57 protein-coding genes and 1 tRNA gene (2 of these 58 running past the window's edge) are annotated in these 56,016 nt (G+C 72.2%); 38 read left to right on the plus strand and 20 right to left on the minus strand.

What is annotated here, in order from left to right:
- Positions 1-734, minus strand: the 5' portion of a protein-coding gene (gene nhaA, locus DEU32_RS00525; protein ID WP_181819149.1) for a Na+/H+ antiporter NhaA. Its footprint begins 445 nt before the window's first position; only the first 734 of its 1,179 coding nucleotides appear in the window; its start codon is at positions 732-734; the stop codon falls past the left edge of the window.
- 99 nt (positions 735-833) lie between these two features.
- Here nhaA and DEU32_RS00530 point away from each other — a divergent pair, with 99 nt between their 5' ends.
- The 8 genes from DEU32_RS00530 (at position 834) to DEU32_RS00565 (ending at position 9,294) form a co-directional block, all read left to right on the plus strand.
- Positions 834-1,481 carry a MazG family protein gene (locus DEU32_RS00530; RefSeq protein WP_181819150.1) on the plus strand — a complete coding sequence of 216 codons (648 nt, stop codon included), beginning with the start codon at positions 834-836 and terminating at the stop codon, positions 1,479-1,481.
- A 412-nt stretch (positions 1,482-1,893) separates the two neighbouring features.
- Positions 1,894-3,138, plus strand: a complete 1,245-nt coding sequence (gene hisS / locus DEU32_RS00535) for a histidine--tRNA ligase (RefSeq protein WP_114848903.1) — start codon at positions 1,894-1,896, stop codon at positions 3,136-3,138.
- 79 nt (positions 3,139-3,217) lie between these two features.
- Positions 3,218-4,501, plus strand: coding sequence for a phosphopyruvate hydratase (gene eno, locus DEU32_RS00540; protein ID WP_058728084.1), 1,284 nt, complete (start codon positions 3,218-3,220; stop codon positions 4,499-4,501).
- A 396-nt stretch (positions 4,502-4,897) separates the two neighbouring features.
- Positions 4,898-5,455 (plus strand): septum formation initiator family protein, encoded by a 558-nt coding sequence (locus DEU32_RS00545; RefSeq protein ID WP_114848904.1) that lies wholly within the window; start codon positions 4,898-4,900, stop codon positions 5,453-5,455.
- Between the two features lie 35 nt (positions 5,456-5,490).
- Complete coding sequence (locus DEU32_RS00550) at positions 5,491-6,039, plus strand: DUF501 domain-containing protein (RefSeq protein WP_114849163.1); 549 nt, start codon at positions 5,491-5,493, stop codon at positions 6,037-6,039.
- A gap of 43 nt (positions 6,040-6,082) precedes the next feature.
- Positions 6,083-7,558 carry an NAD(P)/FAD-dependent oxidoreductase gene (locus tag DEU32_RS00555; RefSeq protein ID WP_114848905.1) on the plus strand — a complete coding sequence of 492 codons (1,476 nt, stop codon included), beginning with the start codon at positions 6,083-6,085 and terminating at the stop codon, positions 7,556-7,558.
- An 87-nt stretch (positions 7,559-7,645) separates the two neighbouring features.
- Positions 7,646-7,719, plus strand: a tRNA-Leu gene (locus tag DEU32_RS00560).
- Between the two features lie 225 nt (positions 7,720-7,944).
- Entirely contained in the window at positions 7,945-9,294 is a 1,350-nt protein-coding gene (locus DEU32_RS00565; RefSeq protein WP_114849164.1) for a threonine/serine exporter family protein, read from the plus strand.
- A gap of 106 nt (positions 9,295-9,400) precedes the next feature.
- Here DEU32_RS00565 and DEU32_RS00570 read toward each other — a convergent pair whose 3' ends face one another.
- Positions 9,401-11,890, minus strand: a complete 2,490-nt coding sequence (locus DEU32_RS00570) for an Ig-like domain-containing protein (RefSeq protein WP_114848906.1) — start codon at positions 11,888-11,890, stop codon at positions 9,401-9,403.
- Between the two features lie 233 nt (positions 11,891-12,123).
- On the opposite strand from DEU32_RS00570, the gene DEU32_RS00575 reads away from it, so the two are divergent.
- Positions 12,124-12,705: a LemA family protein gene (locus DEU32_RS00575; RefSeq protein ID WP_114848907.1), complete on the plus strand. Its 582-nt coding sequence runs from the start codon at positions 12,124-12,126 to the stop codon at positions 12,703-12,705.
- 41 nt (positions 12,706-12,746) lie between these two features.
- On the opposite strand, the gene DEU32_RS00580 is transcribed toward DEU32_RS00575, so the two are convergent.
- Positions 12,747-14,012: a winged helix-turn-helix domain-containing protein gene (locus DEU32_RS00580; RefSeq protein ID WP_114849165.1), complete on the minus strand. Its 1,266-nt coding sequence runs from the start codon at positions 14,010-14,012 to the stop codon at positions 12,747-12,749.
- Positions 14,013-14,105: 93 nt separating this feature from the next.
- Between DEU32_RS00580 and DEU32_RS00585 the strand changes: the two genes are divergently transcribed.
- The 3 genes from DEU32_RS00585 (at position 14,106) to DEU32_RS00595 (ending at position 17,254) form a co-directional block, all read left to right on the plus strand.
- Positions 14,106-15,344 (plus strand): AI-2E family transporter, encoded by a 1,239-nt coding sequence (locus DEU32_RS00585; RefSeq protein ID WP_114848908.1) that lies wholly within the window; start codon positions 14,106-14,108, stop codon positions 15,342-15,344.
- Positions 15,345-15,407: 63 nt separating this feature from the next.
- Positions 15,408-16,667 carry a threonine ammonia-lyase gene (gene ilvA / locus DEU32_RS00590; protein WP_114848909.1) on the plus strand — a complete coding sequence of 420 codons (1,260 nt, stop codon included), beginning with the start codon at positions 15,408-15,410 and terminating at the stop codon, positions 16,665-16,667.
- Between the two features lie 95 nt (positions 16,668-16,762).
- On the plus strand, positions 16,763-17,254 hold the full coding sequence (locus tag DEU32_RS00595; protein ID WP_114848910.1) for a hypothetical protein: 492 nt from the start codon (positions 16,763-16,765) through the stop codon (positions 17,252-17,254).
- A 152-nt stretch (positions 17,255-17,406) separates the two neighbouring features.
- On the opposite strand, the gene greA is transcribed toward DEU32_RS00595, so the two are convergent.
- Positions 17,407-17,895 (minus strand): transcription elongation factor GreA, encoded by a 489-nt coding sequence (greA, locus tag DEU32_RS00600; RefSeq protein WP_058742779.1) that lies wholly within the window; start codon positions 17,893-17,895, stop codon positions 17,407-17,409.
- Positions 17,896-17,962: 67 nt separating this feature from the next.
- Positions 17,963-18,286 carry a DUF4307 domain-containing protein gene (locus tag DEU32_RS17005; protein WP_167510018.1) on the minus strand — a complete coding sequence of 108 codons (324 nt, stop codon included), beginning with the start codon at positions 18,284-18,286 and terminating at the stop codon, positions 17,963-17,965.
- Between the two features lie 224 nt (positions 18,287-18,510).
- On the opposite strand from DEU32_RS17005, the gene mca reads away from it, so the two are divergent.
- Both mca and DEU32_RS00615 read left to right on the plus strand, forming a co-directional pair.
- The gene (gene mca, locus DEU32_RS00610; RefSeq protein WP_181819151.1) at positions 18,511-19,401 is read left to right on the plus strand and encodes a mycothiol conjugate amidase Mca; all 891 of its coding nucleotides are present in this window, start codon (positions 18,511-18,513) and stop codon (positions 19,399-19,401) included.
- Entirely contained in the window at positions 19,398-19,694 is a 297-nt protein-coding gene (locus DEU32_RS00615; protein WP_114848912.1) for a hypothetical protein, read from the plus strand. Before mca ends, DEU32_RS00615 begins: the two co-directional genes overlap by 4 nt.
- Positions 19,695-19,830: 136 nt before the next feature.
- Here DEU32_RS00615 and DEU32_RS00620 read toward each other — a convergent pair whose 3' ends face one another.
- Complete coding sequence (locus tag DEU32_RS00620) at positions 19,831-20,526, minus strand: hemolysin III family protein (RefSeq protein WP_114848913.1); 696 nt, start codon at positions 20,524-20,526, stop codon at positions 19,831-19,833.
- A gap of 69 nt (positions 20,527-20,595) precedes the next feature.
- On the opposite strand from DEU32_RS00620, the gene DEU32_RS00625 reads away from it, so the two are divergent.
- From DEU32_RS00625 to DEU32_RS00635, 3 genes are all read left to right on the plus strand, one after another.
- On the plus strand, positions 20,596-21,381 hold the full coding sequence (locus DEU32_RS00625) for an isoprenyl transferase (protein ID WP_114848914.1): 786 nt from the start codon (positions 20,596-20,598) through the stop codon (positions 21,379-21,381).
- A 130-nt stretch (positions 21,382-21,511) separates the two neighbouring features.
- Positions 21,512-22,621, plus strand: coding sequence for an aminotransferase class V-fold PLP-dependent enzyme (locus DEU32_RS00630; RefSeq protein ID WP_114848915.1), 1,110 nt, complete (start codon positions 21,512-21,514; stop codon positions 22,619-22,621).
- Positions 22,622-22,876: 255 nt separating this feature from the next.
- Entirely contained in the window at positions 22,877-24,238 is a 1,362-nt protein-coding gene (locus DEU32_RS00635) for a PhoH family protein (RefSeq protein WP_181819152.1), read from the plus strand.
- A gap of 198 nt (positions 24,239-24,436) precedes the next feature.
- Here the strand turns inward: DEU32_RS00635 and DEU32_RS00640 are convergent, their stop codons facing one another.
- The 5 genes from DEU32_RS00640 to xseA form a co-directional block, all read right to left on the minus strand.
- Positions 24,437-25,867 (minus strand): class II fumarate hydratase, encoded by a 1,431-nt coding sequence (locus DEU32_RS00640; RefSeq protein ID WP_395858318.1) that lies wholly within the window; start codon positions 25,865-25,867, stop codon positions 24,437-24,439.
- A gap of 95 nt (positions 25,868-25,962) precedes the next feature.
- The gene (locus tag DEU32_RS00645; protein WP_141860512.1) at positions 25,963-26,577 is read right to left on the minus strand and encodes a carbonic anhydrase; all 615 of its coding nucleotides are present in this window, start codon (positions 26,575-26,577) and stop codon (positions 25,963-25,965) included.
- 38 nt (positions 26,578-26,615) lie between these two features.
- A complete protein-coding gene (locus DEU32_RS00650) occupies positions 26,616-27,254 on the minus strand; it encodes a DUF4245 domain-containing protein (protein ID WP_114848917.1) in 639 nt (212 codons plus the stop codon).
- Entirely contained in the window at positions 27,251-27,520 is a 270-nt protein-coding gene (locus DEU32_RS00655; protein ID WP_114849169.1) for an exodeoxyribonuclease VII small subunit, read from the minus strand. Before DEU32_RS00655 ends, DEU32_RS00650 begins: the two co-directional genes overlap by 4 nt.
- Positions 27,521-27,664: 144 nt before the next feature.
- Positions 27,665-28,906 carry an exodeoxyribonuclease VII large subunit gene (gene xseA / locus DEU32_RS00660; RefSeq protein ID WP_114848918.1) on the minus strand — a complete coding sequence of 414 codons (1,242 nt, stop codon included), beginning with the start codon at positions 28,904-28,906 and terminating at the stop codon, positions 27,665-27,667.
- 148 nt (positions 28,907-29,054) lie between these two features.
- Between xseA and DEU32_RS00665 the strand changes: the two genes are divergently transcribed.
- Positions 29,055-30,119, plus strand: a complete 1,065-nt coding sequence (locus DEU32_RS00665) for a 4-hydroxy-3-methylbut-2-enyl diphosphate reductase (RefSeq protein ID WP_058741756.1) — start codon at positions 29,055-29,057, stop codon at positions 30,117-30,119.
- Positions 30,116-30,784, plus strand: coding sequence for a DUF6264 family protein (locus DEU32_RS00670; RefSeq protein WP_114848919.1), 669 nt, complete (start codon positions 30,116-30,118; stop codon positions 30,782-30,784). The genes DEU32_RS00665 and DEU32_RS00670 overlap by 4 nt, the downstream gene beginning before the upstream one ends.
- A gap of 29 nt (positions 30,785-30,813) precedes the next feature.
- Here DEU32_RS00670 and DEU32_RS00675 read toward each other — a convergent pair whose 3' ends face one another.
- Together DEU32_RS00675 and fbaA are read right to left on the minus strand one after the other, a co-directional pair.
- The gene (locus tag DEU32_RS00675; protein ID WP_114848920.1) at positions 30,814-32,070 is read right to left on the minus strand and encodes a M18 family aminopeptidase; all 1,257 of its coding nucleotides are present in this window, start codon (positions 32,068-32,070) and stop codon (positions 30,814-30,816) included.
- Positions 32,071-32,174: 104 nt separating this feature from the next.
- On the minus strand, positions 32,175-33,203 hold the full coding sequence (gene fbaA, locus DEU32_RS00680; protein ID WP_114849170.1) for a class II fructose-bisphosphate aldolase: 1,029 nt from the start codon (positions 33,201-33,203) through the stop codon (positions 32,175-32,177).
- Between the two features lie 121 nt (positions 33,204-33,324).
- Here fbaA and glpX point away from each other — a divergent pair, with 121 nt between their 5' ends.
- Complete coding sequence (gene glpX, locus DEU32_RS00685) at positions 33,325-34,314, plus strand: class II fructose-bisphosphatase (protein ID WP_114848921.1); 990 nt, start codon at positions 33,325-33,327, stop codon at positions 34,312-34,314.
- Between the two features lie 101 nt (positions 34,315-34,415).
- Here glpX and DEU32_RS00690 read toward each other — a convergent pair whose 3' ends face one another.
- Entirely contained in the window at positions 34,416-35,678 is a 1,263-nt protein-coding gene (locus DEU32_RS00690; RefSeq protein WP_114848922.1) for a DNA recombination protein RmuC, read from the minus strand.
- A 154-nt stretch (positions 35,679-35,832) separates the two neighbouring features.
- On the opposite strand from DEU32_RS00690, the gene iolC reads away from it, so the two are divergent.
- From iolC to DEU32_RS00745, 11 genes are all read left to right on the plus strand, one after another.
- Positions 35,833-36,834, plus strand: coding sequence for a 5-dehydro-2-deoxygluconokinase (gene iolC / locus DEU32_RS00695; RefSeq protein WP_114848923.1), 1,002 nt, complete (start codon positions 35,833-35,835; stop codon positions 36,832-36,834).
- Entirely contained in the window at positions 36,827-37,822 is a 996-nt protein-coding gene (locus DEU32_RS00700) for a class I fructose-bisphosphate aldolase (RefSeq protein ID WP_258554736.1), read from the plus strand. Before iolC ends, DEU32_RS00700 begins: the two co-directional genes overlap by 8 nt.
- Complete coding sequence (locus tag DEU32_RS00705; RefSeq protein WP_114848924.1) at positions 37,819-39,363, plus strand: CoA-acylating methylmalonate-semialdehyde dehydrogenase; 1,545 nt, start codon at positions 37,819-37,821, stop codon at positions 39,361-39,363. The genes DEU32_RS00700 and DEU32_RS00705 overlap by 4 nt, the downstream gene beginning before the upstream one ends.
- A gap of 8 nt (positions 39,364-39,371) precedes the next feature.
- Positions 39,372-40,274 (plus strand): 5-deoxy-glucuronate isomerase, encoded by a 903-nt coding sequence (gene iolB / locus DEU32_RS00710; protein WP_058741748.1) that lies wholly within the window; start codon positions 39,372-39,374, stop codon positions 40,272-40,274.
- The gene (iolD, locus tag DEU32_RS00715) at positions 40,271-42,166 is read left to right on the plus strand and encodes a 3D-(3,5/4)-trihydroxycyclohexane-1,2-dione acylhydrolase (decyclizing) (RefSeq protein ID WP_114848925.1); all 1,896 of its coding nucleotides are present in this window, start codon (positions 40,271-40,273) and stop codon (positions 42,164-42,166) included. Before iolB ends, iolD begins: the two co-directional genes overlap by 4 nt.
- Before the next feature lie 37 nt (positions 42,167-42,203).
- Positions 42,204-43,124, plus strand: a complete 921-nt coding sequence (locus DEU32_RS00720; protein WP_114848926.1) for a sugar phosphate isomerase/epimerase — start codon at positions 42,204-42,206, stop codon at positions 43,122-43,124.
- 41 nt (positions 43,125-43,165) lie between these two features.
- Positions 43,166-44,227: a Gfo/Idh/MocA family protein gene (locus DEU32_RS00725; RefSeq protein WP_114848927.1), complete on the plus strand. Its 1,062-nt coding sequence runs from the start codon at positions 43,166-43,168 to the stop codon at positions 44,225-44,227.
- Entirely contained in the window at positions 44,227-45,096 is an 870-nt protein-coding gene (locus DEU32_RS00730; protein WP_114848928.1) for a sugar phosphate isomerase/epimerase family protein, read from the plus strand. The genes DEU32_RS00725 and DEU32_RS00730 overlap by 1 nt, the downstream gene beginning before the upstream one ends.
- Positions 45,093-46,208: a transaldolase family protein gene (locus DEU32_RS00735; RefSeq protein ID WP_114848929.1), complete on the plus strand. Its 1,116-nt coding sequence runs from the start codon at positions 45,093-45,095 to the stop codon at positions 46,206-46,208. The genes DEU32_RS00730 and DEU32_RS00735 overlap by 4 nt, the downstream gene beginning before the upstream one ends.
- A complete protein-coding gene (locus DEU32_RS00740) occupies positions 46,205-47,425 on the plus strand; it encodes a Gfo/Idh/MocA family protein (RefSeq protein WP_114848930.1) in 1,221 nt (406 codons plus the stop codon). Before DEU32_RS00735 ends, DEU32_RS00740 begins: the two co-directional genes overlap by 4 nt.
- Positions 47,426-47,528: 103 nt before the next feature.
- Positions 47,529-47,936, plus strand: coding sequence for a tautomerase family protein (locus DEU32_RS00745; RefSeq protein WP_114848931.1), 408 nt, complete (start codon positions 47,529-47,531; stop codon positions 47,934-47,936).
- A 33-nt stretch (positions 47,937-47,969) separates the two neighbouring features.
- Here DEU32_RS00745 and DEU32_RS00750 read toward each other — a convergent pair whose 3' ends face one another.
- Positions 47,970-48,728, minus strand: a complete 759-nt coding sequence (locus tag DEU32_RS00750) for a GntR family transcriptional regulator (RefSeq protein ID WP_114848932.1) — start codon at positions 48,726-48,728, stop codon at positions 47,970-47,972.
- A 95-nt stretch (positions 48,729-48,823) separates the two neighbouring features.
- Complete coding sequence (locus tag DEU32_RS00755; RefSeq protein ID WP_254631644.1) at positions 48,824-49,498, minus strand: exonuclease domain-containing protein; 675 nt, start codon at positions 49,496-49,498, stop codon at positions 48,824-48,826.
- Between the two features lie 51 nt (positions 49,499-49,549).
- Between DEU32_RS00755 and DEU32_RS00760 the strand changes: the two genes are divergently transcribed.
- From DEU32_RS00760 to ychF, 3 genes are all read left to right on the plus strand, one after another.
- Positions 49,550-50,104: a hypothetical protein gene (locus tag DEU32_RS00760; protein ID WP_114848933.1), complete on the plus strand. Its 555-nt coding sequence runs from the start codon at positions 49,550-49,552 to the stop codon at positions 50,102-50,104.
- 9 nt (positions 50,105-50,113) lie between these two features.
- Positions 50,114-50,314 carry a hypothetical protein gene (locus DEU32_RS00765; protein ID WP_058741738.1) on the plus strand — a complete coding sequence of 67 codons (201 nt, stop codon included), beginning with the start codon at positions 50,114-50,116 and terminating at the stop codon, positions 50,312-50,314.
- 61 nt (positions 50,315-50,375) lie between these two features.
- On the plus strand, positions 50,376-51,449 hold the full coding sequence (ychF, locus tag DEU32_RS00770) for a redox-regulated ATPase YchF (RefSeq protein WP_114848934.1): 1,074 nt from the start codon (positions 50,376-50,378) through the stop codon (positions 51,447-51,449).
- A 33-nt stretch (positions 51,450-51,482) separates the two neighbouring features.
- On the opposite strand, the gene DEU32_RS00775 is transcribed toward ychF, so the two are convergent.
- Positions 51,483-52,118 carry a TetR family transcriptional regulator C-terminal domain-containing protein gene (locus tag DEU32_RS00775; protein ID WP_114848935.1) on the minus strand — a complete coding sequence of 212 codons (636 nt, stop codon included), beginning with the start codon at positions 52,116-52,118 and terminating at the stop codon, positions 51,483-51,485.
- 108 nt (positions 52,119-52,226) lie between these two features.
- Between DEU32_RS00775 and DEU32_RS00780 the strand changes: the two genes are divergently transcribed.
- On the plus strand, positions 52,227-52,580 hold the full coding sequence (locus DEU32_RS00780) for a hypothetical protein (RefSeq protein WP_058742759.1): 354 nt from the start codon (positions 52,227-52,229) through the stop codon (positions 52,578-52,580).
- A gap of 37 nt (positions 52,581-52,617) precedes the next feature.
- Complete coding sequence (locus DEU32_RS00785; protein ID WP_114848936.1) at positions 52,618-53,079, plus strand: phage tail protein; 462 nt, start codon at positions 52,618-52,620, stop codon at positions 53,077-53,079.
- Between the two features lie 7 nt (positions 53,080-53,086).
- Here DEU32_RS00785 and DEU32_RS00790 read toward each other — a convergent pair whose 3' ends face one another.
- Both DEU32_RS00790 and DEU32_RS00795 read right to left on the minus strand, forming a co-directional pair.
- Complete coding sequence (locus tag DEU32_RS00790; protein ID WP_114848937.1) at positions 53,087-53,461, minus strand: hypothetical protein; 375 nt, start codon at positions 53,459-53,461, stop codon at positions 53,087-53,089.
- Positions 53,458-53,922 carry a helix-turn-helix domain-containing protein gene (locus DEU32_RS00795; protein ID WP_114848938.1) on the minus strand — a complete coding sequence of 155 codons (465 nt, stop codon included), beginning with the start codon at positions 53,920-53,922 and terminating at the stop codon, positions 53,458-53,460. The genes DEU32_RS00790 and DEU32_RS00795 overlap by 4 nt, the downstream gene beginning before the upstream one ends.
- Before the next feature lie 115 nt (positions 53,923-54,037).
- Here DEU32_RS00795 and DEU32_RS00800 point away from each other — a divergent pair, with 115 nt between their 5' ends.
- Positions 54,038-54,367 (plus strand): hypothetical protein, encoded by a 330-nt coding sequence (locus DEU32_RS00800; protein ID WP_114848939.1) that lies wholly within the window; start codon positions 54,038-54,040, stop codon positions 54,365-54,367.
- 195 nt (positions 54,368-54,562) lie between these two features.
- On the opposite strand, the gene DEU32_RS00805 is transcribed toward DEU32_RS00800, so the two are convergent.
- A complete protein-coding gene (locus tag DEU32_RS00805; protein WP_114848940.1) occupies positions 54,563-54,853 on the minus strand; it encodes a hypothetical protein in 291 nt (96 codons plus the stop codon).
- Positions 54,854-55,250: 397 nt separating this feature from the next.
- Between DEU32_RS00805 and DEU32_RS00810 the strand changes: the two genes are divergently transcribed.
- On the plus strand, positions 55,251-56,016 hold the 5' portion of the coding sequence (locus DEU32_RS00810) for a cohesin domain-containing protein (RefSeq protein ID WP_114848941.1). The gene runs 17 nt beyond the window's last position; 766 of the gene's 783 nt are visible here — the first part of the coding sequence; the start codon lies at positions 55,251-55,253; its stop codon lies off the right edge, out of view.

A 56,016-nucleotide genomic window follows, 5' to 3' on the forward strand; every position in this document is an offset into this window, starting at 1 on the left:
AGCACGTGGCCGGGCCGACGCGGGAGCACCAGGCCGAGGGCGACGCCGGCGATCGTCGCGTGCACGCCGGAGTGGTACACGAGCCACCACGTGACGAGGCCGACCGCGACCATCGCGAGGATGATCCACGCCTGACCGGTGCGTCCCGGGCGGAGCAGCCGCCCGAGCAGGGCGAACACGAGGAGTGCGACGACCGCGCCCCCGAGGGCGGCGAAGTCAGTGCCGTGTGCGAACACCACGGCGATGATGACGATCGCGATGAGGTCGTCGAGCACCGCCAGCGCGAGCAGGAACACCCGGACGGTCGAGGGGAGCCCGCGGCCGAACATCGCGAGGACACCGAGGGCGAACGCGATGTCCGTCGCGGTGGGGATCGGCCAGCCGTGCTGGTACGACGTGCCCGTGGTCACGGCGAGGTACACCAGGGCCGGGACGACCACGCCGCCGACCGCTGCGATCGCCGGGATCACCGCCGTCCTCGGGTTCGAGAGCTCACCCTCGAGCAGTTCGTGCTTCAGCTCGATCGCGACGAGCAGGAAGAACACGGCGAGCAGGCCATCGCTGATCCAGTGCGACACCGACAGGTCGAGACCGACCACACCCCACGGCGAGTGGGCGTCGAGCAGTCGTTCGAGGCCTGGACCGAGCGCGGTGTTCGCGACGACGAGGCCGAGGACGGCGGCGGTCAGGAGCGCGATCGCGCTGAAGCGGGGGGAGCGGACGAGTGCCAGCATGGATCTCCGGGTTCGGGGTACGGGTCGACGACCGTCGACCAGACTTCCCGACACACCATGGCCAGGCTACCGGACCGGCCTGCGTGCGAGCATGGCGCCATGACCGCCGTGGAGGACCTCGTCACCGTCGTCGACCGACTGCTCGCGCCAGAGGGTGGGTGCGTCTGGAACCGGGCGCAGACCCACGCCTCGCTCGCGCGGTACGTCGTCGAGGAGTCGTACGAGCTGGTCGACGCGATCGACGCCGACGACCGCGATGAACTCCGGGAGGAGCTCGGCGACGTGCTGTACCAGGTGGTGTTGCACGCGGGGCTGTCGGCGGCCGCCGGGGGCTTCGACCTCGAGGACGTGGCCGCCGGGGTCCGGGACAAGATGGTCCGCCGGCACCCGCACGTGTTCGGGGACGAGCACGCCGACACCGAGGACGAGGTCGTGCGCGTCTGGCGTGCGGCGAAGGCGGCGGAGAAGGCCGGGCGACGGAGCGCGTTCGACGGGGTGCCGCGTGCGATGCCGCCGCTCGAGCGGGCTGTGAAGCTGCTCGAGCGGTTGGACGAGCGGGGGGACGCGGGGGCGGTGGTCGAGCGGGTCGGAGCCGGCGGTTCTGCTGCTCACCCCGGCGCGGACGAGCGGTGGGGGATCGAGATGCTCGCGCAGGTCGCGGCGGCACGGGCTGCGGGGGTGGACCCGGTGGCGGGACTCCGTGCTGCGGTGGCGCGGCTCGAGGAGGTCGGGCGCGAGGGGGAGTGACGGGCGTGTGCAGGCCAGGGCGATGCTCGCGACCGGGCGTCGCGCCGGCGACTGACGCGTCCGGGAACGACGGGCCCGGGAACGACGTGCTCGGGAACGACGCGTCCGGGAACGACGGGCTCGGGAACGACGTGCTCGGGAACGACGCGTCCGGGAACGACGCGTCCGGGAACGGAGAAGCGGGCGTCCTCCCAACCCGAAAAAGGAGGACGCCCGCGAGCGGGCCACGGCGCGCCAGGGAACGCGCCGACAGGGACACCCGCTCGAACCGCGGGGCCTGTTGCAGCACATCGGCCCCGCGAACGGCCCGGTGATCGGATCAGGAGACCACCGGACCGAGGTTCTGCATGCAGAGTATCAGTAGGTCGGCACTCGTGCAAGCGCGGCGTCGGACTCTGGCAGGATTGCGGGCATGGCGACGACCGTGACGGCTCCCCGTGGCATGCGTGACTTCCTCCCCGCGGAGAAGGCCCGTCGGGAGCACGTCCTCGGCGTGATCCGGGGCGTGTACGCGCGACACGGGTTCGACGAGATCGAGACGCCCGTGGTCGACGACGCCGCACGCCTGCACTCCGGTCTCGGCGGCGACAACGAGAAGCTCGCGTTCGCGGTCATGAAGCGCGGACTGTCCACCGAGGACCTGCAGCAGGCTGAGGCGCCGCTCGACCTCGCCGACCTCGGGCTGCGGTTCGACCTCACGGTCCCGCTCGCCCGCTTCTACGCCTCCCACCGTTCGGAGCTGCCCACGGTCTTCCGCTCGGTGCAGATCGCGCCCGTCTGGCGTGCCGAGCGCCCCCAGAAAGGCCGCTACCGCCAGTTCGTGCAGTGCGACATCGACGTGCTCGGCGAGCCCGGGCAGCTCGCCGAGATCGAACTGATCCGTGCGACCACGGCGGCGCTCGACGCCCTCGGGATCGCGGGCACGACGATCCGGATCAACGACCGTCGGATCCTGCTCGGGCTCCTCGCCTCGTGGGGCATCACCGAGCCGGCGACGGCGGACCGGGCCCTCATCACGATCGACAAGCTCGACAAGATCGGAGCCGACGGCGTCGCAGCCGAACTGCGCGAGGTCGTCGGGGCCGAGCTGCCCGGGCTCGAGGACACGATCCGTGCGCTCGAGTCCGCCGACTGGGACGCGGTCCGGGGTGCTGCCTGGCTGGAGCCGGACGCGTTCGCCGACCTCCTCCGCCTGCGGGAGGCCCTGCCGGGGGTCGACCTGCGCTTCGACCCGACGCTCGTGCGCGGCATGGGGTACTACACGGGGACGATCTTCGAGGTCGCGCACCCGGACTTCGGCTACAGCCTCGGCGGCGGCGGCCGGTACGACGGCATGATCGGCCGGTTCCTCGGCCAGGACGTCCCGGCGGTGGGCTTCTCGCTCGGCTTCGAGCGGCTCGTCGACCTCGTGACGCTCCCGGAGTCCGCCGAGTCCGACGCCGTCGTGCTCGTGCACGACAAGGACGTCGACCCGGTCCGGCTCGCCGCGCTCAAGGCCGAGGCGCTCGGGTCGCACCGTCGGGTCCGCCTGGAGCGCCGGACGAAGAACACCAAGAACCTGCTGGCCGGACTCGCCGCCCAGGGCTTCGACGCCTTCGCCACGGTGCGCGCCGACACCGAGACGCTCGACGGCGTCGAGTTCCGTCCACTGGCCTGACGCACGACACCTCCGCTCCGCCGCGCGTCGGTAGGATCGGACCCGCAAACACCACCACCGAACTCGTAGGGAGTACCCCGTGGCCCAGATCGATGCCGTAGGAGCACGCGAAGTCCTCGATTCCCGAGGCAACCCGACGGTCGAGGTCGAGGTCCTCCTCGACGACGGCGTGGTCTCGCGCGCGCTCGTCCCGTCCGGTGCATCCACCGGCGCGTTCGAGGCGTACGAGCTCCGTGACGGCGACGCGAACCGCTACGGCGGCAAGGGCGTCCTGAAGGCCGTCGACGCCGTCCTCGACGAGATCGGCCCGGCGCTCGAGGGCTTCGACGCCACCGACCAGCGCCTCGTCGACGCCGCGCTCATCGAGCTCGACGGGACCGAGAACAAGTCGCGCCTCGGTGCGAACGCGATCCTCGGTGCCTCGCTCGCCGTCGCCCGCGCCGCCGCCGACTCGGCCGACCTGCCGCTGTTCCGCTACCTCGGCGGCCCGAACGCGCACACGCTGCCGGTCCCGCTGATGAACGTCGTCAACGGTGGTGCCCACGCGGACACCAACGTCGACATCCAGGAGTTCTTCCTCGTGCCCTACGGCGCCGAGAGCTTCTCCGAGGCGCTCCGCTGGGGCGTCGAGACGTACCACGCCCTCAAGGGCGAGCTGAAGAAGCAGGGCCTCGCGACCGGCCTGGGCGACGAGGGCGGCTTCGCCCCCGAGCTCGCCTCGAACCGCGCCGCGCTCGACTTCCTGCTCGCCGCGATCGAGAAGGCGGGCTTCACCCCGGGCAAGGACATCGCGCTCGGCCTCGACGTCGCCGCGACCGAGTTCTTCCACGACGGCAAGTACGCGTTCGAGGGCAAGCAGCTCTCGAGCGAGGAGTTCACCGGGTACTTCTCGGACCTCGTCGCGAACTACCCGCTCGTCACCATCGAGGACGCCCTGGCCGAGGACGACTGGGAGGGCTGGAAGCACCTCACGGCCGAGCTCGGCTCGAAGCTCCAGCTCGTCGGCGACGACCTGTACGTCACGAACCCGAAGCGCCTCCAGCGCGGCATCGACGAGCAGGCCGGCAACTCGATCCTGGTCAAGGTGAACCAGATCGGCACGCTGACCGAGACCCTCGACGCCGTCTCCCTGGCGCACCGCCACGGCATGACCGCGATCCTGTCGCACCGCTCGGGCGAGACCGAGGACACCACGATCGCGGACATCGCGGTCGCCGTCGACGGTGGGCAGATCAAGACCGGTGCCCCGGCCCGTTCGGACCGTGTCGCGAAGTACAACCAGCTCCTCCGCATAGAAGAGGAGCTCGGCGACGCCGCGGTCTACGCCGGCCGCACGGCGTTCCCGCGTGCAGCCGCGCTGTAACCCACGACACCACCGAGACGCCGTCCTCCTCCGGGAGGGCGGCGTCTCGTCTTTCCCGGGCTCTGCCCCCGCCCGTCGCGCGGGCCACATCTGGCACGCTCGGCCCCGAGCGGCGACAGGTTTCGCCCGCTCGACGGACCACCGGCGGCGTGTTGTGCCCGCTCGGGCCGACGGGGGTGACGGGGGCGACGGCGCGGCGGGGAGCACGGGCGGGAGCACGGGCCACGGAGCGACAGGGTGACAGGACGATGGCGAACGCGGTCGGCGGAAGCGACCACACGCCGGGACGGGACCGGCGGGGCGGGCCGGCACCGCGCCTCCAGGCCGGCTGGGAGGCGACCCCACGCCCGCGTGCCGGTCCCGGTCCGACCCGCCCAATCGGGTTATCGTCGTGACGTGCCCAGCCAGAAGCCCCGCGTCCGCCGCGTCCCCGTGGCCATGCCGGCGACCGGCGGCCACGAGCAGCCCTGGTACCGGACCATCCGGTTCTCCGGGTTCAGCCTGCTCATGCTCGCGATCATCGTGCTGTTCGTCGTGGTGCTCGCCCCCTCGCTCCGGACGCTCGTGCAGCAGCAGGAGCAGATCGCCCAGCAGCAGCGCGAGGTCGCCGCGCAGAAGGCCGACGTCGCGCAGAAGAAGCAGGACGTGGCCCGCTGGGACGACCCGGCGTACATCGAGGCGCAGGCCCGCGACCGGCTGCTCTACGTCTACCCGGGCGAGGAGAGCTACCTCGTGATGGGGTCCGGCGAGGGCCCCGGGGACACGAAGGCCCGCACCGACTCGGGCAGCCCGGTGAGCTCGACCGTGCAGACGCCGAAGGTCGACTGGGTGCAGGCGATGCTGTCCTCGGTGCTCGAGTCCGGGCTGACGAAGAAGACCACCGACCAGCTCGTCGCACCGGACGTCTCGGGCACCGGCGACCCCACGGGCGCGGCCACCAGCGACACGAAGTAGGCCGAGCGCCGGGACTCGGGTAGGCTCACGTGCCCGTGACGACCCCTCCCTTCGACCCGCCCTCCGAGCACGACGTCCAGGTCGTGTCGGCGCAGCTCGGCCGACCGGCGCGCGACGTCATCGGGATCGCGGCACGCTGCGTCTGCGGCAACCCCACCGTCGTGTCCACGAAGCCGCGGCTGGGCAACGGCACCCCGTTCCCGACGCTCTACTACCTGTGCCACCCGGCGGCCACCGCCGCCGTGAGCACCCTCGAGGCGAACCAGGTCATGCCGGAACTGGCGGCCCTGCTCGAGGACGATACCGTGGCGGCGCAGTACCGTGCCGCGCACGAGTCCTACCTGGCCGACCGTGAGTCGATCGAGCACGTCGACGAGATCGACGGCATCAGCGCCGGTGGCATGCCCACCCGCGTGAAGTGCCTGCACGCGCTCGTCGGCCACGCCCTCGCTGCCGGACCCGGCGTCAACCCCATCGGCGACCTCGCGCTCGAGCGCATCGAGTGGTCGCCCTCCCGGTGCGAGTGCCGGGCGTATGATGGCATGGCAGACGCCGGAGTCGGGGCGGGTGGCGGCGAACTCTGACCAGCCTCCCGGCAACCACCCCACTCCAAGGAGATCATCCCCCGTGCCCAAGATCCTCGTCGTCGGCGGCGGTTACGCCGGTTTCTACACCGCCTGGAAGCTCGAGAAGCACCTTCGTCAGGGCGAAGCCGAGGTCACCATGGTGGACCCGCTGCCCTACATGACGTACCAGCCGTTCCTGCCCGAGGTGGCCGCCGGCTCGATCGAGCCGCGTCACGCGGTCGTCTCGCACCGTCGTCACCTCAAGAAGACCCGCGTCGTCACGGCGAAGGTCACGAAGGTCGACCACGCCACCAAGACCGCGACGATCACCCCGGCCGAGGGCGAGGCGTGGGAGGAGTCCTACGACCAGATCGTCATGACCGCCGGTGCCGTCTCCCGCACGTTCCCGATCCCGGGCGTCGCGGACGAGGCCATCGGGCTGAAGACCATCGAGGAAGCCGCGGCGATCCGCGACAAGATCCTCGTGAACTTCCACAAGGCAGCGACCCTGCCGGCCGGTCCCGAGCGTGACCGCCTGCTCACGGTCGTCGTCGTCGGTGGCGGTTTCGCCGGCATCGAGGTGTTCGCCGAGCTCCGCTCCTTCGCGTCCGACCTGCTCAAGAGCTACCCCGAGCTGTCCTTCGACGACACGCACTTCCACCTCGTCGAGGCGATGGGCCGCATCATGCCCGAGGTGTCGCTCGAGACCTCGCACTGGGTGCTCGAGAACCTCGCGTCCCGCGGTGCCACCGTGCACCTCGAGACGCAGCTCGCCTCGGCCGAGGGCGGCGTCTGCCAGCTCAAGGCGAAGGACGACTCGATCGAGACCATCGAGTCCGACCTCATCATCTGGACCGCCGGCGTCATGGCGAACCCGATGGTCAAGGGCACCGACTTCCCGCTCGAGCAGCGCGGCCGCATCCGCGTCCAGCCCGACCTGCGGGTCGTGGACGACGAGGGTGTCGTCGCCGACGCGTGGGCCTGCGGCGATGTCGCGGCCGTGCCGGACCTCACCGGCGGCGGCGTGGGCGGCTTCTGCGTCCCGAACGCCCAGCACGCGGTCCGTCAGGCCAAGCAGCTCGCGAAGAACCTCGTCGCCGTGCTCCGTGGCGAGGCGACGAACGACTACAAGCACGAGAACCTCGGCGCCGTCGCGGGCCTCGGTCTCGGCATCGGTGTCTTCCAGTCCGGCAAGTTCGCGATGAAGGGCTTCCTCGCCTGGGGCGCCCACCGCGGCTACCACGGCCTGGCGATGCCGTCGTGGGAGCGCAAGTGGCGCGTCATCGGCGACTGGGTGGGTGGCTTCTTCCTCGGCCGCGACATCGCGTCGCTCGACGACCGCGAGACCCCTCGTGCTTCGTTCGAGGCCTGGGCCTCGCGGCCGAAGCCCGCGGTCGAGGCGTCGGCTCCGGCCGCCGCGGCGCCGGCCCCGGAGGAGGGCAAGCCCGCCGACGCGGCCGGCCCCGCGTACGCGACGCCCGCCGAGGACGTCTCGAAGGACGCGCAGCCGGTCGAGGCCGCTGCCGACGCCAAGTAGGCGTCGCACCGCACGCACGCACGACACGACGGCCGTCGCCCCGGTGGGGCGGCGGCCGTCGTCGCGTCGGTAGGCTGTTGCGGCTGCGCCCCCGTGGCCCAACCGGTAGAGGCATGCGACTTAAAATCGCCGAGTTGTGGGTTCGAGTCCCACCGGGGGTACGGAACGGGTCCCGTCATGCGCCTTACAATCGCCGAGTTGTGGGTTCGAGTCCCACCGGGGGTACGGAACGGGTCCCGTCATGCGCCTTACAATCGCCGAGTTGTGGGTTCGAGTCCCACCGGGGGTACGGAACGGGTCCCGTCGTCCGGGTCGCAACGGCCTGGAGGCACGGGGCGGCCCCGCCCCGTCCGTCGCCACTGCGAGGACCACCTAGCATCGTGTCCGTGGTCGGACTCGGAAGCGCCCTCGCGAACCTGCGCAACGCCCTCGGACGCCCCGAGGCCCACGTCGAGGTCGTCGACGGCGAGACCGTCCCCACCGGCATGCTCCTCGGCACGTTCGGCGCCCTGCTCCTCGACGCCGGCAGCTCCGTCACCGACGTCCGCTCGGCGCTCGAGAAGGCCCGCGACGCCGCCGGGGTGGGGCCGACCCTCGCCGTGGGGGTCCTGCCCGCGCTCGTGATGGTGAGCGAGGTCGCGACGGGCGCCGCCACGATCGTGAACGCCGAGGGCATCGAGCTCTCCTCGCGCCAGGCAGCCCGCGCGAACCGGCTCGTGCTCGGCCTGGAGAGCGGGTCGATCGGCCTCGCCGAGATCCCCGCCCGCGTCCGGGCCATCCGCGCGGGCACCGTGCCGCCCCCGGCCCTGCCGTGGATCGTCGGCAACGCCCTGACCTCGGCTGGTCTCGCGGTGGTGTTCCGCTGCCCGTGGTGGGCGGTCCTGCTCGCGCTCGGCGTCGGCGCCCTCGTCGGGGTGATCAGCTTCGTGCTGCGCCGCTTCCGCGAGGCCGTCGCGATCATCCCGTTCCTCGGGGCGTTCGTCTCGACGAGCATCGTCGGCCTCGTCGCCGCCGGCACCGGCTTCGACCACGTGCCCCTGTTCGCCGTGTGCGCGCCCGTCGCGGTGTTCGTCCCGGGTGCGCTCATCACGAACGCGCTGCTCGAGCTCACCGCGGCGGACATCGTCACCGGGTCGTCGCGGCTCGTCCAGGGGCTCATCACGCTCGGGTTCATGGCCGCGGGCATCGCCGCCGGCAGCGCGTTCACCGGACTGCGGGTCGACCCGGCCTCCGCGGCGCTCGTGGGGGAGGTCGCCGGCGTCGGCACGGACCGCGGCGGGTGGGAGGCCGTGCCGTCCTACTGGGTGTCGTGGGTGGCGGTCGTCGGGCTCGCGGTCGGCCTCGGCCTGGTCTTCCGGTCCGGGTGGCGGCTGACGCTCGTGTCCGTCGCGGTCATGATCACCGCCTACGCGGTGGTGAGTGGCACGACGCCGGTGTGGGGAAGCGTCGTCGCGACGGGAGCGGCGGCGGCCCTGCTGTTCGTCGCGACCCGACTGCTCGAGCGGCTCGTGCCCGTGATCCCGGCGACCGTGTCGTTCTTCCCCGCGTTCCTGCTCCTCGTCCCCGGGACGGTCGGGCTGGTGGCGGTCGCGACGTTCGACCCGCAGGCGCTCGGCGTCCCCCTCGCGACGTTCGTGTCGCTGTGCATCGGGACGAAGATCGGCGGCCTCCTGCCCGGGCTCTTCGCACGTAACGCACCACACCCGCGCGCGGACGCGACCGACGCGGCCCGCTGAGTGCGGCGGTCGCCGGGACGGGACGGACGACGGACGGGAGGCGCGTGACGGGCCCGCCCCGTGCCTCCCGTCCGGTGTCCACGCACCACGTGACGGACGTCGCGGTTCAGCGTGCCGTGTCGCCGCCGACGGCGGCGCCGGGTCGGCGCTGCCACCACCAGCCGACGACCAGGAGGGCCACCGCGGCCGTCGCGACGGCGGTGACGACCCCGGGGCCCGTCGGCCGGACCGCCGAGCCGGCGTAGACCGCGGCCGCCAGGGCGAGGGACGCGACCGCGAGACCGACGTACCGGCCCCGTGCCGCGTCCAGCAGCGTGGCACCCGCGGAGCCGGCGACCGGGACGAGCGACACGACCAGCGCACCGATGCCGCCGACGCAGAGCGTGGTGGCGAACTCGGAGCCGAGCGCGGCCCAGAAGCCGGTGTCCGGCGTCACGGAGTGCAGCGTCCAGCCGACCACGGTGACGACCAGGAGTGCGCCGGTGCGGGCGGTGGCGCTGCGGACACCCGCGGCCAGAACGGACCCGAGACGGAGCGCGCCGGTGTCGGCTACCGGGCGGCCGACCGGGACGAGGACGGCGCCCACGACCAGGGCGGGGGAGACGTCGGTCGTCCGGGTGAGCGCGCAGGCGACGAGCGCGGCGAGGACGAGCCAGGGCGAGACGTGGAAGCCGACCGTGCCGCGGTCGCGCCCCGCGGCCCAACGGGTCGCGACCACCACGGCCGCGGTGAGGACGGCCGAGCCGGCGAGCACGGCGACGGCGAGGCGGACGTAGCGGGCCTCGAGACCGACCCCGACGCCGAGCAGCGTCGCGACCGTGACGATCCCGACACCGAGCGCGACGGCGGCCCAGGTGGGCAGCACGTCGTCGCCGAGGCGACGCTCGGCGCGCGTGCGGTTCCGGCCGAGGACACCGGCGAACGGGTTGCGCAGCCACGACGTCCGGAGGCGTCCCCGCGCCGCCGCGCCGACGAGGGCGAGCGGCGTCGTGACGAGGACCAGGAACCCGGCGGCGACCGCGGTCGCCACGAGGACGGTGCCCCACGAGAACGACGCTGCCAGCGACGGCACCCCGCGGTCGTAGGTCGTCGCGGCCGCCCAGTCGCCAGCGGGACCGGACCAGTCCGGGACGCCGCGGCTCCCGGGGTCGCCCGCGGTGCCGCTGCCACCCGTCGTGCCGCCGGGGTCGCTGCTCGCGCTGCCAGGCACGACGCCGCCCGCGGTCGGCGTCGTGCCGGGCGTGGCGCCCGCGGTCCGGCCCGGGGGACCGGTCGGAGATGCGTTCGACGCCGTGCTCGACGGGGTGCCAGGTGCCGTGCTCGGGGACGTGGTGGAGCCGCTCGCCCGGACACGGATCGCGGGGGAGGACGGGGAGACGTTGCCCGCGGCGTCCTGCTGCAGGGCGGTGACCGCGTGCGTGCCCCCGCTCAGGACCGAACCCTCGGTCGAGCAGCGCCAGCGGCCGTCGTCGCCGACCCGGGTGCGGCAGACCGGAGCGCGGTCGACGTACGCCGTGACGGTGGCGCCCGGCTCGCCCGAGCCCGCGATCGTGGTCCCCGCGGCGTCGATCGTCGACCCGGACCGCGGCGTCTCGATGCGCGGGGCGGACGGCGGCGTGCGGTCGAGCGTGACGGTGCGCGGCGTGGACGCGGCACTGCGGAGGTCCGACCGGTAGCCGCCCGCGGTGCTCGCCGTCTGCGAGGCCGTCACGGTGAGGCGGCCGTCCTGCGCGGCTACCGACCCGAGCGCCACGGTCCAGGTGCCGTCGGCGCGCACGGTGGCGACCGCCTCGCCGCGGGCGCCGACGACGCCGACGGTGACCGTCGCGCCGGGCAGGCCCGTGCCCGAGAGCGGACCCGCGGTCGGACCGGCGGTGGTGACGGACGGCGGGACGACGACGTCCGAGGCGGGGGCGCTCGACGAGCCCAGTACGGTGTCGTCGCGGTCCGTGACGCTGAACACCTGCTGCGGACCCGAGCGGACCGTCGCCATGCAGGCCCAGGAACCGTCGGCGCCCACCGTCGCGGTGCAGCCCGTCCCGACCGGACCGGTGATCCGGACGGTGTGTCCGGGGGTGCCGGTCCCGTGCAGGCGGACGGTCGCGGTCGTGACGTCGCCGGGGTCGGCGATGGTCGGGCGGACGGCGGGGCGGTCGGTGGGGGTCGGTGTCGGGGAGCCGGAGCCCGAGCCGCCGGCGTCGGGCGGGAGCGAGCCGAGCAGGGGTGCCGGGGTGCCCGTGGGGGCGGGGGTGGCCTTGGTGGCGGTGCGTTCGGCGGGTGCGGCTGTTGCGGCTGTCGTGTCGGCTGTGCCGTCGGTCTCGGTGGTGGTGGTGGCTGCGGGCGCGGCGGCGTCCGGCGTGGCCACGCCTGGCTTCGCGGTGCTGGTCGCGGTCGTGGACGTGGACATGGACGAGGTGGCGGCCGTCGCCTCGGCCGGGGTGCCCAGCACGAGCGCGCCGGACAGGGCGAGCGCCGCCGCCGCGGACAGGGCGGCGACCGTGCCGACGAGTCGCCGGGCGCGGGGTCGACGGACGCGGCCGTCGCCCCCGACGGCCGTCTCGTCCACATTGTCCCCGAGCGTGTTCACCGCCTCCATCAGACGTGATCCGCGCGCCGCGGTCAATCCGCCGCACGGATGATGTGTCCGACGGTGCACGAGCCCGCACGGCGCCCGGACGCCCGGTGGACGCCACTCGGGAATCACCCGTGAACCGTGGCCGCGGTCGGTCCTCCCGGGAGCGCCTCGGTAGGATCGTGGGCGGCCCTCGCACGGCCACGCACCGCCCGCGGCACGCCGCGCGGTACCCGACGCGCAAAGGAGTACGCCCGATGGACACCGGACTCGTCACGACGCTCATCGTCGTCGCCGTGGTGGTGGTCCTGCTCGTCGTGGTCGGGATCGCCCTCTGGTCGAGCTACCGGTCGCTGATGTCCCTCACGGGACGGGTCGACGCCTCGTGGAACGACGTCGCCACCCACCTGCAGCGTCGCGCGGACCTCATCCCCACGATCGTCGAGACCGTCCAGGGTTACGCCACGCACGAGAAGGCCGTCTTCGCGGACGTCAGCAAGGCCCGGGCGGAGACGCTCAGCGCCGGGGACGCCCCGAGCGCCTCGGTGGCCGAGGGCCACATGCAGAAGGCCCTGAAGAGCGTGTTCTCCGTCGCCGAGGGCTACCCGCAGCTCCAGTCGAGCCAGGCGTTCCTGCAGCTGCAGTCCGAGCTCGTCGAGACCGAGGACCGCATCCAGGCCGCGCGACGCTCGTACAACGGCGGCGTCCGCGAGCTCAACACCAAGATCAAGCACTTCCCCACGTCGACGTTCGCGAGGAGCAAGGGCGTGCAGGAGGCGTCGTTCTTCGAGACCGCCGAGCCCTCGGCCATCGCCGAACCCCCGCGCGTCCAGTTCTGACCGCGTCGGTCCCGGTCGCCCCGCAGCGCGACCGGTGACCGTCAGGCCGCGTCGTCCGTCGGCGTCGACTCGGGAGCGTCGGCGTCGTCCGCTGCGACGTGCGGCACGAGCGGCACACCGAGCGCCCCGGCGACGGCTGCCGCAGCGGTGCCGCGGTCGGTGACCTCGACGCCGTCGAGTCCCTGCCAGGTCGCGGTCCGCCGCAGGGTCTCCGCGAGCCGCTCGGCGTCCAGGTGCTCCCCGGGCTCCTGCCAGGCCGTCCGGACCCGGAGCAGCCCGCGTTGCCGGTCGCTCTTCAGGTCGATCCGCCCGGTCAGCCGGTCGTCCTGCAGGACCGGCAGCACGTAGTAGCCGAACACCCGCTTCGGTGCCGGCGTGTAGATCTCGATCCGGTAGTGGAAGCCGTACATCCGCTCGGCCCGGCGACGGAACCACACGACCGGGTCGAAGGGGCTCAGCACGGCGTCCGCGGCCGTGCGCCGGGGCACCCGGGCGTCGGTGTGCAGCCAGGCCCGATCCTTCCACCCCTCGACCGTCACCGGCACGAGCTCGCCGCGTTCGACGAGCTCGGTCACGGCCGCGGCGGTGTCGTCCGAGCGCAGTCGGAAGTAGTCGGCGAGGTCCGCGCGCGTCGCGACCCCGAGCGCACGGCCCGCGCGCCGCACGAGTTCGGTGACGGCGGTGGTCCGGTCGGGGGCGGTCTCGAGGGCCCCGGGTGCCAGGACCTGCTCGGGCAGCGCGTAGACGCGTTCGAAACCGGACCGTCCGGCGCTCACGACCTCGCCCCAGCGGAACAGCTGCTCGAGCCCGGTCTTCACGTCGCTCCACCCCCACCACGGGCCTCGGCGGACGTTCGCCTCGTGCTCGACGGCGCTCGCGGGCATCGGCCCCTCGACCCGGAGCAGGGCGAGCAGCTCGCGTCGGACACCGGCGGTCCGCTCGACGCCCTCGATCCGGTTCGGGCGAGCGTCACGCTCCCGGAACGCGTCCATGCGCCAGCGGAACAGCGGCAGGTCGGTCCGGGCGACGAACGCCGCCTCGTGCGCCCAGTACTCGGCGTACGGACCGCGACGGGTCATGGTCAGACGGTCCAGCGTGGCCCGGTCGTACGACCCGAGCCTGGCGAACAGCGGCAGGTAGTGGCTCCGCTCGAACACGTTCACGGAGTCGATCTGCAACAGCCCGAGCCGCGCGAACCCGGCCGTGAGCGTCCGGGTCGACACGGTGTCGGCGGGGGCGGCGCCGAAACCCTGCGCCGCGAGCGCGACCCGTCGTGCCTCGGCGGCGGAGAGCGTCGTCCTGACCATGAGGACGACGCTACCGAGCCGCGCCGACACGGCCCGCTGACGCGTATGCCGCATCTGGAACGTCCGATGTGCCGCGTCGGTACACTCGCTGGCATGGCCTGGGGCAAGAAGACGCATCCCGATCCCGTCGTCGAGGACTCGGTGCCCACCGGCATGCGGATCGCCGGCGCTTGGTCGTGGCGCGTGCTCGTCGTGCTCGGGGTCGTCGCGGTGGTCATCTACCTCGTCACGCTGTTCAGCGAGGTGCTCATCCCGTTCCTCATCGGCATCGTCGTGGCGGCGCTCCTCGTCCCGCTGTCGAACTGGATGCAGCGGCACCACGTCCCGAAGTGGATCGCGGTCGTGGTCAGCCTGGTCGGCGGGCTCGCGGCGGTCGCTGGTCTGATCTGGCTCGTCGTCGACCAGATCGCCGCGTCCTACCCCTCCCTGCGCGACCGGACGCTGTCGCAGTACGACACCATCCGCGAGTTCGTCACCAACTCCGGACTCGGAATCAGCCAGGGCGACCTCAACAAGTACCTCAGCCAGGCCACCGACTGGCTCTCGAGCAACTCGGGGTCGATCCTGTCCGGCGTCGCCAGTGCCGGGTCGTCGCTGACGCACCTGCTCGCCGGGCTCTTCGTCGTGATCTTCACCGTGATCTTCCTGCTGATCGACGGCAAGAACGTCTGGCGCTGGACCGTCCGGCTCTTCCCGAAGAAGGCGCGCGCGGCCATCGACGGCGCCGGGGTCGCGGGGTGGACCACCCTGACGAGCTTCATCCGCGTGCAGATCTTCGTGGCGTTCGTCGACGCCGTCGGCATCGGCATCGGTGCGGCCGCCCTGCAGCTGCCGCTCGTCATCCCGATCGCGGTGTTCGTGTTCCTCGGCGCGTTCATCCCGGTCGTCGGCGCGATCGTCACCGGCTTCCTCGCCGTCTTCATCGCGCTCATCTTCAACGGCTGGGTCGCCGCGGTGATCATGCTCGGCGTGATCCTCGTCGTGCAGCAGGTCGAGGGGCACATACTGCAGCCGCTCGTGATGGGCAGCGCGGTCAAGGTGCACCCGCTGGCCGTCGTGCTCGGTGTGACGGCGGCGTCCGGGCTCGCGGGCATCGCGGGGGCGTTCTTCGCGGTGCCGCTCATCGCGACCGTCAACTCCATGGTGACGACGATCGCGAGCGGGCGGTGGAAGGGCCTCGACTCGGACCACGTGCTCGAGGCGAAGCAGCGCGACCACCACGCGAGCGTCGAGGCGAAGCGGAAGCGGCGCTGGCGGAAGCGGCACCCCGACGGCGTGCCCGCTCCCGGCAGCGACGAGCAGCCGACCGCGGCGAAGGGCACCGCGGGCTGAGCGCCTCCACAGGCCGCTCGTCACGAGTTCGCCGTGCGGCCCGGGAGCGACGATGATGGTCCCGTGACCGACACCACCACGCCCCGACCGCAGACCGCCGCGTACCCGACGCTCGCGGACATCGAGGCAGCGCGGGAGACCATCGCCGGGGTCGCACGCGTCACGCCGATGGAGACGTCGCAGTTCCTCGCCGAGCTGCTCGGCTCACCGGTGCACCTGAAGTGCGAGAACCTGCAGCGCACCGGCGCGTACAAGGTCCGCGGCGCGTACAACCGTCTCTCCACGCTCAGCCCCGAGCAGCGTGCAGCGGGAGTCGTCGCCGCCAGCGCCGGCAACCACGCGCAGGGGGTCGCGCTCGCTGCCCGGGAGCTCGGCATCCCCGCCACCATCTTCACCCCGGTCGGCGTCGCCCTGCCGAAGCTGCAGGCGACCAGACACTACGGCGCCGAGGTCGTCCTGCGCGGGCACTCCGTCGAGGAGGCGCTCTCGGCCGCGAAGGACTTCGCCGCCCGGACCGGCGCCGTGTTCATCCCGCCGTTCGACCACCCCGCCGTGATCGCGGGCCAGGGCACGCTCGGCCTCGAGATCATCGACCAGGTGCCGGACGTCGACACCGTGGTCGTGCCGATCGGCGGCGGCGGCGTGATCGCCGGCATCGCCCTGGCCGTGAAGGGCACGGCGGAGCGGCTCGGCCGCGAGATCAAGGTCATCGGCGTGCAGGCCGAGAACGCCGCCGCCTACCCGTCGTCGATCCGAGCGGGGGAGCCGGTCACGGTCGCGACCACGCCGACGATCGCCGACGGCATCGCCGTGGCCCGCCCGGGCGACCTCAACTTCCCGATCATCCGCGACCACGTCGACGAGATCGTCACGGTCTCCGATGACGACACCGCCCGCGCGCTGCTCGTGCTGCTCGAGCGGGCGAAGCTCGTCGTCGAGGCAGCGGGCGCGGTCGGCGTCGCGGCGATCATGTCCGGCGCGGTCAAGGACACCGGCCGCACGGTCGTGCTGCTGAGCGGCGGCAACATCGACCCGCTCATGATGGAGCGCGTGATCACCCGCGGGCTCGTCGCGGCGTCGCGGTACATCGGCATCCGGATCATGCTGCCGGACCGTCCGGGACAGCTCGCCCGTGTCGCGCAGGTCATCTCCGAGGCCGGCGCGAACGTCGTCGAGGTGCTGCACACCCGGCACGGCCAGGGCCTCGTCATCAACGAGGTCGCGCTCGACCTGTCGATCGAGGCCCGCGGCCCCGAGCACGCGCAAGAGGTCATCAAGCGCCTGCACGAGGTCGGGTTCCGCCCCGAGCTCCTCGAGCACTAGAGAACCCGTCAGCGGTCCGCACGGACCGCGCGCGTGGCCGTCAGGGTTCCGTCTGCGACGGGGCGGACGGCCGGGAGGCGCGTGATGCTGCCGTCATGACCCTCACGTCGATCCTCCCCTCGCTCCGCGCTTCGCTCCCCGATCCCCTCGACCCGGTGCTCTGGCCGGCGAGCACCGAGGCGACGACCGACGACGTCCGGGTGCGTGCGGTGTCCATGCAGCGACTCGCGGCGGTCGCGGGGACACCCTGCGTGCACACCGCGGAGCAGGCACCGCCGCGGTACCGCCCGCGCGACTGGGTGCCGCGCGACGTCTGTGTCGCCGTGGCCGCCGTCACCCGGGTCCGGCGGCCCTGGGGCGTGCTGCTCGTCGAGCTCGACGCGGTGCTGCCCGACTGCGCCGTGCTCACCGAGGCCCGGCTGATCGGCCGCCGGTCGGTGGCCCCGGCCGCGGCGGTCACCGTGACGACGAACCCGACGGGGACCGCCGGCCGGGACGCGGTGCTGCCCGGGGACGTCGCGTTGGGGGACCTGGTGTGCTTCCCGTGCGCCCGAGCGCTGACGCACCGCGAGGTCGCGACGCTCTGACGCGCGCGCCGGGCGCCGACGCTCCCGCGTCGATGCCCGTCGAACCGGAGATGCCCGTCGAACCAGAGAACCGACGTGGAACCAGGGCGGGTGCCCGGTTCGACGTCGGTTCTGTGGTTCGTCACGTCCCGCACGGTGCGGGGCCGATCGGGCTACGGCTCGTAGCGCTCGACCTTCGTGACCGTGACGGCGATCTCCTTGCCGTTGGGCGCCGTGTACGTGGTCTCGTCGCCGGCACGCATGCCCACGATGGCCGCGCCGACCGGGCTGACCGGGCTGTAGACGGTGAGGTCCGAGCCGTCCGCGACGATCTCGCGGTTGCCGACGAGGAACGTCGACTCGTCGCCGGCGATCACGGCGGTGACGACCGTGCCGGGTTCGACGGTGCCGTCGAAGTCCGCTTCGCCGACCGTGGCGTGCTTGAGGAGCTCGGTGAGCTGGCGGATGCGCGCCTCGATCTTGCCCTGCTCGTCCTTCGCGGCGTGGTAGCCGCCGTTCTCCTTCAGGTCGCCCTCTTCACGTGCCGCCTCGATGCGGTCCGCGATCTCCTTGCGGGCGGGGCCGGAGAGCTGCTCGAGCTCGGCCGTCAAGCGGTCGTGCGCCTCCTGGGTCAGCCAGGTGACCTGGGGGTCGTTGCTCATGTGGGTTCCCTTCGACAGAGAACGAGACCGGCCGGTGTGGCCGGTCTCGCTCGCGAATCAGACGAGTCTAGGGAACCCAGCAGTCGTGGATCAAGCCGGTCACGCCGCGCGTCGTGGTGTTCACAGGCGTCGTGATGCTGCGGGTGCGTTCGTTCGACGGCGGCAGCGTGACGACCTTCCACCCGACGATCGAGTACGACTTGTCGAGGGCCTGCACGGCGCACTTCGCCTCGGTCCCGGGGTCGACGGACACCTGGGAGTGCACGACGGTCTCGTGGTCGGAGACGACCTGGTAACCGACGTCCGTGCTGTCGAGCCCGTGCGAGCTCTGGTCGAGCCCGGCCCAGACCACCCAGGCGGCGAACACCACGACCACGGCGGCGGCGGCCACGATCGCGAGCAGTCGGGAGCGCTTCCGGTTGCCCGCGGTGCGACCGTAGCGGTCGTCCAGGGTCGCCGCGGTGGCGCCGGCCGGAGCGGTGCGGGTGGCGTCGGGGGCGACGGGGGGAAGCGGTTCGGACAGTTCGGGGCTCCTGGGGTGATTATCCTGGTCCCAGGGTAGGCCACGCCCCGCTGTGCACCGCCCGAATCCCACTCGTCTCCGAAGGGACCCCCGTGCCGTTCCGCCTGCTGGCCGTCCACGCCCACCCCGACGACGAGTCGAGCAAGGGAGCGGCCACCGCGGCGAAGTACGTCGCCGAGGGCCACCAGGTCATGGTCGTCTCGTGCACGGGCGGCGAGGCCGGGGACATCCTCAACGACCACCTCGGCGAGCCGGCGACGAGCCGCGCGCACCGCGACATGGCCGGGTACCGCCGCACCGAGATGGCCGCCGCGCAGGCCGCGCTCGGGATCGAGCACGTCTGGCTCGGGTACCACGACTCCGGGTTGCCCGACGCCGAGCAGGGCGAGACGGTCCGTCCGGGCACGTTCTCCACCGTCCCGCTCGAGTACTCGACCGAGACGCTCGTCCGCGTGGTCCGTCGGTTCCGTCCGCACGTGCTCGTCACCTACGACGAGAACGGCGGCTACCCGCACCCGGACCACATCCGCACGCACGAGGTCTCGGTCGCCGCCTGGCGCGACGCCGCGGACCCGACGAAGTACCCGGCGGCCGGCCCGGCGTGGGCGGTGTCGAAGCTCTACTACGAGCGGACGATGAACCCACGGCGCTTCCGGACGATCTACGACGCCATGCGGGAGCGGAACCCGGAGGACACGGCGCTCGTGCAGCTCGGCGAGTGGGTCGAGCGCTTCGCGGACCGACCGGACCTGTCCACGTCGCACGTCGACGTCCGCGACCACTTCGACGCCCGTGACGCCGCGCTCCGTGCGCACGCGAGCCAGGTGCCGCCGGACAGCGCCTTCTTCTCCTGGCCGAACGACCTCCTCGCGACGGTGTGGCCCACCGAGGACTACCAGCTCGTCGAGGCACGCGTGCCCACCGACCTGCCGGAGTCCGACCTGTTCGCGGGGATCCCCGAGGACGAGGACACCACCGCGTGAGCACCATCACGGCGACGATCATCGCCGCCACGAACCCCAGCCCGAGCCCGTCGACCGTCCCGGACGTCGACGTCACCCCCGGCGTCGCGGGCTTCATCGCCATCGCGGTCGTCGCCGTGGGGACGATCCTGCTCGTGGTCGACATGACGCGTCGCATCCGGCGGACGCGCTACCGCGCCGAGATCCGGGAGCGCCTGGAGCAGGGCGACGCCGGGACCGCGACGGACGAGCCGGAGCGGCGGGCGGCCGAGGACGGCCGCACCGACGTGGGCGACGACACCGAACGCGGGTAGAAGGCACCACCGACGGACTGGCGCGGCCCGCTCAGCGGTGACGCGCCAGCGGCACGCGGGCCGCGCCGACCGAGCTTGCGAGGGAGGCGTGACGGGACCGCCACGCGCCTCCCGTCCGTGACGCGCCCCGGAACGGTCAGCGCACCGGGTGCAGCGCCACGATGAGCACACCCACCCACTGTGCGGCGAACGCCACGACCGTCAGGGCGTGGAAGACCTCGTGGAACCCGAACACCGTCGGGGCGGGGTCGGGACGCTTGAAGCCGTACACGAGCGCCCCGAGGATGTAGGCGAGCCCGCCGGAGAGCACCAGGACCGTCATCGGGACGCTCGCGGCGAAGAACTGCGGCAGCAGCCCGAGCGCGGCGCACCCGAGCACGAGGTAGATCGGGACGTACAGCCAGCGCGGCGCACCGATCCACAGGACGCGGAACGCGATGCCCAGCGCGGCGCCGGACCACATCACCCAGAGCACGACGACCATCAGCGTGTGCGGCAGGGCGCAGATCGCGATCGGCGTGTACGTGCCGGCGATGAGCAGCAGGATGTTCGTGTGGTCGATCCGCTTGAGGACCTTCTTGACCGTCGGTCCCCACGGGAACCGGTGGTACGTCGCGGAGACGCCGAACATCAGCAGGGACGACGCCATGAAGACGGCGCTGCCGGCCTTGGCGGCCGCACTGTCGGCGAGGGTGATGAGCACGACGCCCATCGCGACGGCGAACGGGAACGTGCCGAGGTGGATCCACCCGCGCCAGGCCGGGCGGGGCGGCTCGGTGGCGGCTTCCTCGGTGAACGGGACGTGGGGGAGGGTCGCGGTCTCGTCCTGCATGGGACGACAGTAGGAGGCCTGCCCGAACGGGAGCCGAACATCCGAGGATCGGTGCACTACAGTCGTGCCGTGAGCGGCAGGGTGCAGTGGGCCGGGCGCGGGATCCTCTACCGCGCCTACCAGCGTCGTATCCGTCGCCAGATCGACGGACAGGCGATGCCGAAGCACGTCGCCATGATCGTCGACGGGAACCGCCGCTGGGCGAAGCAGCTCGGGCTCGAGTCCGCGGCGCACGGACACCGGGCCGGCGCGGCGAAGATCCCCGAGTTCCTGGACTGGTGCGACGACCTCGGCATCGAGGTCGTGACGCTGTACCTGCTGTCGTCGGACAACCTGACCGGCCGTGGCGGCGAGGAACTCGAGCAGCTCATCGGCATCATCGCCGACCTGGCCGGCACGCTCGCCGACCACCGCGACTGGCGCGTCCAGCACGTCGGGGCGAACGAGGGGCTGCCCACGGCGCTCGTCGACGCGCTCGAGACCGCCGAGGCGAAGACCGCGGAGCACACCGGCCTGCACGTCAACCTGGCGGTCGGCTACGGCGGCCGCCGCGAGATCGCGGACGCCATGCGGAGCATCGTGCGGGCGCACGGCGAGGGCGGCGGCACGCTCGACACCCTGGCCGAGGTGCTGACCCCGGAGCTCATCGGCGACCACCTGTACACGCAGGGGCAGCCGGACCCGGACCTCGTGATCCGGACGTCGGGCGAGCAGCGGCTCTCCGACTTCATGCTGTGGCAGAGCGCGCACAGCGAGTTCTACTTCGTCGAGGCCTTCTACCCGGACCTGCGCGAGGTGGACTTCCTGCGCGCCGTCCGCGACTTCGGCCTGCGGTCCCGACGCTTCGGCGGCTGAGGGCTCGCCGGAGCCGTCCTGCGGTCGCCGCTCGCGCCGCGTCCTCCGGTGCGTCCGGTGGCCTGCGTTCGCCCGCGCCCGGGCATCCCAGTACACTCACAGGGTTCTCCACCCACGGAAGGTTGCCCCTGTGAACACCACCGAGTACGCCGCCGGCTTCGCCGAGGAGCCCGGCTACCTCGACCACGCCGCGTTCGGTCCCGTGCAGACCGCGGTGCTCGAGGAGCAGCGCGTGCTCGGGACGATCCAGGAGCACATGCGCTTCGGCGCCATGGAGACGCTCGACGAGCAGGACGCCCGTGTCCGGACGGTCGCCGCGCGGCTGGTCGGCCGGCGTGAGGACCAGGTCGTCTCCCAGACCGCGACGACCCCGGGGCTGCTGCACACCGCGTTCGGCCTGACCGGTGGCGTGCTCGTCGCCGCGGACGAGTACCCGTCGCTGCCCCTCGCCCTCGCGAGCGCCGCCTCGGCCACGGGCGGCCGCGTGCAGCCCGTCGTCGTCGAGTCCGGCGCCGGGTGGATGACGCCGTCGCTCATCGCGTCGCGGCTCTCGGACGACGTCACCGCGGTCGCGGTGTCCCTCGTGGACTGGCAGACCGGGTACCTCGCCGACCTCGCCGCGATCCGCGAGGTCATCGGCGACCGGCTCCTGATCGTCGACGCGATCCAGGGCTTCGGCGTCGTGGACGCCCCGTACGAGCTCGCGGACGTCGTCGCGACCGGCGGGCAGAAGTGGCTGCACGCCGGCTGGGGCACGGGCTTCACGGCCTTCAGCGACCGCGCCCTGAACCGCCTGCGCCCGGCGCTGTCCGGCCCGCAGGGCACCACCGGCTGGCCGACCGAGGTGCCCTCGGTGAAGCCCGGGGCCGCCGGGTTCCAGATGACCAGGACCGACCCGGTCGCCCAGGCCCGCACGGCCGTCGCGCTCGAACGGCTCGTGTCCGTCGGCGTGGCCGCGGTGCAGGAGCGGGTCGCCGAGCGGGTCGAGCGGGTCTTCGACATCGCCGACGAGTTCGGGCTGTCCGTCGAGTCGAGCCGCGACCCGCGCGAGCGCGCCGGGATCGTCGTGCTCCGGCCGCCGCAGGGCCGCCTCACCGCGCTGTCCGCCGCCTTCCACAACCACGGGGTCACCGCCACGACGCGGCTCGGGGTCGCCCGGGTGTCGGTGTTCGCGTCCACGACGGACGAGACGCTCGACATGTTCCGCGACGCCTGCCTGTCCTACGCGACCATGCAGTGACGCCGGTCGCGCAGGTGCGCGCGGACCGACGCGAGCCGCGCGGCGGCGTCGCCACGAGCCTCCAGGCCGGAACTGTCCCGTTCACGTGACCGTAACCTGCCGAACAGCGTGTCGGGATGCCGCTGTCGGAGGGCGGACGTAGCTTGGCCCCATCGGGCACCGCGCCCGATCGAAGCGGCCACAGTCGGTGCTTCGGGACCCGCTCCACGGCCGCGTCGAGGACAGTGACCGGGCCGCGCGCGGCCCGGGGATGGAGTGGTCGTGACCTCTCAGAACGTCTCTCGCGGAACTCAGCAGCACCACACCGCGGACTCGTCCACCTCGGTCGCCCAGCGCACGTTCGTGCTCGACACATCGGTGCTCCTCAGCGATCCGCGGGCGTTGTTCCGCTTCGCCGAGCACGCGGTCGTCCTGCCCGTCGTCGTCGTCAGCGAACTGGAGGCCAAGCGCAACGACCCGGAGATCGGGTACTTCGCGCGGCAGGCCCTCCGGCTCCTCGACGAGCTGCGCATCGAACACGAACGACTCGACTTCCCGATCGCCCTCGCCGACGGCGGGTCGTTCCGGGTCGAGCTGAACCACTCCAACCAGTCGGTGCTGCCCTCGGGCCTGCAGCTCGGTGACAACGACTCCCGGATCCTCGCGGTCGCGATGAACCTGGCGAACGACGGACTCGACGTCGTCGTCGTGTCGAAGGACCTGCCGCTCCGGGTCAAGGCGTCGTCGATCGGCATGGCGGCCGAGGAGTACCGCGCCGAGCTCGCCGTCGACTCGGGCTACACGGGCATCACCGACCTGCAGGTGTCCGGCGAGCAGATGGCCGACCTGTACGAGCGCGAGGAGATCCCCTCGTCGCAGCTCGCCGGCGTCCCGGTCAACACCGGGGTGGTCATCCACTCGGAGCGCGGGTCCGCCCTCGGCCGGGTGCACTCCGCCGGGTCCGTCGCCCTGGTGCGCGGGGACCGCGAGGTCTTCGGGCTCCGCGGGCGCTCGGCGGAGCAGCGGCTCGCGATCGACGCCCTGCTCGACCCGGAGATCGGCATCGTCTCGCTCGGCGGGTCGGCCGGCACCGGCAAGTCGGCGCTCGCGCTCTGCGCCGGGCTCGAGGCCGTCCTCGAACGGCAGCAGCACAAGAAGATCATGGTGTTCCGGCCGCTCTACGCGGTGGGTGGCCAGGAGCTCGGCTTCCTGCCGGGCGACGCCAACGAGAAGATGAATCCGTGGGCGCAGGCGGTGTTCGACACCCTCGGCGCGCTGGTCTCCGACAACGTCCTGGACGAGGTCGTCGAGCGCGGCATGCTCGAGGTGCTCCCGCTGACGCACATCCGTGGGCGCTCCCTGCACGACGCGTTCGTGATCGTCGACGAGGCGCAGTCCCTCGAGCGCAACGTCCTGCTCACCATGCTCTCGCGCATCGGGCAGAACTCGCGGGTCGTGCTGACACACGACGTGGCGCAGCGGGACAACCTGCGGGTCGGGCGGCACGACGGGGTCGCGTCGGTCATCGAGCGGCTGAAGGGGCATCCGCTGTTCGCGCACGTCACGCTGACGCGCTCCGAACGCTCGGCCATCGCGGCGCTCGTGACGGACCTGCTCGACTCGCCGGACCTGGTGTAGCGCGCGGGCGCTGCGCCCGCGCTCGCTCGCTCGCGCGGCGAGGTTTCGCGCGGAGCGACAGTTCACGCGCTCGCGGGCGCGTGAACTGTCGCCCAGCGCGTGAGGACGGTCGCGGCGTGCGGGCGGTGACCCCACCGACGGACGGGAGGCACGGTGCCAGCCGGCACCGTGCCTCCCGTCCGTCGGTGGGTGCGCCCGTCAGTTCGGGTGCGTCATCGACAGCACGTCCAGAGCGCTGCCGAGCTGCTCCTCGGTGACCTCGCCCCGCTCGACGTGGCCGAGGGCCACGACGGCCTCGCGCACGGTGATGCCCTGCGCGACGGCGTACTTCGCGACCTTCGCGGCGGCCTCGTAGCCGATGACCCGGTTGAGCGGCGTCACGATCGACGGCGAGGACTCGGCGAAGGCCCGCGCGCGCTCGAGGTTCGCCTGGAGCCCGTCGATGGTCTTGTCGGCGAGGACCCGCGAGCTGTTCGCGAGCAGGCGGATCGACTCGAGCAGCGCGGTGCCCATCACCGGGATCGCGACGTTCAGCTCGAACGCGCCCGAGGCGCCGGCCCACGCGATGGTGGCGTCGTTGCCGATCACGCGCGCGGCGACCATGAGCGTGGCCTCGGGGATGACCGGGTTGACCTTGCCGGGCATGATCGACGACCCCGGCTGCAGGTCGGGGATGTGCAGCTCGCCCAGGCCGGTGTTCGGGCCGGAGCCCATCCAGCGCAGGTCGTTGTTGATCTTCGTCAGGCTGACCGCGATGACCTTGAGCGCGCCGGACGCCTCGACCAGGGCGTCACGCGCGCCCTGCGCCTCGAAGTGGTCGAGCGCCTCGGTGATCGGCAGCCCGGTGTCGGACGCCAGCTGCGCGATGACGCGCTGCGGGAAGCCCTTCGGGGTGTTGATGCCCGTGCCGACCGCGGTGCCGCCGAGCGGGACCTCGGCGACGCGGGGGAGCGTCGCCTGCACCCGCTCGACCCCGAGCCGGACCTGGCGCGCGTACCCGCCGAACTCCTGGCCGAGGGTGACCGGCGTCGCGTCCATCAGGTGCGTGCGGCCGGACTTCACCGCGTCGGCCCAGAGCGTCGCCTTGGCCTCGAACGACTCGGCGAGGTGCTCGAGCGCCGGGACGAGGGTGCGGATGAGCGCCTCGGTCACGGCGACGTGCACGGAGGTCGGGAACACGTCGTTCGAGGACTGCGACGCGTTGACGTGGTCGTTCGGGTGCACGTCCGACCCGGCGATCCGGGTGGCGAGCGTCGCGAGGACCTCGTTCATGTTCATGTTCGACGAGGTGCCGCTGCCGGTCTGGTAGACGTCGACCGGGAACTGGTCGTGGTGCTGCCCGCCGATGATCGCGTCCGCAGCCTGCGCGATCGCGTCCGATACGGCCGGGTCGACGATGCCGAGCTCGCCGTTGACGACCGCGGCGGCGCGCTTGATCCGGGCGAGCGCGACGATCTGCGCCGACTCGAGGCCGGCACCGGAGATCGGGAAGTTCTCGACGGCACGCTGGGTCTGGGCGCGGTAGAGCGCCGACGCCGGCACCCGGACCTCGCCCATGGTGTCGTGCTCGATGCGGTAGTCGCCCCCGTGGATGCTGTCCGGGGCGGTGGTCGCGGTGGTGTCGGTCACGTCGTCGTGGTCCTTCCTGTCGTGCTCGCCGGCGCGGTCGCGTCGACGCGGTCGTACGGTCCCGTCGGTGTCGGGGCCTGCGTCGTCGGGGCCGGTCAGGCCTGCCCGACGACGGTGTCGATGGAGACCTCGCCGGTCCCCAGGTCGTAGGTCGCGCCGACGACCGCGAGCCGTCCCTCGGCGATCGCGTCCGAGACGGCGCCGGAGCGCTCGATCACCTGGCGGAGCGTGGCCTCGAGGTGGGCGGCGCCGACGGCTTCCTGCGGCAGGTCGGCGTCGGTGGTGCGGACCTGCTCGACGCTCGGCGCGATGGCGTCGACGAGGGCCTGCAGGTGCGGCGCGGGCACCGGCTCACCGGAGCGGGCGGCGGCGACCGCTCCGCAGCGGGTGTGGCGGAGGACGACGACGAGCGGCGTGCCAAGCGCCACGACCGCGAACTCGATCGAGCCGAGGACGACGTCGTCGACGATCTGCCCGGCGTTGCGGATCGCGAAGAGGTCGCCGATGCCGGCGTCGAAGACGTGCTCGAACGGCACGCGCGAGTCGGAGCACCCGAGGACGGTGGCGAACGGTGCCTGCGAGCCGGTGAGCTCGCCGCGGCGGTCCGGGTCGATCCGGCCGGTGCGGCGCTTGTCGGCGGCGAAGCGGGCGTTGCCCTCCACGAGCAGGCGGAGGGCCTCGGACGGGGTGGCGGCGGCGCGGTCGGGCATGGGCTTCCTCGGGGTCGGGTCGGGCTGCGTCGGGTGGGTCACTGCTGCGTGAACTGCTTCGACACGGCCGCGGCGACGGTCGTGAAGGACGCGTCGTCGGCGGTGCCGGACAGGACGATGGTGTTCCGGTCGAAGGTACCGACCAGCGAGTACGCGTGGTTGCCCGCGTCCTTGCCCTCGGCTCGCCGGTCGTACACGGTCCACTTCGTGCCCGCGATGGTGCGGTCACCGGTGGACGGCTTCTGGTCGAGCTGGTTCGCGACCCACGAGGCGTTCGCGTCGATGCCCTGCTGCAGGCCGATGTACTGCTTGTCGGGCGTGATCAGGCCGACCGTCCAGACCTTGACCCCGTCGGAGGTCTTGTCCTGGAAGTCGGCGCGGTTGGCGCTGTAGTCCTTCGGCAGGTCCGGGGCGGCGAGGGTCACGCCGGGGACGTTCGCCTGCGACGCGATCTGCTGGTAGTCGACGGTCCGGTCCACGGTCTGGTCGGGGCGGACCACGACGAGCACCAGGAACAGCACGATGCCGAGCGAGGCGATGAGGGCGAGCACGAGGTTGAACGCCGTCTGGTGCTCACGACGGGTGCGGCGTGCGGCGTCCTTGCGCGCCCAGGTCTCCTCAGCCGTCTCGGGGCGGCCGAGCTCGGCGACGATCGGGCGGCCGTCGGCGTCGGTCACCGGTCCGCTCCGTCCTGGTCGCCCGCACCGTCAGCGTTCGGACCGGCGGTGGACGCACGGGCGGCGTCGAGCCGGGCACGGGCGCCGACCAACCACTCCTCGCACCGGGCGGCGAGGGACTCCCCGCGCTCCCACAGCGCCAGCGAACGCTCGAGCGTCGCGGACCCCTGCTCGAGCTCCGTGACGACGCGCACGAGTTCGTCGCGCGCCGCTTCGTAGCTCAGCGACTGCACGTCGGACGGCACGGGTTCCTGCTGGGTCGACACCACTCGATCCTACCGAGCACCCTCCGACGCGGCGTACCGGCGGCCGGACCGGTGGAGAACCGTCCAGCGTCGGATCCCGCGGCCCGCGGCGCCGGGCGCGTCCGGCTCGGCGACAGGCCCCGAACCCGTCAGGCCCCGGACCCGTCAGGCCCCGGACCCGTCCGGCCCCGGCCCGTCGGGCTCGAGCGTGCCGGTCGCCGTGCCCGCACCGAGCGTGACGTGCACGGGCGTCGGTCCGGACAGGTCGTCGGTGCCGCGGACGACCCCGCCGTCCGCGGTCTGCACGATGGCGTAGCCCCGGCGCAGCGTGTCCCGGGGGGAGAGGGCGCGGAGCCGGCCGGTCAGGTGCCCGACGTCGCTGTGCGAGCGCTCGAGTCGACGGTCGAGCAGCTCGCGGGCGCGGGAGAGGTCGCGCGCCACTTCCTCTGCCCGGGTGTCCACGAGCCACGCGGTCGACGCCAGGGCGGGGCGGGAGCGGAGCGCGGCGATCCGGTCCGCCTCGACGGACAGGGTGTGCGACAGCCGCAGGCCGAGGCGTGCCCGGGCCTGCCGGACGTTGGCGAGCTCCTCAGCCACGTCGGGCACGACCCGCTTCGCCGCGTCCGTCGGGGTCGAGGCTCGGAGGTCCGCGACCTCGTCGAGGATCGGTCGGTCGGCCTCGTGCCCGATCGCCGAGACGATCGGCGTCGACGCGGCCGCCGCGGTGCGGACCAGCCCCTCGTCGCTGAAGCCGAGCAGGTTCTGGAAGTCGCCGCCGCCGCGGGCCACGATGATCACGTCGACGGTGGGGTCGGCGTCGAGCTCGACGATCGCGGCCGTGACCTCGCCCACCGCCCGTTCGCCCTGCACAGCGGTGTGCACCGTGCGGAACTCCACCTGCGGCCACCGCAGCTGCGCGTTCCGCTTGACGTCCTTCTCGGCGTCGGAGTCCTTGCCGGTGATCAGGCCGATCCGGTGCGGCAGGAACGGCAGGCGCTTCTTGCGGGCGGGGTCGAACAGCCCCTCGGCCGCCAGGGTCCGGCGCAGCCGTTCGAGGCGCTCGAGCAGGTCACCGAGCCCGACGTGCTTCATCTCGACGACCTGCATCGTCAGCGAGCCGCCCTTGACCCAGTAGTTCGGCTTGACGGCCGCGACGACGCGGGCGCCCTGCTTCAGGTCTGACGGCACCCGGGAGCGCACGCTCGACCAGATCGAGAAGGACACGGTCGCGTCGACCTCGACGTCCTTGAGCTTGCCGTAGACGTTGCCGCCGGCGACGTTCCACTGGGTGATCTCGCCCTCGACCCAGGCGACGCCGAGCCGGTCGATCCAGTCGCGGATCTTCGCGCCGAGCAACGCGACGGGCCACGGGTTGTCGGCCGTCGGTGGGCCCTGCTCGATCGCCATGCCCCCATGCTGCCGCATCCCGGCGACACCGCCGGGCCGAGCGACCGCCGACCGGCGACACCGCGTGGCCGCGCGACCGTCGGCGATGCCGGGCCGCGCACCCCGCCGTCCCAGGCCCCGTGCCGCCCGCGCACCTATCATCGGGGGCGTGACGATCACCAACGGCCGAACGGTCCCGCTCGCCCCGCCGCGCGTGCACGCAGCGCGGGGTCGCCTGCGGGACGAGCCGGTCCCGGGCGACAAGAAGGTCCTGCTCGCCGCCCCGCGCGGCTACTGCGCCGGGGTCGACCGGGCGGTCGTCGCGGTCGAGAAGGCCCTGGAGCAGTACGGCGAGCCCGTCTACGTGCGCAAGCAGATCGTCCACAACGTCCACGTCGTCTCGACGCTCGAGCAGCGCGGTGCGGTGTTCGTCGACGACGTCACCGAGGTCCCGCACGGTGCCCACGTCGTCTTCAGCGCCCACGGGGTGTCCCCGGCGGTCGTCGCCGGCGCCGCCGAGCGCGACCTGCACGCCATCGACGCGACCTGCCCGCTCGTCACGAAGGTGCACCGCGAGGCCACCCGGTTCGCGAAGGCCGAGCGCACGATCATCCTCATCGGCCACGCCGGGCACGAGGAGGTCGAGGGCACGATGGGCCACGCCCCCGAACGCACCATCCTGGTGAACGGCCCCGAGGACGTCGCCGCGCTCGAGGTCCCGGACCCCGACAACCTCGTCTGGCTGTCGCAGACCACGTTGAGCGTCGACGAGACCATGGAGACCGTCCGCCGGCTCCGCGAGAAGTTCCCGTCCATCGAGAACCCGCCGTCGGACGACATCTGCTACGCCACCCAGAACCGCCAGGTCGCGGTGAAGAAGGTCGCCCCCGCCGCCGACCTGGTCATCGTGGTCGGCTCGGCGAACTCCTCGAACAGCGTCCGACTGGTCGAGGTCGCGCTCGAGCACGGCGCGAAGGCCGCGCACCGGGTCGACTACGCCGAGGAGATCCGCCAGGAGTGGCTCGACGGCGTCGCCACGGTCGGTGTGACGAGCGGCGCCTCGGTGCCCGAGGAACTCGTCGCCGAGGTGCTCGAGCAGCTCGCGGACGCCGGCTACGGCACCGTCGAGGAGATCGTCACCGCGCACGAGGACCTCATGTTCTCGCTCCCGAAGGAGCTCCGCACCGACGCGTCGGGCAACCCGACGCGTGCGCTCGGCGGGCGTCGCCGGTGAGCGGCGGGGACTGGTCCGCGGCCCCGGCCCGCGAGCCGGGTCACGTCGACGAGACGGCGCTCGGCCGGGAGGCACGCCCCGCCTCCGCCGTGTCGGCTGCCGGTCCCGCGGTCGGCCGGGTCCACGGCCGTCCGGCACCGGAGTACGGCGAGTACGCCCCGGAGGGGTGGGTGAACCCCGTCCTCGAGGCCCAGCGTCGGGAGGACGAGCGTCGAGCCCAGGAGCGCCGCGAGGAGCAGCCGATCGCGATGGCGAAGTCCGCGGCGGCCGCCCAGCAGGTACCGCGCAGCCGGTTCGGCGCGTCCCCGCTCGACTTCGTGCTGACGGTCGGACTGCTCGTCACCGGGCTGTTCTCGACCGTGCAGTCGCTCTCGGTGTCGCAGGTCGCGTCCTCGGTGCGCGAGACCTTCGAGCAGCAGTACACGACCTTCGCGGACCCAGCAGCCCTGTCCACCGCGGCCGTGGTCGGTGCGATCGGCAGCGTCGTCGTGTTCGCGCTGGTGACGTGGTGGTCGATCCGTCGCCTCCGGGCACGCCGACGGACCTTCTGGGTGCCGCTCCTCGGCGGGGTCGTCGCCACGGCGATCAGCGTCACCGCGTTCATCGTGGTCGTGCTGCAGGACCCCAGGTTCCTGCAGGCCGTGATGCAGCACTCCGGCGGCTGAGCCCGCCCGACGAGTGCGCCCGACGAGCCCTACCCGGCCAGGAAGGCGGCGACCGCGCCGTGCAGTGCCGCGAGGTCGTCGACGTGCACGAGCTCACGGACCGAGTGCATCGACAGCAGGCCGACGCCGATGTCGATCGTCGGGATGCCGAGCCGCGTCGCCGCGATCGGGCCGATCGTCGAGCCGCCCGGGATCGTGTTCACGTTGACGAACGGCTGCCACGGCACGCCGGCGGTGTCGCACGCGGCAGCCCAGACCGCCTCGCCCTTCGCCTCGGTCATGTAGCGCTGGTTCGCGCTGGTCTTCAGGAGCGGACCGCCGCCGGGACGCGGGCGGTTCGTCGGGTCGTGCTTCTCCGGCTGGTTCGGGTGCACGAGGTGCCCGGCGTCGCTCGACAGCAGCCACGAGGCACGGAACGCCCGGGCGGCCTCGGACCGCGAGGCGCCGAGGCCCTCCTGCACGCGTCCGAGCACGTCCTCGAGGAACGGACCACCGGCACCGGACGGCGTCGAGGAGCCGATCTCCTCGTGGTCGAACGCGGCGAACACGGGGATGTGCGCGCCGTCCGCGGGGGTGTCGACGATCCCGCGGAGTCCCGCGTGCACGCTCGTCAGGTTGTCCATCCGTCCGGACGCCAGGAACTCCCGCTCGATGCCGATCCGCGCCGGGGCCTGCGTGTCGGCCAGGAAGAGGTCCCACGACACGGCGTCGCCCACCCGGGCACGCAGCCACGCGGTGACGTCCGTGCCGCCGTCGTCGCCGCCCACGCCGACGATCGGGATCGTGTGGCGCTGCCGGTCGATCTCCTTGCCGTCGTTCACCCCGCGGTCGAGGTGGATCGCGAGGTTCGGGATGCGCGCGACGGGCCCGGTGGACACGAGCCGCACGCTGCCGTCGGCGTCGACCACCCGGCCGGCGATCTGCAGGTCGCGGTCGAACCACGTCGACAGGAGCGCTCCGCCGTAGACCTCGACGTTGAGCTGCTCCCACCCGAGGGTCCGCACGGCGGGATTCGGCTTGACGCGGAACGTGGGGGAGTCGGTGTGCGCGCCGAGGATGCGGAACGGGGTCGTCGCGGTCGCGCCCTCCGGCAGTCGCCAGGCGATGAGTGCGCCGTCACGGACGACGACGTAGGCGCCGGCCTCGGTCGGCCACGCGTCGAGCTCGGACAGCTCGGTGAAGCCCGCCGCGACGAGTCGGTCGCGGGCCGCCGCTGCCGCGTGGAACGCGGTGGGGGACTCGGTGACGTACTGGGCGAACTCGGAGGCGATGGCGTCGGCGGTCACCCGACCATCGTGGCACGGCCCGCGGTGCACGACGCCCAGTGGTGACCGGACGCAGGACGGGGCGCGTCCGTCGGACGCGCCCCGTGCCTCCCGTCCGGTGTGGACTAGCCCTTGGTGTGCCCGGCCGAGCCGAGGACCTTCGCCGCCTCGCCGACGCGGGCCGCCATGGCCGTCTCGGCCACCTTGCCCCAGGCGCGGGGGTCGTACTGCTTCTTGTTGCCGACCTCGCCGTCGACCTTCAACACGCCCTCGTAGTTCCGGAACATCGAGTCGGCGATCGAGCGCGTGAACGCGTACTGCGTGTCCGTGTCGATGTTCATCTTGATGACGCCGTTGCGGACGGCCTCGTGGATCTCGTCGTCGGTCGAGCCGGAGCCGCCGTGGAAGACCAGGTCGAGCGGGTTCTCGCCGGTGCCGTGCTTCTCGGCGACGGAACGCTGGATCTCGCCGAGGAGCTCCGGACGCAGCTTGACGCCCCCCGGCTTGTACACGCCGTGCACGTTGCCGAAGGTGAGCGCCGCGATCCAGCGACCCTGGTCGCCCAGGCCGAGCGCGTCGACGACCTTCTCGACGTCGTTCGGGGTCGTGTAGAGCGCGTCGTTCGTGCCCTCGTGCTGGACGCCGTCCTCCTCGCCGCCGACGACGCCGATCTCGACCTCGAGGATCGCGTTGATGTTCCGCGTCTTCTCGATCATGGTCTTGGCGATCTCGATGTTCTCGTCGAGCGGCACCGCGGAGCCGTCCCACATGTGCGACTGGAAGATCGGGTTGCGGCCCTGGCGGACCTCTTCCTCGCTCGCGGCGATGAGCGGCAGGACGAAGCCGTCGAGGGCGTCCTTCGGGCAGTGGTCGGTGTGCAGCGCGACCGTGATGTCGTAGTTCTTCGCGACCTCGTGGGCGAAGCGCGCCATCGCGAGGGCGCCGGCAGCGCGGTTCTTCACGGTGTGGCCGGCGAAGTAGTCGGCGCCGCCCGTCGTCACCTGGAGGATGCCGTCCGAGCCGGCTTCCTGGAGTCCCTGGAGGACGGCGTTGATCGTCTGCGAGGAGGACACGTTCACCGCGGGGTAGGCGAACTTGCCGGCCTTCGCTCGTTCGAGCATCTCGGCGTACTGTTCCGGCGTTGCGATGGGCACTGCGATCTCCTTCGACGTGGTGGTGTCCACGCCGAGCCTAGTCAGGCGGACTGGAGGCGTTACGGGTGCACGTCCGTGCACCCGGTGCGGCTCCTGTGAGGGCGGTGGGTAGGCTCTGGTCGTGACTCCCAGCACTGAGACCGGTTCCCTGTTCCTCCAGCCCGACCGCAACCTGGCGCTCGAGCTCGTGCGTGCGACGGAGGCCGCCGCGATCCGTGCGCAGCCGTGGGTGGGTCGGGGCGAGAAGAACCTCGCGGACGGTGCCGCCGTCGACGCGATGCGCAAGTTCCTCGGCACCGTGAACTTCGACGGCGTGGTCGTCATCGGTGAGGGCGAGAAGGACAACGCCCCGATGCTCTACAACGGCGAGCACGTCGGCAACGGCCACGGCCCGGCCTGCGACATCGCGGTCGACCCGATCGACGGCACCTCGCTCACCGCCGCCGGTCGACAGAACGCGATCTCGGTGATGGCCGTCTCGGACCGCGGCTCGATGTACGACCCGTCGGCCGTGTTCTACATGGACAAGATCGCCGCCGGGCCCGAGGGTCGTGGGGTCCTCGACCTGGAGAAGCCGATCGGCGAGAACATCCGCGCCCTGGCGAAGGCGAAGCACAAGGACATCGAGGACATGCAGATCGCCGTCCTCGACCGGCCCCGCCACGACGAGCTGATCCGCGCGATCCGTGCGACCGGTGCCGGCACGCGCCTGCTGCTCGACGGTGACGTCGCGGGCGGCATCTCGGCGGCGCTGCCCGGCTCGAAGATCGACATGTGCGTCGGTGTCGGCGGGACCCCGGAGGGCATCATCACCGCGTGCGCGATCAAGGCGCTCGGCGGCGTGATCCTCGGCAAGCTCCAGCCCAAGGACGACGAGGAGCGCCAGAAGGCGATCGACGCCGGGCACGACCTGGACAAGGTCCTCGACCAGGACGACCTCGTCACGGGCGACAACACGTTCTTCGTCGCGACCGGTGTCACCGACGGTGTCCTCGTCGACGGTGTCCGCCGTTCACGCGGTGTCATCCACACGGACTCGCTCGTGCTGCGGTCCCGCTCGAACACGATCCGCCGGATCCAGGCTGACCACCGCGCCGAGAAGTGGTTCTGATCCGCCGCACGTGACGGGGATCGCACCCCCAGGCTGACATCGCACCCCGTCTCGGCGGGGTGCGATGTTCGTTCCCGGGTGCAACGCGCCGCAGCGGCCGCTCAGTCCTCGTCGAGCGCCCCGACCAGCTCCGGCGCCGTGAGCAACCGCGGCTCGTCCTCGATCGACACGGGGTCGGCGATGACCTTCGACTCGTCGAGCAGCGACAGCCGCCGGGCACTCGGCAGCACCTGGCGCTCGAGCGACCCCACGAACCGGTTGTAGTCGACCACGGACCCCCGGATGGCCCGTCCGAGCTTGTCCACGTGCCCACCGAGGGTCGCGAGTCGGCCGTACAGCTCGCGCGACACCGTGAGGAGCTCGCGCGCCTCGGCGGTGACGACGTCCTGCTGCCAGGAGAACGCCACGGTCTTCAGGACCGACCAGAGCGTGACGGGCGAGGCGAGGGCGATCCGCTTCCGGAAGGCGTGGTCGAGCAGCCCGGGGTCGGCGGCGAGGGCACTCGAGATGAGCGACTCGGACGGGATGAACGCGATGGTGAGCTCGGGGGAGGCGTCGTACCCGGACCAGTACTCGCGCGCAGCGAGGGCGTCGACGTGCGCCCGGAGCGCCTTGACGTGCTGCGCGACGAGCTGGTCGCGCCGCGCGCCCTCGGCGCCGGTGGCTCCCGCCGGGATCTCCGCCGCCTGCAGGTAGGCGCTGAAGGGCACCTTGGCGTCGACGGCGATCGTCTTGCCGCCGGGCAGGTGCACGACCATGTCGGGTCGAGCCGCGCCGGCCGACGTGGTGACGGCGGACTGCACGTCGAAGTCCACGCGCTCGAGCAGCCCGGCCGCCTCGACCACGTTCCGCAGCTGGGTCTCGCCCCAGACGCCCCGCGTGCTGTTCGAGGACAGGGCGCTCGCGAGCGTGTCGGCGGTGGCGCGCAGCCGTTCCTCGGACTCGGCGGCGGACCGCAGCTGTGCGGAGAGCGCGCCGTACTGCTCGCTGCGGGACTGCTCGAGCTCGGCGATCTTGGCGCGCATGACGTCGAGGGTCTGCGCGACGGGGCTCAGCGCCGAGAGCACCTTCGACTCGCCCTGCTGGCGCGCCGCGTCCACCCCGTGCATCCGCTGCAGCAGGTGCTCGAGCTCGGCGGCCCGGCGTTCGAGCGAGTCGACCTGCCGCCGGTACTGGGCGTCCTGCGCGTCGAGCCGCTCCTCGGCGTCGGAGCGGACCGTGTCGAGCTGCGCGCGCAGCGCGTCGGCCGTCGCATGTGCGGCGGCCGCGTCGACGCCGGCCCGGGAGCGGGCGAGCGACCAGGCGACGACGGCGCCGACGGCGGCGCCGAGCACGAGACCGATGACCAGCGCGAGGATCTGCATGACGCAACCGTGGCAGTGCCCACCGACACCGTGCCTCCAAGCCGGCGGTGTGGCGTCGCCAACCTGGGCCGATCCATGTAATGACATTCGGCCAAACGCGGTGTACAGTCGTGACCGTCCGACGATGAAGCCGCACGGAAGGTCCCCGCGTCGCATGACCGATGAAGCCCCCCACGCACACGACGTGATCACCATGGGCCGCGTGTCCGTCGACATCTACCCGCAGCAGACCGGCCCGCTCGAGGACGTCACGACCTTCTCGAAGTCGGTCGGAGGCAGCGCCACGAACGTCGCCATCGCCGCCGCACGGCACGGTGCCGACGCCGCCGTGATCACCCGCACGGGCGACGACCCGTTCGGTCGCTACATCGCTCGGACACTGCCCGAGTTCGGCGTCGCGAACACGTTCGTGGAGACCGTCGCGGGGCTCAACACCCCCGTCGCGTTCTGCGAGGTGTTCCCGCCGGACGACTTCCCGCTGTACTTCTACCGGGCCCCGAAGGCGCCGGACCTGATGATCACCACGAAGTCCCTGCCGCTGCACGAGATCGAGCGCGCGCGGGTCTTCTGGACCACGGTCACGGGCCTCAGCGAGGAGCCGAGCCGCAGCGCCCACCACGCGGCATTGAGGGCGCGGACCGCCTCGACGGCCGCCACGAAGGCGCACACCGTGCTCGACCTGGACTACCGGGCGATGTTCTGGTCGAACCCCGCGGCGGCGACGCGCGAGGTCGCCGTCGCCCTGGAGCACGCGACCGTCGCCGTCGGCAACCGCGAGGAGTGCGAGGTCGCGGTGGGGGAGACCGACCCGGTCCGCGCGGCCGACGCCCTGCTCGAACGGGGCGTCGAGGTCGCGATCGTGAAGCAGGGCCCCAAGGGCGTGCTCGCCAAGACCCGCGACGAGGTGGTCGAGTTCCGCCCCCACACCATCGACGTCGTCAACGGCCTGGGGTCGGGCGACGGGTTCGGGGGCGCGCTCGTGCACGGCCTGCTGCAGGGGTGGTCGCTCGACCGCACCCTCGCGTTCGCGAACGCTGCCGGGGCCATCGTCGCCACCCGCTTCGAGTGCTCGACGGCGATGCCGACGAGCGACGAGATCGAGCAGTTCCTGCAGGAGAACCCCGTGCAGCCCACCAAGGAGGACGTCGATGCCTGAGATCAGCTCCGCCGACTTCGCCCGCCTGCGCGACCTGCGGGCCGGTGCACCGGAGCGGGTCGCGGACGTGCTCCGCACCCGCACCCGTCGCCCGCTGCTCGCCGACGACGGCAAGCTCTTCATCGTCGCCGCCGACCATCCGGCGCGCGGCGCCCTGGCGGTCGGGTCGGACGCCATGGCCATGGCCGACCGCTACGACCTGCTCGAGCGGCTCGTCGTCGCCCTCGGCCGGCCGGGCGTCGACGGGGTGCTCGGGACGCCGGACGTCCTCGAGGACCTCGCGCTCCTCGGCGCACTCGACGGCAAGGTCGTCGTCGGGTCGATGAACCGCGGCGGACTCCGCGGCGCGACGTTCGAGCTCGACGACCGCTACACCGCGTACTCCGCGCAGGCGATCAAGGACGCCGGGCTCGACTTCGCGAAGCTGCTGGTCCGCGTGGCCCTCGAGGACGCCGGCACCGTCGCGACCCTCGAGGCGACGGCGAAGGCGGTCAGCGAGGCCGCCGCGCTGCAGCTGCCGATCATGCTCGAGCCGTTCATGTCCTCGTGGCGCGACGGCAGGGTCGTCAACGACCTGTCGGCCGACGCGGTGATCACGTCGATGGCCATCGCCGCCGGACTCGGCGAGTCGAGTGCCTACAGCTGGCTGAAGATCCCGGTCGTCGACGACATGGCGCGCGTGATGGCGGCGACCACGCTGCCGACGTTGCTGCTCGGCGGCGACCCCTCCGGCAGCCCGGACGAGACGTACGCGACGTGGGCCGACGCCCTCGCGCTCCCCGGGGTCCGCGGACTGGTCGTCGGGCGCACCCTCCTCTACCCCCGGGACGGCGACGTGGCCGCGGCCGTCGACGTCGCCGCGTCCCTCGTCCACGGCCAGGAGGACCGGGGCCGGTCCGCCGCACCGGCGCACGTCCCGCACTCCTCGACCCCGGCACCCGCCCAGCAGATCCCGCCCCTGTCCGTCCCGGAAGGAAGCAACGCATGACCACCACCGAGTCGACCGACCAGCGGTCCGGCACCACGACCGTCGGCCACTGGATCGACGGGGAGCACGTCACCTCGACCTCCGGTCGGACGGCGCCCGTGTACGACCCGGCGCTCGGCGTCGTGACGAAGCAGGTCGCCCTCGCGGACCAGGCCGAGATCCAGCGCGCGATCGCCAGCGCCAAGGCGGCCTTCCCGGCGTGGGCCGACCTGTCGCTCACCAAGCGCCAGCAGGTCCTCTTCGCCTTCCGCGAGATCCTGAACCGCGACAAGGCCGAGCTGGCCGAGATCATCACCAGCGAGCACGGCAAGGTCGTCTCGGACGCGCTCGGCGAGATCGCCCGCGGACAGGAGGTCGTGGAGCTCGCGACGAACATCCCGTCGCTCATGAAGGGCGAGTTCTCCGACCAGGTCTCGACCGGGATCGACGTCTACTCGATCCGGCAGCCGCTCGGCGTCGTCGGCATCATCTCGCCGTTCAACTTCCCGGCGATGGTCCCGCTCTGGTTCCTGCCGATCGCGATCGCAGCCGGCAACACCGTCGTGCTGAAGCCGAGCGAGAAGGACCCGTCCGCGGCGATCTGGCTCGCGCGGAAGTTCCAGGAGGCCGGGCTGCCCGACGGTGTCTTCACCGTGCTGAACGGCGACAAGGAGTCGGTCGATGGCCTGCTCACGAGCCCCGACGTCGAGTCGATCTCGTTCGTCGGCTCGACCCCCATCGCGCAGTACGTCTACGAGACGGGCACGAAGCACGGCAAGCGCGTGCAGGCCCTCGGCGGCGCGAAGAACCACATGCTCGTGCTGCCGGACGCCGACCTCGACCTCGTCGCGGACAACGCGATCAACGCGGGCTTCGGCTCCGCGGGTGAGCGCTGCATGGCGATCTCGGTCGTCGTCGCCGTCGAGCCGGTCGCCGACGAGCTCATCGCGAAGATCACGGAGCGCGCGGCGACGCTGCGCATCGGGGACGGGCGCCGTGGCTGCGACATGGGCCCGCTCGTCACCGAGCAGCACCGCGACAAGGTCGCCTCGTACATCGAGGTCGCCGAGCAGGACGGTGCGGTGGTCGTGGTGGACGGCCGCACCGTCCGACCCGACGGCGACGAGAACGGCTTCTGGCTCGGGCCGACGCTGATCGACCGGGTGCCGACGACCAGCCGCGTGTACACCGAGGAGATCTTCGGCCCGGTGCTGTCGGTCGTCCGCGTGCAGTCCTACGAGGAGGGCCTCGAGCTCATCAACTCCGGCGCGTACGGCAACGGCACGGCGATCTTCACGAACGACGGCGGCGCCGCCCGGCGCTTCCAGCGCGACGTGCAGGTCGGCATGATCGGCATCAACGTCCCGATCCCCGTGCCGGTCGCGTACTACTCGTTCGGCGGCTGGAAGAACTCGCTGTTCGGCGACCACAAGGCGTACGGCGCCGACGGCGTGAGCTTCTTCACGCGGCAGAAGGCGATCACCTCCCGTTGGGCAGATCCGGCCGAGAGGGGTGGTCCCTCGCACGGCGGGATCAATCTCGGCTTCCCGTCGAACGGCTGACCCAACCGATGGCTGGACAGCACTGGTTCAACCCGCGCGGCAGCCGGCCGGAGGCCGGCTGGACCGACGTCGTGGACGGACGCATCGCGGGGTGGGAGCACACGGGTCTGCGGACCGGCACGGTGTCCGACGGGGCCGAGCTGCGCCTCCCGGCCGCTGCCGTGGAGCGCATGGTCGTGCCGCTCTCGGGGAGCTTCCACGTCACCTGGTCCGGTGCCGAGAACGGCGAGCAGGGCCTGGAGGGACGTGGCGGGGTCTTCGAGGGACCGACCGACGTCCTGTACCTGGGGTCCGGACTGCAGGCGCAGATCACCGGATCCGGACGGGTCGCGGTGGCCGAGGCGCCCACCGACGTCGTCAAGCCGGTCGCGTACATCGCGAAGGCCGATGTCCCCGTCGAGCTCCGCGGGGCCGGACAATCGTCGCGGCAGGTGCACAACTTCGGCACCCCGGCCGGGCTCGACGCGGTGAAGCTCCTGGCGTGCGAGGTGATCACGCCGGCCGGCAACTGGTCGTCGTACCCGCCGCACAAGCACGACACGCACCGTGACGGCGAGGAGTCGAACCTCGAGGAGATCTACTACTACGAGGTCGACGTGGCCCGCGGCGTGGACGCCCCCGCCGGCGCCGAGCCCTTCGCCCTGCACCGCACGTACGCCTCCGACGACCGTCCGATCGACGAGTTCCGTCAGGTCCGCACCGGCGACGTCGCCCTGGTGCCGTACGGCTGGCACGGTCCCGCGGTCGCCGCACCGGGCTACGACATGTACTACCTGAACGTGATGGCCGGGCCCGACCCGGAGCGCGTCTGGAACATCACCGACGACCCCGCGCACGGCTGGGTCCGCCAGGTGTGGGACACCGAGACGATCGACCCGCGCCTGCCCTACGGAGAGGACACCGCCCGATGAACACCCGTCGGATGACCGTCGGCCAGGCCCTGGTCGAGTTCCTGGCGAACCAGTGGACCGTCGACGGCGACCACCGCGAGCGGACCGTCCCCGGGATCTTCGGGATCTTCGGGCACGGCAACGTCGCCGGGCTCGGGCAGGCGATCAAGCAGCTGCACGTCGAGCAACCCGGTCTGCTGCCGTACCACCAGGCGCGCAACGAGCAGGCGATGGTGCACCAGTCCGTCGGCTTCGCCCGCATGCACCGCCGCCGCGCGACCTTCGCCGCGACGGCCTCGGTCGGCCCCGGTGCGGCGAACATGCTGACCGCCGCGGCGCTCGCCACGACGAACCGGCTCCCGGCACTGCTGCTGCCGTCGGACACCTTCGCGACGCGGACCACCGACCCCGTGCTGCAGCAGATCGAGCTGCCGCACGACACCTCGCTCCAGGTGACGGACGCGTTCCGCCCGCTGTCGCGCTACTTCGACCGGGTGGAGCGACCTGAGCAGCTGTTCTCGATCGCCCTCGCGGCGATGCGCGTGCTGACCGACCCGGCCGAGACCGGCGCCGTGACCATCGCGCTGCCCGAGGACGTCCAGGCCGAGGCGCTCGACGTCCCGGTCGCGTTCCTGCAGCCCCGCGAGTGGCACATCCGACGGCCGCTGCCCGAGCGCGGGCCGCTCGCCCGCGCGGTCGCGGCCATCCGGGCGGCGGAGCGCCCCGTGGTCGTCGCCGGCGGCGGCGTGCTCTACGCCGACGCGGCCGACGCGCTGCGGGAGTTCGTCGAGGCGACGGGCATTCCGGTCGGCACGTCCCAGGCCGGCGGTGGTGCCCTCGCGTGGGACCACCCGCAGTACCTCGGCGGCATCGGCGCGACGGGCACGGCCGCGGCCAACGCCGTCGCGGCGCAGGCCGACGTCGTGATCGGGATCGGCACGCGGTACAGCGACTTCACGACCGCGTCCCGGACCGCGTTCCAGGACCCCGACGTCACCTTCGTCAACGTGAACGTGGCGTCCTTCGACGCCTACAAGCACGGGTCGCAGCTGCCGGTGATCGCCGACGCCCGCGAGACCCTGACCGCCCTGACGGCCGAGCTCGCGTCGTACTCGGTGGACGCCGGGTACGCCGACGAGATCGCGACGCGCAAGGCCGAGTGGGACGCGGTCGTCGACGCCGCACTCGCACCGTCCGGCAACGCGCTGCCCGGGCAGGCCGAGATCATCGGCGCCGTCCAGCGCGCGTCCGACCCGCGGGACGTCGTCATCCAGGCGGCCGGGTCGCTCCCGGGCGACCTGCACAAGCTGTGGCGGGTGCGCGACGAGCTCGGCTACCACGTCGAGTACGCGTTCTCGTGCATGGGCTACGAGATCGCCGGCGGGATCGGTGTCCGACGTGCCGCCCCCGACCGCGACGCGATCGTGATGGTCGGCGACGGCTCGTACCTGATGCTGCACACCGAGCTCGTCACCGCCGTGGCCGAGGGCATCAAGATCGTCGTCGTCCTCATCCAGAACCACGGGTACGCGTCGATCGGGCACCTGTCCGAGACCGTCGGGTCCGAGCGGTACGGCACGAAGTACCGCTACCTGGACGAGACGCAGTCGTTCGAGAACGGCGACCCGCTGCCCGTCGACCTCGCCGCGAACGCCCGCTCGTACGGCGTCGACGTGATCGAAGTGCAGCCGGGGCCGGACGTGATCGCCGACCTCGAGGCCGCCGTCCGCCAGGCCAAGGCGAACGACCACACCACGCTCGTGCACGTCGACTCCGACCCGCTCGTCTACGCCCCGGACGGCCACGGCTGGTGGGACGTCCCGGTCGCCCAGACCTCGACCCTGCCGAGCACCCAGCAGGCCCGCGCCGAGTACGAGCAGCAGGTCGCCGCCCAGCGCCCGCTGCTCGGCTGAGACACCCGCCCACCACTGCAGAGAGACACCACCCGCCATGACCGAAACCCCTGCCGCCTCGATCCGCATCGGCACCGCTCCCGACTCGTGGGGCGTGTGGTTCGCGGACGACCCGAACCAGGTGCCGTGGCAGCGCTTCCTGGACGAAGCCGCCGCCGCCGGGTACCGGTGGATCGAGCTCGGCCCCTACGGCTACCTGCCGACCGACCCCGCGCAGCTGTCCGACGAGCTCGAGTCCCGCGGACTCCGGCTGTCCGCCGGCACCGTGTTCACGGGCTTCCACAAGGGCGAGGACCAGTTCCAGCGCGCATGGGACCAGGCGGTCAAGGTCGCCGGGCTCGCCGCCGCGCTCGGTGCCGAGCACCTGGTCACGATCCCCGACCTGTGGCGCTCGGACGCCACCGCCGAGGTGCTCGAGTCCCGGACGCTGACCGACGAGCAGTGGGAGCGGCTCGGGAAGGGGCACGACCAGCTCGGCAAGGCGCTCCTCGAGGAGTACGGCGTCCACCAGCAGTTCCACACCCACGCCGACAGCCACGTCGGGACCTACCGCGAGACCGTGCGGTTCCTGTCGGAGACGGACCCCGCGTACACGAACCTCTGCCTGGACACGGGTCACTTCGCCTACTACGGCGGCGACAACCTCAAGCTCATCGCCGAACACCCCGAGCGCATCGGCTACCTGCACCTCAAGCAGGTCGACACCGACCTGCTGTTCGACGTCCTGAAGAACGACGTCCCGTTCGGCGACGCCGTCGCGCAGGGGATCATGACCGAGCCCCCGCACGGCACCCCCGAGCTGGCACCGATCATCGAGGCCGTCGCCGCGATCAACCCGCAGATCTTCGGGATCGTCGAGCAGGACATGTACGGCTGCTCGGTCGACGCCCCCGGCCCGATCGCCGAGCGCACGTTCCAGCACATCTTCGGCTCGACCGCCGCCGCCCGCGTCTCCTGACGCACCGCCAGCACCGCGTCCAACCCCTCCAGGAGCACCCCATGAGCAGCAACCAGAACCTCCGCGTCGCCGTCGTCGGCGCCGGCATGATGGGCGCCGACCACGTCCGTCGGATCACCGCGAAGATCTCGAACGCCGACGTCGTCGCCGTCGTCGAGCCCGACCAGGTGCGCGCGCAGGCCGCCGCCGCCCTCGCCCCCGGCGCGGTCACGGCCGCGTCCTTCGACGAGGCGCTCGCCGCGACCGAGATCGACGCCGTCGTGATCGCGACGCCGGGCTTCCTGCACGAGCCGATCCTGGTGACCGCGCTCGAGCGCGGGCTCACCGTGCTGTGCGAGAAGCCCCTGACGACGAGCGCCGAGGACTCGCTGCGCATCGTCGAGCTCGAGCAGCAGCACGCCGACCACCCGGTCATCCAGGTCGGCTTCATGCGCCGGTTCGACGCCGGCTACCAGGAGCTCCGGGCGCTCCGGGAGTCCGGGGCGAACGGCGCCCTGCTGGCCCTGCACCACGCCCACCGCAACCCGACGACCCCGCCGAACTTCAGCGAGTCGATGCTCATCCACGACTCGGTGATCCACGAGATCGACATCATCCCCTTCCTGACCGGCGAGGCGATCACGAGCGTCGAGGTCAAGAAGCCGCGGAAGAACTCGCTCGCGCCGGCGGACCTTCCCGAGCCGCAGTTCGTGCTGTTCACCACCGAGTCGGGGACGATGGCGATCGTCGAGATCAACGTGAACGCTCAGTTCGGCTACCAGGTCACGACCGACGCGGTCTTCGAGTCCGGGGTCGCGTACATCGGCCGGGACAACTCGCCGACCATCGTGTCCGCCGGCCAGTCGTCGCAGGGCGTCACGCCGTCGTACAAGGAGCGCTTCGGTGCCGCCTACGACGAAGAGGTGCAGCGCTGGGTGGACGCCGCGCGGAACGGCGGCATCGACGGGCCGAGCGCCTGGGACGGGTACACGGCGTCCGTCGTGGCCGAGGTCGCCGTGCGCGCCCAGCAGTCCGGCGCGCACGAGACGGTCGAGTACGCGCTGACGAAGCCCGCGTTCTACGACACCGCGGCCCAGCGCGAGCCGGCGACCGCGGAGGCCTGATGCCGAAGATCGCTCTCGACCCCACTCCGTTCCACCACGACCTGTCGCTGCTGGAGTTCCCGCAGAAGGTCGCGGACCTCGGGTACGAGTACCTCCAGCTGACACCGCACAAGGACTTCATCCCGTTCTACCGGCACCCGAAGGCGGACGACGACCTCGTCGACGCGTTCGCCGCAGCGTGCCGCGACGCCGGGGTGCAGGTGGCGAGCGTCCTGCCCGTGCTCCGCTGGTCCGGCCCGGACCGCGACGCCCGAGAGGCCGCGGTGACCAAGTGGAAGCGGATCATCGAGATCACGAAGCGGCTCGGCGTCGACACGATCAACACCGAGTTCTCCGGGCGACCGGAGCGTGCGGAGGAGTCCGAGGACGCCTTCTACCGCTCGATGGAGGAGCTCCTGCCGATCATCGAGTCGTCCGACCTGCGCGTCCTCATCGACCCGCACCCCGACGACTTCGTCGAGGACGGCCTCGAGGCCCTGCGGGTGATCCGCGGGCTCAACTCGAAGCACGTCGGCTTCGTCTACGTCGCCTGCCACACCTTCCACTACGGCGGCGACATGGACGCGATCATGGACGCCGCGGGGGACTCGCTCCAGCTCGTGCACGTCGCGGACGCGTACGACCACCGTCGCTCGCACGGCCTCCGGTACATCTCGAACCCGCCGGGGAACACCGCGCGCGTGCACCAACACCTGCCGGTCGGACAGGCCGACGTCGACTTCGACGCCTTCTGGGTGGGCCTGGCACGCATCGGCTTCACCGACCGGGACGACACCGTCGCCGTGTCGAGCGTCTTCGCCGAGGACGAGAACGCCGACGCGGTGTCCCGCTCCCAGCTCGACGCGATCACGAAGGGACTCACCCGATGACCAGCACGCTCGAGACGGCTGCCGACCGGGCCGCCGCGGACCCCCGCCCGGTCACCCTGCAGGCCGCGACCGCCACGCCGACGGCGCTCTGGAACGACTCCGCCGACCCGCGCGAGCTGTCCACCGCGATCCACGAGTACGGCGCGGTGGGGGCCACCTGCAACCCGGTCATCGCGTTCACCTGCATCCAGCAGGACCCCGAGCGGTGGGTGCCCCGCATCCGCGAGATCGCCGCGGAGCACCCGACCGCGGGGGAGTCCTGGATCGGCTGGAAGGCGGTCGAGGAGCTCTCGATCGCGGCCGCCGAGCAGCTGCTCCCGGCGTTCGAGGCCTCCGGCGGCCGCAACGGTCGCCTCAGCATGCAGACCGACCCGCGACTGCACCGTGACCGTGACGCGCTGGTGGAGCAGGCCGTCCGGTTCTCCGGGCTCGCGCCGAACATCATCGTGAAGATCCCCGCCACGAAGGTCGGGATCGCCGCGATCGAGGAGGCCGCGTACCGCGGGGTCTCGATCAACGCGACCGTGTCGTTCACGGTGCCGCAGGTGGTCGCCGTCGGCGAGGCGATCGAGCGCGCCCTGGACCGCCGGGCCGCCGACGGACTGCCGGAGCAGGAGTTCGGGCACGTCGTGACGCTCATGGCCGGCCGCTTCGACGACTGGCTGAAGACCGTCGTGGGGCGCGACCACGTGCTCGTCGACCCGGGGATCCTCGAGTGGGCCGGGGTCGCCGCCGTCAAGCAGGCGTACCGGGTGTTCCGCGAGCGCGGGTTCCGGTCGCGGGTGCTCGTCGCGGCCTTCCGGAACGCCCTGCAGTGGTCGGAGTTCCAGGGCGGGGACCTCGTCGTCTCGCCGCCGTTCCAGTGGACGAAGGACATCAACGACAAGGCGTTCCCCTGGCGTCCGGACGCGATCGACGACGAGGTCCCCGCGGACGTCGTCGCGGCCCTCCGTGCGGCCACGCCGGAGTTCGCCCGCGGGTACGACGTCGACGGCATGACGATCGACGAGTTCGACCGCTTCGGCGCGACCGTCACGACGCTGCGGCAGTTCCTGGACGCCGACGCGAAGCTCGACGCCCTGGTGCGCGACATCGTGGTCCCGGCGGCATGACCGCGGACACGATCGGCGTCGGCCTGGTCTCGGTCGGGTGGATGGGGCGGTTGCACTCCCGCGCCTACCGCGCCCTGCCCGACCACTTCCCAGAGCTCGGTGTGCAGCCGCGGCTCGTCGTCGCGGCGGATCCCGTCGAGGCCGCCCGCGACCAGGCGCTCGAGCGGCTGGGGTACGAGCGCGCGGTCGCCGACTGGCGCGAGGTCCTCGCCGACCCCGAGGTCGACGTGGTGTCGATCTGCTCGCCGAACTTCCTGCACCGCGAGGTGGCCGTCGCCGCGGCGGAGGCGGACAAGCCGTTCTGGATCGAGAAGCCGATGGGCCGGTACGCGAGCGACTCGCGGCAGATCCACGAGGCCGTCCAGCGCGCGGGCGTGATCACGAGCGTCGGCTTCAACTACCGGCACGCCCCCGCGATCCAACGGGCCCGCGAGCTCGTCCGGAGCGGTCGGCTCGGACGGATCACGAACGTCCGCGGGGCGTTCCTGGCCGACTACTCGTCCGACCCCGCAGCGCCGCTCACCTGGCGCTTCGAGCGTGAACGGGCCGGCTCCGGGGTCCTCGGCGACCTGCTGTCGCACGGCCTCGACCTGGCGCAGTACGTCGTCGGCCGGATCGCGAGCGTGACCGCCCTCGCCGAGACGTTCATCGAGACCCGTCCGCGCCCCGGGCGGGGGATCGTCGACCGGACGGCGGCGGCGACGGGTGAGCACGGCCCGGTCGAGAACGAGGACTACGCCGCCCTGCTGTTCCGCTTCGAGGACGGCGCGGTCGGCACGATGGACTCGAGCCGGGTGATGCGCGGACCGCACGCCGAGTACGCGCTCGAGGTGTACGGCACGAAGGGGTCCGTCCGCTGGGACTTCCAACGCCTGAACGAGCTCGAGGTCTTCCTCGACGGACAAGAGGTGGCGGGCTACACGACGCACCTCGTCGCTCCGGGGGACGGCGAGTTCGCCCGCTTCCAGCCGGGCGCCGGGACCGCGATGGGGTACGACGACCTCAAGACGATCGAGGCCGCGCAGTTCGTCGCGAGCGTCCGCCGCGGGGAGCAGCTCGCCCCGTCTGTGGCCGACGGCCTGGCGGCCGCGTCGATCGTGGAGGCGGCGGAGGCCTCGCTCGCCGACGGGGCGTGGCACGACGTGGCGCGCGTCGACGGGCCGCTCACCTACCGGGCGGCGACACCGGTGCTGGAGACGCACCGAGAAGCGGACTGAAGGCGTGGTGCAGGCTGGCACCGCGCCTCCAGTCCGTCTCGGGGAGACTTCTGGACCGGTGCTTGTTAGTATGTAATGACAAAGTCCCGAACCAGGAGGCACCATGCCGCTCGTCCGTATCGACCTCGCCACCGGCCGCACCCCCGAGCAGGTCCGCGCGATCGCCGACGCGATCCACACCGCCATCGTCTCGGAGTACGGCATCCCGGAGCGCGACCGCTTCCAGGTGATCACCGAGCACCCCGCACAGCAGATCATCGCGCAGGACGCCGGCCTCGGCTTCGAGCGGACCGAGGGCGTCGTCATCATCCAGGTCTTCACGCAGCGCGGCCGCAGCGACGAGGCGAAGCAGGGCCTCTACCGTGCCGTGCACGACCGGCTCACCGAGGCCGGCGTCGCGAGCGAGGACGTCTTCATCGGCTACGTCGAGAACGGCCCGCAGGACTGGTCGTTCGGGTTCGGCCGCGCCCAGTACGTCACCGGCGAGCTCCACGTCCCCTCCGCGAGCTGACCCGTCCCGGCTCTGTCGGGACCGTCGCACGACCTACTTGTCGACGAGGGTGACCTCGAACGAGTAGCGGTCCGGGCGGTAGCAGTGCACGCCGTACTCCACCGCCCGGCCCGACGCGTCGTACGCCGTCCTGCTCATCGTGAGCACCGGGTCGCCGTCCTCGATCTCGAGCAGGTCGGCCTCGTCGCCGGTCGCCGCACGGGCACCGATCCGCTGCTTCGCGACCCGCATCGTCACGCCCCGGCCGCGCAGCAGCTGGTACAGGCCGTGCGCCTGCAGGTCGGTGTCGGTGATGTCGGTGAACTCCGGCGGCAGGTAGTTCTCGAGCACCGCCATCGGCACGTCCTCGGCGAACCGCACCCGGCGGATGTGGGCGACGACCGTGCCGGGGGCGACGCCGAGGGCCTCGGCCACGACGTCCGAGGCCGGCACGTCGTTCCGTTCCAGCAGCTTCGTCGTCGGCGCCTGCGACCCCTGCGCCAGGTCGTCGTACAGGCTGGTCAGCTCGACCTTCCGCGTGACCGGGCCGTGCACGACCTGCGTGCCGATTCCGCGCCGACGAACGAGCAGCCCCTTGTCGACGAGGTCCTGGATCGCCCGGCGGATCGTCGGCCGCGACAGGCCCAGGCGTTCCCCGAGGGCGATCTCGTTCTCGAGCCGGGCACCGGGGGGCAGGACACCCGAGCGGATCGTCTCCTCGATGCGCGAGGCGACCTGGAAGTACAGGGGCATCGGACCCGACCGGTCCAGGTCCAGGAACAGGTCGGACGGCAGCTGGCCCTCGTTGGTCATCGCGGTCCTTCGGGAAGACGGGGTCGGCGACAGCGCCGGACGGATTGTCGTGACAATACCACCGCGCTGTGCGGCTCCCCGGCGGCCCGCTGGCGTCAGTCGGCGAAGATCATCGGGCGGTTCGACAGGCGCGGCTGCCGCGGCTGCGTCGTCGCCCTGGGCTGCTCGGCACGCGGTCGGACCGGCGCGATGTGCACGCGCGTCGCCGCCCCGAGCGCCTCGACCGTGTCGCACCCGTGCTGGCCGGCGGCGTGCACGACGATGGCGGCGCAGGCCTCGGCGTCCGCGGCCGCGTCGTGGTGCTGGAAGCCGACGTACCCCGCGGCACGCGCGGCCATCGGCAGGCGGTAGGACTCGAGCGCGTAGGTCTTGCGGGCCACCTGCAGGGAGCACAGCGAGTGGTGCTCGGCCAGTTCGGTGCCCGTGGCGGAGCACCCGCCGGCGATCACGCCCATGTCGAAGCGAGCGTTGTGCGCGACGAGGACGTCCCCCTCGGCGAAGGCCACGATGTCCGCGTACTGCTCGGCCCAGCCCTTCGCGCCGACGACGTCCGACGCGACGATGCCGTGGATGCGCGTGTTCCACTCCAGGAAGGCGTCGTGCCCGTCCGGCGGCTGGATGAACCACGACGCCCGATCGACGACCCGGCCGCCGCGGACCTTGACGAGTCCGACGGAGCAGGCGCTGGCGGGCGAGCTGTTCGCGGTCTCGAAGTCGATCGCGGTGAAGTTCAACGGCACGGGCCCGATCGTCGCACGGGGTTCCGACATCCCCCCGTCGTGCCCTCGGCGTTGCGGCCACCGGGCGGTAGCGTCCGGAGCGTGACCGCGACCACCACGCCCCCGCTCGTCCTGCTGCTGCCCGGCGCCGGCTACGGCCGTCAGGCGCCGCTGCTGTGGTGGTCGCACGCGATAGCCGCCGGGTACGGCGCCGAGGTCGTCGCGCCCACCTGGGCGGTCGACGCCGCCGCGAAGGCCGACCCGGTCGCGTTCGTCGAGGGCGCCATCGTGACTGCGCTCGACGGCCGCATGCCCGACCTGGTCGTCGCGAAGTCCTTCGGCTCGTACGCGCTCCCGTGGGTGGTCCGCCACGGCGTCGACGGCGTCTGGCTGACCCCTGTCCTCACCGACGGCACGGTGGCCGCCGCCCTCGCTGGATGCGGCTCTGGATCCCTCGCGGTCGGCGGCTCCGCCGACCCGCTCTGGGTGCCGTCCGCGGTCGGCACGACCCGTGCCGGGCTGCACACCGTCGACGGGGCCGACCACGCGCTCGAGGTGACCGGTGACTGGCGACGCTCGCAGCGCCTCCAGTCCGACGTCCTGGAACTCGTGGACCGCCGGATCCGCACCCTGGCGTCCGGAGGCGACCCGTCGTAGATTCAGCGCATGGGGGAGTCTGACGGCATCGACGAGCTGCTGGCGCGCGCCCGACGCGTCGAGGCGGAACCGCGGACCGCGCGACGCGCGGTGGGTCTCGGGACGGCGCTCGTCGCGAGCGGGGTCACCATTGCGGTGATCGTCTCGGGGACGGCGTACGGACTCTGGATCACCTTCTGGGGGCTCCTCATGTCCGCTTGGCCGTCCTGACCGACCGGCCTGGAGGATCGGGGTCGGCTCCGGCGGGCGGCCGCCGGTAGGCTGTCCTCCCGTGGCTCTCACCATCGGAATCGTCGGTCTCCCGAACGTCGGCAAGTCGACCCTGTTCAACGCCCTGACCAAGAACCAGGTCCTCGCCGCGAACTACCCCTTCGCGACGATCGAACCGAACGTCGGCGTGGTGAACCTGCCCGACCCGCGGCTCGACCAGCTCGCGACGCTCTTCGGGTCCGAGAAGACCGTGCCCGCGCCGGTGTCGTTCGTCGACATCGCCGGCATCGTCAAGGGCGCCAGCGAGGGGGAGGGGCTCGGCAACAAGTTCCTCGCGAACATCCGCGAGGCCGACGCCATCGCGCAGGTCGTCCGCGGCTTCACCGACGACGACGTCGTGCACGTGGCGAACAAGGTCTCGCCGAAGGACGACCTCGAGGTCATCAACACCGAGCTGATCCTCGCCGATCTCGAGACCATCGAGAAGGCGCTGCCCCGGTACGAGAAGATCGTCAAGCTCAAGCAGGCCGAGCCGATCGTGCTCGAGACCGCGCGCGCCGCGAAGGAGATCCTCGAGCAGGGCACGCTGCTGTCCGCCGCGACGATCGACCTCGCGCCGATCGCCGAACTCGGGCTGCTCTCGGCCAAGCCGTTCATCTTCGTCTTCAACGTCGACGAGGCGATCCTGACCGACGAGTCCCGGAAGGCCGAGCTCGCCGCGCTCGTCGCCCCCGCGCAGGCCGTGTTCCTCGACGCCCAGGTCGAGTCGGAGCTGATCGACCTCGACCCCGCCGACGCCGCCGAGCTGCTGGAGTCCACCGGGCAGACCGAGTCCGGGCTCGACCAGCTCGCGCGCATCGGCTTCGACACCCTCGGGCTGCAGACCTACCTGACGGCCGGGCCGAAGGAGTCGCGGGCGTGGACGATCGGCAAGGGGTGGAAGGCGCCCCAGGCTGCCGGCGTGATCCACACCGACTTCGAGAAGGGCTTCATCAAGGCCGAGGTCATCTCGTTCGAGGACCTCATGGCGACCGGCTCGATCGCCGAGGCGCGCGCTGCGGGCAAGGCCCGGATCGAGGGCAAGGACTACGTCATGCAGGACGGCGACGTGGTGGAGTTCCGCTTCAACAACTGATCGAGCGGGCGACCTGGGTGCGGTTGCGCGGGGTCAGACCGTCTCGAGCGCGTCCAGGTCCCACACCGGCGGCACGTACGCGCGTGACCACCCCTCGCGCAGCCGGGTGACCGCCCGGTCGAACGACTCGAGCAGGTCCATCTCCGGCCGGACCATCGACTGCAGCTGCAGTCCCTCGTAGGTCGCGAGCAGCTGCTCGGCGCCCCGCGCGGGCTCCATGGTGTCCGGCTCGCGCCCGACCTCGACGTCGTGCTGCAGCGCCTGCTGCACGAACGCGTGGAAGCGCCGCCACCGCACGTACAGCATCGGTGCGAGCGGGTGGTGCGGCGTCGCGGCGATGTTGAGCGTGGACGTCAGGAAGCGCATGAGCGACGGATCGGCCACGTTCGCTCCGACGATCGCGCGCAGGAACACGACGGCGCCGCTGCGCTCCGCGATCGGCATGAGCGGCAGGGTCCGTTGCTCGTTCCACTGGTCGATCGTCGCGAGCAGGAGCCCGTCCCAGGTGGGGAACACCTCGGTCACGACGTCGATCGGGTGGCCTGCCTCCGTCGCGACGTGCTCGAACGCGACCTCGTGCAGGGCGCGCACGCGGAGCACGCGGATCATCGCCCCGACCACCTCGACTCGGAGGCGCGCGGCAGCATCGGCGGGGGCGACGGAGAGCATGTCACCAGTCCACCCGGTGCCCGTCCGTGGAGCCACCCCCAGAACAGGCCGGGCCCGAGTGGGGGACGAACCTGGGGGAGCCCGGATGCGGAGGCGTTGGATGGTGGCATGAAGTACGTGGTCTACGGAGACAACCGGGTGATGACCGGCACTGCGATCGCCGAAGCGGTGCTCGCCTACGCCGCTGCGCTCGGTGAGAACGGGACGACGGACATCGTCGAGATCCCGAGTGCCGACGCCGAGGGGTTCAGCACGACCGCCGAGGTGCTGCTCGGCCCGGCGTCGCAGATCATGGTCGAGGACGCACCCGACGACGAGCTCGAGCCGGAGGACGAGGACCTGGTCAACGAGCTGGTCCGTCGCACGGCCGCGGTCGGTGGGGGACGCTTCGCCGACGCCGCCTCGTCGCACTCCGACGAGCCCGAGGCGCGGAAGCTCCGCACGCAGCCGCCCACCCCCTGACCTGCCCCGGCGGGCGCCGTTCCGCTACGGTGTCGCCATGTCGTACGTCGTCGACTTCGTCACCGTCTCCACCGAGGGCCTGGAGTCCTCACCGCACGCCGAGGCCCTCGCGGGGCTCCGGGCGAACGAGGCGCGGTACTTCCGGAACAAGTACGACCACGTGTTCACGACGCAGCCGGCGGCAGAGGTGCCCGAGCTCGTCGAGTACGTCGCCCGGATCCTGCGCGAGGAGCGGGGCATCGAGATCGCGTCGCCCGTGCTCGAGGCGACGCAGTTCGAGGTCGAGGGACTCCGGTGGACCTACGTGTTCCACGAGTCGGGGCTGTCGATCAACGTCCTCTACGCTCTCGAGCCCGGCGGGAAACGGGCGGTCGGCTTCAAGCTCTCCGACGGCATGGACGAGCCCGAGGAATTGAGCGCGTTCAAGTTCGCGCGGCAGCGGTCGAAGCTCGCCGGGACGATCCGCGGCTCGTACTTCGTCATCAAGAACGAGTACTGACCCGACGTCAGCCGACGACTGCCAGGATGACGGCCGGGATCCGGTGCTCCACGACGTCCCAGACGATCTCTTTCCTCGCACGCCGGTCGTCGTGCGACAAGATGTTCCGAGTCCGGCGCACTGCTGCCAACGAGAGATCCGCCGGGAGCACCGCGAGCCGGTCGTCCGGAAGACGTCCCAGCAGATCATCGAAGTAGATGACGACGGCTTCGGCGGCGCGGTAGGTCAGGCTGCGTGCTTCGTCGAACTCCGAGCGGCCGCGGTCGACGATCATGGAACACTCCGCGAGCAGGTCCAACAGGCCGTCGCGGACGGCGGGCCAGCGATCCAGGTCCGCCGCGTGCGGATCTCTCGGACGCGGACGGAACCGTTCGTCGCTCACAACGGCACCGCCTCGTCGAGCACGTGCCGGAACGCGTCGTCACCGTCGAGGTCGTCGGTGAGCAGGTCGGTCGTGAACCCGGTGATGGTCTCGACCTCGTGGGCGAACCCACCGAGATCGAACAACGAGGCTGCAGGAGTCAGGGACACCAACAGGTCGATGTCGCTGTCCTCGTGGTCCTGACCGCGCACAGCGGAACCGAACACACGGACGTTCGTCAGGTGATGCCGCTCGGCGGCGCGCAGGATGTCGTCCGCGTACACCGCGAGCGGGATGCTCGGACGGACGCGGGCTGCGCGCAGTAGACGCTGCAGCGTCTCGTCGCGCGGATGCTGGCGAGCACTCTCGTAGGCGGAGATCGTCGGCTGCTGCATCCCGGCAGCCGAGGCGAGCGCGCTCTGCGACATGCCGACGTCCTCGCGCGCGGCACGAAGGAGGTCAGCGGCGCGGTCGGTGCGCATCAGGCCGTCCCCATAGCCCCGGACTGTACCGGTCCCCGCTGGCCGGGGAACGCAGAGTCCGAACGGCCTCGCACACCGTTCACCTACCGTCGACAGGGACAGAGCGGGAGGGCACGTGAAGTACATCCACTACGACGCCAACCTGATCCTGACGGGGGACCTGATCGCCGACGCGGTCGTCGACTACGCAGCAGTGCTCGGCGCGAACGCCCGGACGGACGCGATCACGGTGCCGATCGTCGGCGACGACGGTTCGGTCTCCACCGCGCTCGTGCTCATCGGGCCGGCGAGTGAGCTCACGGTCACCGTGGCGCCGGACGACGAACTCGAGCCCGAGGACCCGGCGTTCATCCGCCGGCTCCGCGACGCCGCTCGGCGCGCTGGCCCCGCGGTCCCGGTGAACGCCGACGACCGTGCGCACTTCCGCGGCGCTGACGACCGCTGACCGGGAGCCAGACACGCGCAGCCCACTCGATGGAGCAGAAGACGTCGGGCGTCCCGCCAGGACTCGACGGTTGCTGCTCCATCGACGGGCAGGCGGGCAGGCGGGCAGGCAGTCTGACGGAGAAGGGCACCGAGCCCCGACACGACGAACGCCGCCGGCACGGAGCCGGCGGCGTTCGGTGTCGAGCGGGTGCGGTCAGGCCGCGAGGGCCAGTTCGCCCTGGTGGACGGACCCGGCGAGCAGGATGGTCCGGCTCGCCTCGCCCCGCCAGGAGCGTCCGGGGACGGTCCAGGCGGCCTCGCCGTCGACGGCCACGCGGGCGTCACGGGTGACGAAGGTCCGGAGGTCGTCGGCCGGGATGCGGACGAGGTACTCGCGCTGCGAGCGGTCCTCGCGCACCGGGAACTCGGCGATGCGGTCGGGGGTGATCACGGGCGCCGCGAGTGCGGTCCCGGAGATGGTGATGCGGTCGATGGTGCTGGTCATGGTGGTGCGGTACTTCCTGGTCGTTCGGCGCCAGGGGCTCCCGGTGTCGGCGCGGACATCCCAGTCCGGCCCGACGCATCGGGGCGTGGCGCGCACGTCGTGTCTCGACGTGCAGCTCGTCCGTTCGGATCGAGCGGTGGTCTCGGTGGAATGCGATCCGGCGGATCGGTGTCGAGACGGTTCGGTGTGCGCGAGTCAGATGGGTTCGCTGCAGTGCACCAACAAGAAACTATACGTCAGGTGGTGCGGAACGTCCAGCAAGATCCCACGACCGCGCTCGGTGGGCACGACGTAACGCCGACGAAACGCCCCGCGCCCGTCCGCGAAACAGCACGTCGTTAGCGTGCAGCTCACTGAGTACCCGCTCAGTCGTCCCGCACCCGAAGGGCCTGCCTGCATGCAGCACCGAACCCTCCGGTGTCCCCGCGCCACGGTCGTCTCCGCGACGATCGCCGCTGCCGGGGCCATCGGCCTCAGCCTCCTCGTCGCCGCACCGGCGTCGGCGGCTCCGACCGCGTCCACCGTCCGCGTCGCGGCTCCGACGGCCGCGACCGTCGGTCAGCCGTTCGACCTCGACGTCACGATCCCGGCCACCACGGACGTCTACGCGTACGAGATCACCCTCGACGCCGACCCCGACGCGGTGTCGCTCGTCGACGACAGCGTCACCGGCCCGGACGGCGGCTTCGACCGCGCCGACCAGGACGCTGACGCGATCACGATCGTCCACACCCGGCTCGGCACCTCGCCGGCGCTGAGCGGTGACCTCGACGCCGGGGTGTCCCTCACGCCCGAGGCCGCCGGCGAGACGACCCTCACGGTCACGCGCCTCGTGCTCGTCGGATCGGACGGGTCGACCACGACCCTCGCCGACCCGGCCTCCGCCTCGGTCGCCGTCGCCGGGCCCTCGCCCAGCACGCCCCCGACGAGCGGCCCGACCGCCGGTGCCGACCCCACCGGCACCCCGACCAGCGAGCCGTCCGGCAGCGCCACGACGCCTGCCGGGGTCACGCCCGTCGGTACCGACGGCGGCCGACCGACCGGCGGCGCGCTGGCCTGGACCGGCGCCGACGTCCTGCCGTGGGCGGCCGCGTCGCTGGCACTCCTCGGCCTCGGTGCCGCCCTGTTCACCGTGCGCGCCCGTCGTGCACGCCGCGAGCGCG

The sequence above is a fragment of the Curtobacterium sp. AG1037 genome (assembly GCF_003349855.1).
Taxonomy (GTDB): Bacteria; Actinomycetota; Actinomycetes; order Actinomycetales; family Microbacteriaceae; genus Curtobacterium; species Curtobacterium citreum.

Bases quoted from the DNA above. Each gene is read 5' to 3' on its own strand.
- DEU32_RS00530 (WP_181819150.1), top strand. From the start codon at position 834: ATGACCGCCGTGGAGGACCTCGTCACCGTCGTCGACCGACTGCTCGCG.
- hisS (WP_114848903.1), top strand. From the start codon at position 1,894: ATGGCGACGACCGTGACGGCTCCCCGTGGCATGCGTGACTTCCTCCCC.
- DEU32_RS00570 (WP_114848906.1), bottom strand. From the start codon at position 11,890: ATGGAGGCGGTGAACACGCTCGGGGACAATGTGGACGAGACGGCCGTC.
- DEU32_RS00575 (WP_114848907.1), top strand. From the start codon at position 12,124: ATGGACACCGGACTCGTCACGACGCTCATCGTCGTCGCCGTGGTGGTG.
- DEU32_RS00580 (WP_114849165.1), bottom strand. From the start codon at position 14,012: ATGGTCAGGACGACGCTCTCCGCCGCCGAGGCACGACGGGTCGCGCTC.
- DEU32_RS00585 (WP_114848908.1), top strand. From the start codon at position 14,106: ATGGCCTGGGGCAAGAAGACGCATCCCGATCCCGTCGTCGAGGACTCG.
- DEU32_RS00595 (WP_114848910.1), top strand. From the start codon at position 16,763: ATGACCCTCACGTCGATCCTCCCCTCGCTCCGCGCTTCGCTCCCCGAT.
- greA (WP_058742779.1), bottom strand. From the start codon at position 17,895: ATGAGCAACGACCCCCAGGTCACCTGGCTGACCCAGGAGGCGCACGAC.
- DEU32_RS00620 (WP_114848913.1), bottom strand. From the start codon at position 20,526: ATGCAGGACGAGACCGCGACCCTCCCCCACGTCCCGTTCACCGAGGAA.
- DEU32_RS00645 (WP_141860512.1), bottom strand. From the start codon at position 26,577: ATGCCCGACCGCGCCGCCGCCACCCCGTCCGAGGCCCTCCGCCTGCTC.
- xseA (WP_114848918.1), bottom strand. From the start codon at position 28,906: ATGGCGATCGAGCAGGGCCCACCGACGGCCGACAACCCGTGGCCCGTC.
- DEU32_RS00690 (WP_114848922.1), bottom strand. From the start codon at position 35,678: ATGCAGATCCTCGCGCTGGTCATCGGTCTCGTGCTCGGCGCCGCCGTC.
- iolC (WP_114848923.1), top strand. From the start codon at position 35,833: ATGACCGATGAAGCCCCCCACGCACACGACGTGATCACCATGGGCCGC.
- DEU32_RS00700 (WP_258554736.1), top strand. From the start codon at position 36,827: ATGCCTGAGATCAGCTCCGCCGACTTCGCCCGCCTGCGCGACCTGCGG.
- DEU32_RS00705 (WP_114848924.1), top strand. From the start codon at position 37,819: ATGACCACCACCGAGTCGACCGACCAGCGGTCCGGCACCACGACCGTC.
- iolB (WP_058741748.1), top strand. From the start codon at position 39,372: ATGGCTGGACAGCACTGGTTCAACCCGCGCGGCAGCCGGCCGGAGGCC.
- iolD (WP_114848925.1), top strand. From the start codon at position 40,271: ATGAACACCCGTCGGATGACCGTCGGCCAGGCCCTGGTCGAGTTCCTG.
- DEU32_RS00720 (WP_114848926.1), top strand. From the start codon at position 42,204: ATGACCGAAACCCCTGCCGCCTCGATCCGCATCGGCACCGCTCCCGAC.
- DEU32_RS00725 (WP_114848927.1), top strand. From the start codon at position 43,166: ATGAGCAGCAACCAGAACCTCCGCGTCGCCGTCGTCGGCGCCGGCATG.
- DEU32_RS00730 (WP_114848928.1), top strand. From the start codon at position 44,227: ATGCCGAAGATCGCTCTCGACCCCACTCCGTTCCACCACGACCTGTCG.
- DEU32_RS00735 (WP_114848929.1), top strand. From the start codon at position 45,093: ATGACCAGCACGCTCGAGACGGCTGCCGACCGGGCCGCCGCGGACCCC.
- DEU32_RS00740 (WP_114848930.1), top strand. From the start codon at position 46,205: ATGACCGCGGACACGATCGGCGTCGGCCTGGTCTCGGTCGGGTGGATG.
- DEU32_RS00745 (WP_114848931.1), top strand. From the start codon at position 47,529: ATGCCGCTCGTCCGTATCGACCTCGCCACCGGCCGCACCCCCGAGCAG.
- DEU32_RS00750 (WP_114848932.1), bottom strand. From the start codon at position 48,728: ATGACCAACGAGGGCCAGCTGCCGTCCGACCTGTTCCTGGACCTGGAC.
- DEU32_RS00755 (WP_254631644.1), bottom strand. From the start codon at position 49,498: ATGTCGGAACCCCGTGCGACGATCGGGCCCGTGCCGTTGAACTTCACC.
- DEU32_RS00765 (WP_058741738.1), top strand. From the start codon at position 50,114: ATGGGGGAGTCTGACGGCATCGACGAGCTGCTGGCGCGCGCCCGACGC.
- DEU32_RS00775 (WP_114848935.1), bottom strand. From the start codon at position 52,118: ATGCTCTCCGTCGCCCCCGCCGATGCTGCCGCGCGCCTCCGAGTCGAG.
- DEU32_RS00780 (WP_058742759.1), top strand. From the start codon at position 52,227: ATGAAGTACGTGGTCTACGGAGACAACCGGGTGATGACCGGCACTGCG.
- DEU32_RS00785 (WP_114848936.1), top strand. From the start codon at position 52,618: ATGTCGTACGTCGTCGACTTCGTCACCGTCTCCACCGAGGGCCTGGAG.
- DEU32_RS00795 (WP_114848938.1), bottom strand. From the start codon at position 53,922: ATGCGCACCGACCGCGCCGCTGACCTCCTTCGTGCCGCGCGCGAGGAC.
- DEU32_RS00805 (WP_114848940.1), bottom strand. From the start codon at position 54,853: ATGACCAGCACCATCGACCGCATCACCATCTCCGGGACCGCACTCGCG.